Annotated in this window: 51 protein-coding genes and 2 pseudogenes (2 of these 53 cut by a window edge); 39 read left to right on the top strand and 14 right to left on the bottom strand. The window is 70.8% G+C overall.

What is annotated here, in order from left to right; genetic code table 11:
* The 7 genes and pseudogenes from CU044_RS10320 to CU044_RS10290 all read left to right on the top strand — a co-directional run.
* Positions 1–99, top strand: a pseudogene (locus tag CU044_RS10320) (hypothetical protein) (its annotated part extends 135 nt beyond the left edge of the window); the annotation flags it as partial.
* Positions 100–209: 110 nt separating this feature from the next.
* Positions 210–611: a helix-turn-helix domain-containing protein gene (locus CU044_RS10315; protein ID WP_129768187.1), complete on the top strand. Its 402-nt coding sequence runs from the start codon at positions 210–212 to the stop codon at positions 609–611.
* Positions 612–718: 107 nt separating this feature from the next.
* The gene (uraD, locus tag CU044_RS10310) at positions 719–1,234 is read left to right on the top strand and encodes a 2-oxo-4-hydroxy-4-carboxy-5-ureidoimidazoline decarboxylase (protein ID WP_129768186.1); all 516 of its coding nucleotides are present in this window, start codon (positions 719–721) and stop codon (positions 1,232–1,234) included.
* Positions 1,231–1,623 carry a hydroxyisourate hydrolase gene (gene uraH, locus CU044_RS10305; protein WP_129768185.1) on the top strand — a complete coding sequence of 131 codons (393 nt, stop codon included), beginning with the start codon at positions 1,231–1,233 and terminating at the stop codon, positions 1,621–1,623. Before uraD ends, uraH begins: the two co-directional genes overlap by 4 nt.
* 5 nt (positions 1,624–1,628) lie before the next feature.
* The gene (gene pucL / locus CU044_RS10300) at positions 1,629–2,585 is read left to right on the top strand and encodes a factor-independent urate hydroxylase (protein WP_129768184.1); all 957 of its coding nucleotides are present in this window, start codon (positions 1,629–1,631) and stop codon (positions 2,583–2,585) included.
* Positions 2,586–2,622: 37 nt separating this feature from the next.
* Positions 2,623–3,999 carry an 8-oxoguanine deaminase gene (locus tag CU044_RS10295; protein WP_129768183.1) on the top strand — a complete coding sequence of 459 codons (1,377 nt, stop codon included), beginning with the start codon at positions 2,623–2,625 and terminating at the stop codon, positions 3,997–3,999.
* A 258-nt stretch (positions 4,000–4,257) separates the two neighbouring features.
* The gene (locus tag CU044_RS10290; protein WP_240045475.1) at positions 4,258–5,685 is read left to right on the top strand and encodes a nucleobase:cation symporter-2 family protein; all 1,428 of its coding nucleotides are present in this window, start codon (positions 4,258–4,260) and stop codon (positions 5,683–5,685) included.
* Positions 5,686–5,773: 88 nt separating this feature from the next.
* On the opposite strand, the gene CU044_RS10285 is transcribed toward CU044_RS10290, so the two are convergent.
* Complete coding sequence (locus tag CU044_RS10285) at positions 5,774–6,637, bottom strand: chitosanase (protein ID WP_129768182.1); 864 nt, start codon at positions 6,635–6,637, stop codon at positions 5,774–5,776.
* 208 nt (positions 6,638–6,845) lie between these two features.
* Between CU044_RS10285 and CU044_RS10280 the strand changes: the two genes are divergently transcribed.
* Positions 6,846–9,068 carry a HEAT repeat domain-containing protein gene (locus tag CU044_RS10280; protein WP_129768181.1) on the top strand — a complete coding sequence of 741 codons (2,223 nt, stop codon included), beginning with the start codon at positions 6,846–6,848 and terminating at the stop codon, positions 9,066–9,068.
* A gap of 91 nt (positions 9,069–9,159) precedes the next feature.
* Here CU044_RS10280 and CU044_RS10275 read toward each other — a convergent pair whose 3' ends face one another.
* The gene (locus tag CU044_RS10275; RefSeq protein WP_129768180.1) at positions 9,160–9,816 is read right to left on the bottom strand and encodes a TIGR03086 family metal-binding protein; all 657 of its coding nucleotides are present in this window, start codon (positions 9,814–9,816) and stop codon (positions 9,160–9,162) included.
* 181 nt (positions 9,817–9,997) lie between these two features.
* Between CU044_RS10275 and CU044_RS10270 the strand changes: the two genes are divergently transcribed.
* From CU044_RS10270 to CU044_RS10245, 6 genes are all read left to right on the top strand, one after another.
* On the top strand, positions 9,998–10,723 hold the full coding sequence (locus CU044_RS10270; RefSeq protein WP_129768179.1) for a DUF1684 domain-containing protein: 726 nt from the start codon (positions 9,998–10,000) through the stop codon (positions 10,721–10,723).
* A 79-nt stretch (positions 10,724–10,802) separates the two neighbouring features.
* Positions 10,803–12,323 (top strand): ABC transporter substrate-binding protein, encoded by a 1,521-nt coding sequence (locus tag CU044_RS10265; protein WP_129768178.1) that lies wholly within the window; start codon positions 10,803–10,805, stop codon positions 12,321–12,323.
* 139 nt (positions 12,324–12,462) lie between these two features.
* Positions 12,463–13,428 (top strand): ABC transporter permease, encoded by a 966-nt coding sequence (locus tag CU044_RS10260; protein WP_129768177.1) that lies wholly within the window; start codon positions 12,463–12,465, stop codon positions 13,426–13,428.
* Entirely contained in the window at positions 13,425–14,336 is a 912-nt protein-coding gene (locus CU044_RS10255) for an ABC transporter permease (protein WP_129768176.1), read from the top strand. Before CU044_RS10260 ends, CU044_RS10255 begins: the two co-directional genes overlap by 4 nt.
* Positions 14,333–15,163, top strand: a complete 831-nt coding sequence (locus CU044_RS10250) for an ABC transporter ATP-binding protein (protein ID WP_129768175.1) — start codon at positions 14,333–14,335, stop codon at positions 15,161–15,163. Before CU044_RS10255 ends, CU044_RS10250 begins: the two co-directional genes overlap by 4 nt.
* Positions 15,160–16,017, top strand: a complete 858-nt coding sequence (locus CU044_RS10245; RefSeq protein WP_129768174.1) for an ATP-binding cassette domain-containing protein — start codon at positions 15,160–15,162, stop codon at positions 16,015–16,017. The genes CU044_RS10250 and CU044_RS10245 overlap by 4 nt, the downstream gene beginning before the upstream one ends.
* Positions 16,018–16,083: 66 nt before the next feature.
* Here the strand turns inward: CU044_RS10245 and aceB are convergent, their stop codons facing one another.
* Positions 16,084–17,715, bottom strand: coding sequence for a malate synthase A (aceB, locus tag CU044_RS10240; RefSeq protein WP_129768173.1), 1,632 nt, complete (start codon positions 17,713–17,715; stop codon positions 16,084–16,086).
* Between the two features lie 213 nt (positions 17,716–17,928).
* Positions 17,929–18,549, bottom strand: coding sequence for a nucleotidyltransferase family protein (locus CU044_RS10235; RefSeq protein WP_129768172.1), 621 nt, complete (start codon positions 18,547–18,549; stop codon positions 17,929–17,931).
* A gap of 188 nt (positions 18,550–18,737) precedes the next feature.
* Between CU044_RS10235 and CU044_RS10230 the strand changes: the two genes are divergently transcribed.
* From CU044_RS10230 to CU044_RS10220, 3 genes are all read left to right on the top strand, one after another.
* Positions 18,738–19,055 (top strand): DUF5955 family protein, encoded by a 318-nt coding sequence (locus tag CU044_RS10230; RefSeq protein WP_129768171.1) that lies wholly within the window; start codon positions 18,738–18,740, stop codon positions 19,053–19,055.
* A gap of 129 nt (positions 19,056–19,184) precedes the next feature.
* Positions 19,185–19,913 carry a TetR/AcrR family transcriptional regulator gene (locus CU044_RS10225; RefSeq protein ID WP_240045469.1) on the top strand — a complete coding sequence of 243 codons (729 nt, stop codon included), beginning with the start codon at positions 19,185–19,187 and terminating at the stop codon, positions 19,911–19,913.
* Entirely contained in the window at positions 19,891–22,365 is a 2,475-nt protein-coding gene (locus CU044_RS10220; protein ID WP_345790128.1) for a SpoIIE family protein phosphatase, read from the top strand. The genes CU044_RS10225 and CU044_RS10220 overlap by 23 nt, the downstream gene beginning before the upstream one ends.
* An 87-nt stretch (positions 22,366–22,452) precedes the next feature.
* On the opposite strand, the gene CU044_RS10215 is transcribed toward CU044_RS10220, so the two are convergent.
* Positions 22,453–23,268: an IclR family transcriptional regulator gene (locus CU044_RS10215; RefSeq protein ID WP_129768169.1), complete on the bottom strand. Its 816-nt coding sequence runs from the start codon at positions 23,266–23,268 to the stop codon at positions 22,453–22,455.
* 270 nt (positions 23,269–23,538) lie between these two features.
* Here CU044_RS10215 and allB point away from each other — a divergent pair, with 270 nt between their 5' ends.
* The 5 genes from allB to CU044_RS10190 all read left to right on the top strand — a co-directional run bounded on the left by allB (position 23,539) and on the right by CU044_RS10190 (position 29,527).
* A complete protein-coding gene (allB, locus tag CU044_RS10210) occupies positions 23,539–24,876 on the top strand; it encodes an allantoinase AllB (RefSeq protein WP_129768168.1) in 1,338 nt (445 codons plus the stop codon).
* A complete protein-coding gene (gene alc, locus CU044_RS10205) occupies positions 24,873–26,003 on the top strand; it encodes an allantoicase (protein WP_193563922.1) in 1,131 nt (376 codons plus the stop codon). The genes allB and alc overlap by 4 nt, the downstream gene beginning before the upstream one ends.
* 413 nt (positions 26,004–26,416) lie before the next feature.
* Entirely contained in the window at positions 26,417–27,640 is a 1,224-nt protein-coding gene (locus tag CU044_RS10200; protein WP_129768166.1) for a histidine kinase, read from the top strand.
* Positions 27,637–28,329 carry a response regulator transcription factor gene (locus CU044_RS10195; protein ID WP_129768165.1) on the top strand — a complete coding sequence of 231 codons (693 nt, stop codon included), beginning with the start codon at positions 27,637–27,639 and terminating at the stop codon, positions 28,327–28,329. The genes CU044_RS10200 and CU044_RS10195 overlap by 4 nt, the downstream gene beginning before the upstream one ends.
* Before the next feature lie 4 nt (positions 28,330–28,333).
* On the top strand, positions 28,334–29,527 hold the full coding sequence (locus tag CU044_RS10190; protein ID WP_129768164.1) for a cytochrome P450: 1,194 nt from the start codon (positions 28,334–28,336) through the stop codon (positions 29,525–29,527).
* Between the two features lie 24 nt (positions 29,528–29,551).
* Here CU044_RS10190 and CU044_RS10185 read toward each other — a convergent pair whose 3' ends face one another.
* The gene (locus tag CU044_RS10185) at positions 29,552–30,562 is read right to left on the bottom strand and encodes a Gfo/Idh/MocA family oxidoreductase (protein ID WP_129768163.1); all 1,011 of its coding nucleotides are present in this window, start codon (positions 30,560–30,562) and stop codon (positions 29,552–29,554) included.
* 167 nt (positions 30,563–30,729) lie between these two features.
* On the opposite strand from CU044_RS10185, the gene CU044_RS10180 reads away from it, so the two are divergent.
* The 7 genes from CU044_RS10180 (at position 30,730) to CU044_RS10150 (ending at position 37,557) form a co-directional block, all read left to right on the top strand.
* Complete coding sequence (locus CU044_RS10180; RefSeq protein ID WP_129768232.1) at positions 30,730–31,467, top strand: GntR family transcriptional regulator; 738 nt, start codon at positions 30,730–30,732, stop codon at positions 31,465–31,467.
* A 311-nt stretch (positions 31,468–31,778) separates the two neighbouring features.
* Positions 31,779–32,795, top strand: coding sequence for a sugar ABC transporter substrate-binding protein (locus tag CU044_RS10175; RefSeq protein WP_240045468.1), 1,017 nt, complete (start codon positions 31,779–31,781; stop codon positions 32,793–32,795).
* Positions 32,792–33,859 carry an ABC transporter permease gene (locus CU044_RS10170; protein ID WP_129768161.1) on the top strand — a complete coding sequence of 356 codons (1,068 nt, stop codon included), beginning with the start codon at positions 32,792–32,794 and terminating at the stop codon, positions 33,857–33,859. Before CU044_RS10175 ends, CU044_RS10170 begins: the two co-directional genes overlap by 4 nt.
* Positions 33,856–34,770, top strand: coding sequence for an ATP-binding cassette domain-containing protein (locus tag CU044_RS10165; protein ID WP_240045467.1), 915 nt, complete (start codon positions 33,856–33,858; stop codon positions 34,768–34,770). The genes CU044_RS10170 and CU044_RS10165 overlap by 4 nt, the downstream gene beginning before the upstream one ends.
* 231 nt (positions 34,771–35,001) lie before the next feature.
* A complete protein-coding gene (locus CU044_RS10160) occupies positions 35,002–36,177 on the top strand; it encodes an ROK family glucokinase (protein ID WP_129768160.1) in 1,176 nt (391 codons plus the stop codon).
* Positions 36,174–36,755: a hypothetical protein gene (locus CU044_RS10155; RefSeq protein ID WP_240045466.1), complete on the top strand. Its 582-nt coding sequence runs from the start codon at positions 36,174–36,176 to the stop codon at positions 36,753–36,755. The genes CU044_RS10160 and CU044_RS10155 overlap by 4 nt, the downstream gene beginning before the upstream one ends.
* Before the next feature lie 109 nt (positions 36,756–36,864).
* Positions 36,865–37,557 (top strand): M24 family metallopeptidase, encoded by a 693-nt coding sequence (locus CU044_RS10150; protein ID WP_129768159.1) that lies wholly within the window; start codon positions 36,865–36,867, stop codon positions 37,555–37,557.
* Here the strand turns inward: CU044_RS10150 and CU044_RS10145 are convergent.
* The 4 genes from CU044_RS10145 to CU044_RS10130 all read right to left on the bottom strand — a co-directional run bounded on the left by CU044_RS10145 (position 37,530) and on the right by CU044_RS10130 (position 42,748).
* The gene (locus tag CU044_RS10145; RefSeq protein ID WP_129768158.1) at positions 37,530–40,322 is read right to left on the bottom strand and encodes a molybdopterin cofactor-binding domain-containing protein; all 2,793 of its coding nucleotides are present in this window, start codon (positions 40,320–40,322) and stop codon (positions 37,530–37,532) included. The two genes, CU044_RS10150 and CU044_RS10145, sit on opposite strands and share 28 nt — an antisense overlap.
* Positions 40,319–41,140 (bottom strand): FAD binding domain-containing protein, encoded by an 822-nt coding sequence (locus CU044_RS10140; protein ID WP_129768157.1) that lies wholly within the window; start codon positions 41,138–41,140, stop codon positions 40,319–40,321. The genes CU044_RS10145 and CU044_RS10140 overlap by 4 nt, the downstream gene beginning before the upstream one ends.
* Positions 41,141–41,421: 281 nt before the next feature.
* A complete protein-coding gene (locus tag CU044_RS10135) occupies positions 41,422–41,895 on the bottom strand; it encodes a hypothetical protein (RefSeq protein WP_240045465.1) in 474 nt (157 codons plus the stop codon).
* Between the two features lie 133 nt (positions 41,896–42,028).
* Positions 42,029–42,748 carry a hypothetical protein gene (locus CU044_RS10130; RefSeq protein ID WP_129768156.1) on the bottom strand — a complete coding sequence of 240 codons (720 nt, stop codon included), beginning with the start codon at positions 42,746–42,748 and terminating at the stop codon, positions 42,029–42,031.
* A gap of 257 nt (positions 42,749–43,005) precedes the next feature.
* Between CU044_RS10130 and CU044_RS10125 the strand changes: the two genes are divergently transcribed.
* Positions 43,006–44,457 (top strand): FG-GAP and VCBS repeat-containing protein, encoded by a 1,452-nt coding sequence (locus CU044_RS10125; RefSeq protein WP_129768155.1) that lies wholly within the window; start codon positions 43,006–43,008, stop codon positions 44,455–44,457.
* An 83-nt stretch (positions 44,458–44,540) separates the two neighbouring features.
* On the opposite strand, the gene CU044_RS10120 is transcribed toward CU044_RS10125, so the two are convergent.
* Entirely contained in the window at positions 44,541–45,062 is a 522-nt protein-coding gene (locus tag CU044_RS10120; RefSeq protein ID WP_129768154.1) for a hypothetical protein, read from the bottom strand.
* Positions 45,063–45,268: 206 nt separating this feature from the next.
* A complete protein-coding gene (locus tag CU044_RS10115; RefSeq protein ID WP_129768153.1) occupies positions 45,269–46,225 on the bottom strand; it encodes a LysR family transcriptional regulator in 957 nt (318 codons plus the stop codon).
* Between the two features lie 107 nt (positions 46,226–46,332).
* Here CU044_RS10115 and CU044_RS10110 point away from each other — a divergent pair, with 107 nt between their 5' ends.
* Both CU044_RS10110 and CU044_RS10105 read left to right on the top strand, forming a co-directional pair.
* The gene (locus tag CU044_RS10110) at positions 46,333–47,376 is read left to right on the top strand and encodes a zinc-dependent alcohol dehydrogenase family protein (protein WP_129768152.1); all 1,044 of its coding nucleotides are present in this window, start codon (positions 46,333–46,335) and stop codon (positions 47,374–47,376) included.
* A gap of 433 nt (positions 47,377–47,809) precedes the next feature.
* Positions 47,810–48,844, top strand: a pseudogene (locus tag CU044_RS10105) (endo-1,4-beta-xylanase); the annotation flags it as partial.
* Between the two features lie 274 nt (positions 48,845–49,118).
* Here the strand turns inward: CU044_RS10105 and cpt are convergent.
* On the bottom strand, positions 49,119–49,649 hold the full coding sequence (cpt, locus tag CU044_RS10100; RefSeq protein WP_129768150.1) for a chloramphenicol phosphotransferase CPT: 531 nt from the start codon (positions 49,647–49,649) through the stop codon (positions 49,119–49,121).
* Between the two features lie 59 nt (positions 49,650–49,708).
* Positions 49,709–50,398, bottom strand: a complete 690-nt coding sequence (locus tag CU044_RS10095) for a hypothetical protein (protein WP_129768149.1) — start codon at positions 50,396–50,398, stop codon at positions 49,709–49,711.
* 408 nt (positions 50,399–50,806) lie between these two features.
* On the opposite strand from CU044_RS10095, the gene CU044_RS10090 reads away from it, so the two are divergent.
* The 7 genes from CU044_RS10090 to CU044_RS10060 all read left to right on the top strand — a co-directional run.
* Positions 50,807–52,012 (top strand): glycosyltransferase, encoded by a 1,206-nt coding sequence (locus tag CU044_RS10090; protein ID WP_129768148.1) that lies wholly within the window; start codon positions 50,807–50,809, stop codon positions 52,010–52,012.
* A gap of 288 nt (positions 52,013–52,300) precedes the next feature.
* Positions 52,301–53,593 carry a 4-carboxymuconolactone decarboxylase gene (gene pcaC, locus CU044_RS10085; protein WP_129768147.1) on the top strand — a complete coding sequence of 431 codons (1,293 nt, stop codon included), beginning with the start codon at positions 52,301–52,303 and terminating at the stop codon, positions 53,591–53,593.
* An 87-nt stretch (positions 53,594–53,680) separates the two neighbouring features.
* Positions 53,681–54,313 (top strand): MBL fold metallo-hydrolase, encoded by a 633-nt coding sequence (locus CU044_RS10080; RefSeq protein ID WP_129768146.1) that lies wholly within the window; start codon positions 53,681–53,683, stop codon positions 54,311–54,313.
* Between the two features lie 30 nt (positions 54,314–54,343).
* Positions 54,344–55,129 (top strand): exodeoxyribonuclease III, encoded by a 786-nt coding sequence (locus CU044_RS10075; RefSeq protein WP_129768145.1) that lies wholly within the window; start codon positions 54,344–54,346, stop codon positions 55,127–55,129.
* 84 nt (positions 55,130–55,213) lie between these two features.
* Positions 55,214–55,654: a DUF6278 family protein gene (locus CU044_RS10070; protein WP_129768144.1), complete on the top strand. Its 441-nt coding sequence runs from the start codon at positions 55,214–55,216 to the stop codon at positions 55,652–55,654.
* Positions 55,655–55,777: 123 nt separating this feature from the next.
* Complete coding sequence (locus tag CU044_RS10065) at positions 55,778–56,521, top strand: amino acid ABC transporter ATP-binding protein (protein ID WP_129768143.1); 744 nt, start codon at positions 55,778–55,780, stop codon at positions 56,519–56,521.
* 13 nt (positions 56,522–56,534) lie between these two features.
* Positions 56,535–57,244, top strand: partial view of a glutamate ABC transporter substrate-binding protein gene (locus CU044_RS10060; RefSeq protein WP_129768142.1) — the 5' portion only. Its footprint extends 229 nt past the window's final position; 710 of the gene's 939 nt are visible here — the first part of the coding sequence; its start codon is at positions 56,535–56,537; its stop codon lies beyond the right edge, outside the window.

Here is a 57,244-nt window from a genome sequence, read left to right as displayed (position 1 = left end):
GAAGGCGGCGCGGACGCGGTGCTGGGCGCGGTGGACGCGCTGCTGCGCCGTTCGCTGGCCGCCGGGGCGACCCGGGTCTCCCTCCAGGTCAATGTGATCGAGAGCGGTCATGTGATCGGGAGCGGTGGTGTGGCCGGGAGTGGTCGTGTGGCCGGGGATGACCCTGTGGCCGGGCACGGCCCCGCGGCCGGGCACGGGGAGAACGGCTGATGGCCGAGCCGCTGGACCACCCCTTCGTCGCGGCGGTCAAGCCGCTGGTCGACGCCATGGGCGGCGAGCTGATGGCGCCCGGCGAGGCCCAGCCCGACGATGTCGTACTCGCCTGGGAGGGTGAGGAACTGCTCGCCGTGCGGCTGCCCCAGCTGTCCGACTCCCTGGACCACATCCTGGCCGCGCTGGAACGCCGGCACGGCATGCCGCTCGCCGAGCTGGACCGCAAGTCCAAGCAGTCGGTCGTCCGGATACTGGAGGCGCGCGGTGCCTTCTCCGTACGGCACGGCGTCGAGACGGTGGCGAGCGCCCTCGGGGTCAGCCGCTTCACCGTCTACAACTACCTGAACAGGGAAAACGCGCGCGAAAGTGCGCGGGAAAGCACGGCCGGGGGCGAGTAGGACCCGGCGCCGGGTTTTCGTATACGAGATTTCAACAAAGTGTTGACGCGGTGTTGCCGAGGGCGTTAGCTATGCGAAGCCCGCCCAGCACAGCCACGGAGGCTCCCGTGACGTCGACACCGCAACCGGGCCTCACCCGGTTCAACACCTCGCCCGACAGCGTGGCTCTGGCCGCACTGCACGAGGTGTGCGCCAGCCGGGTGTGGGGGACCCAACTCCTCGCCCGCCGCCCGTACACCGGCCTGAACGCTCTCCTCGCCGCCAGCGACACCGCGACGGTGGCGCTGGACGGCGCGGATCTGGCCGAGGCGATGGCGGGACACCCGCCGATCGGCCGGCCGAAGCCGGGAGACCCGGCCTCCGCCCGTGAACAACGGGGGATGGCCGGTGCCCCGGAAGCGCTGAAGGCCGAGATGCTCGCACTCAACCTGGCCTACCAGGAGCGGTTCGGACATGTCTTCCTGATCTGCGCCACCGGCGCCACCGGTGAGCAGCTGCGCGACGCGCTGAAGACCCGGATGGGCCACACACCGGAACGGGAGCGTGCGATCGTGCGCACCGAACTCGGCAAGATCAACCGGATCCGGCTGACCCGTCTCGTAGCGGAGGACGACGACTCATGAGCACCGCCACCACCGCCTCGGTGTCCACGCACATCCTGGACACCAGCATCGGACGCCCCGCGAAGGGCGTCACCATCTCGCTCGCGGCCCGCGGCGGCCCCGGCGCGCGCTGGGAGACGCTCGGTGGTTCGCGTACCGACGGCGACGGGCGCTGCAAGGACCTGCCGGCCCTGCCGGAAGGCACCACACAGGTACGTCTCGACTTCGAGACCGAGGCGTACTTCATCAGCAAGCAAGAAGCCGAGGCGCAGCAGGACGCCCCCCGCGCAAGGGACAGCGGTGTGTTCTTCCCGGAAGTGGCGATCGCCTTCGCCGTCGTTCCCGGCGAGCACTATCACGTACCGCTGCTGCTCAACCCGTTCGGCTACTCCGTATACCGAGGGAGCTAGCAGACATGACCGATCAGTCCCGCCCGAGCCGCCCTGTGATGCTCGGACAGAACCAGTACGGCAAGGCGGAGAACCGCGTCGTCAAGATCACGCGGGACGGCGACACCCACCACATCAAGGACCTCAACGTCTCCGTCGCGCTCTCCGGCGAGATGGAGGACGTCCACCACTCCGGTTCCAACGCGCATGTGCTGCCGACGGACACCACCAAGAACACGGTCTACGCGTTCGCCAAGGAACACGGCGTCGAATCGGCCGAGCAGTTCGGAATCCATCTCGCCCGGCACTTCGTCACCAGCCAGGAACCGATCAAGCGGGCACGTATCCGGATCGAGGAGTACTCCTGGGAGCGCATCGGGACGTCGGACACGCCGGACGCCAACTCCGGGTTCACCGGCGCCGACGAGGCCAAGCACTCCTTCGTCCGCAAGGGCCAGGAGACCCGGCTCGCCCAGATCACCTTCGACGGCGAGCGCTGGCAGGTCATCTCGGGTCTGAAGGATCTGACCGTGATGAACTCGACCCACTCCGAATTCCGGGGCTACGTCAAGGACAAGTACACAACGCTCAAAGAGGCGCACGACCGTATTCTCGCGACCGAGGTGTCCGCCAGGTGGCGTTACAACTGGTCGAGCGACGACGCGCGCACGCCGGACTGGGAGAAGTCCTACGAGCAGGCCAGGAAGCACATGCTCCGGGCCTTCGCCGAGACCTACTCGCTCTCCCTCCAGCAGACCCTGTACCAGATGGGTTCGAGGATCATCGACAACCGCGGCGAGATCGACGAGATCCGGTTCTCGCTGCCGAACAAGCACCATTTCCTGGTGGATCTGGCGCCGTTCGGACTGAAGAACGACAACGAGGTCTACTTCGCGGCGGACCGCCCCTACGGACTGATCGAGGCGACTGTCCTGCGGGACGGAACCGAGCCGCAGATCCCGGTCGATCTGACCAACCTCTGACCCCGTTGCCGGCCCGAACCCAGGAAGAGGAACCGCCATGGCGGCTTCGCGCATCGTCATCGAGAACTGCGCCATCGCGACGGTGGACGCGCACGACACCGAGTACGCCTCGGGACATGTCGTCGTCGCGGACCACCGGATCGAGTCGGTCGGCGCGGGCCCGGCCCCGGCCCGTCTGGAGAACGTGGCCCGCCGTGTCGACGGCACCGGCCATCTGGTCACCCCCGGCCTGGTCAACACACACCACCACTTCTACCAGTGGCTCACCCGCGGACTCGCCACCGACCACAACCTGTTCGACTGGCTGGTCGCGCTCTACCCGACGTGGGCGCGGCTCGACGAGCAGATGGTGCGCACCGCCGCGCAGGGCTCCCTGGCGATGATGGTCCGCGGCGGTGTCACCACCGCGATGGACCACCACTACGTCTATCCGCGCGGTACGGGCGATCTGTCGGGCGCGATCATCGGGGCCGCCGCGGAGATGGGCGTACGGTTCACCCTCGCCCGTGGCTCCATGGACCGCGGTGTCTCGGACGGCGGACTGCCCCCGGACTTCGCCGTCGAGTCCCTCGACGGCGCGCTCGCCGCCACCGAGGCGACCGTGGACACCCACCACGACGCCTCCTTCGACGCGATGACCCAGATCGCGGTGGCCCCGTGCTCGCCGTTCTCCGTCACCACCGAACTGCTCAAGCAGGGAGCGGAGCTGGCGCGCCGCAGAGGCGTCAGACTGCACACCCACGGCAGCGAGACGGTGGAGGAGGAGCAGTTCTGCAAGGAACTGTTCGGGATGGGGCCCACCGACTACTTCGAGTCGACCGGCTGGCTCGGCTCCGACGTGTGGATGGCCCACTGCGTCCATATGAACGACGCCGACATCGCCGCCTTCGGCCGTACGGGCACGGGCGTCGCCCACTGCCCCTCGTCCAACGCCCGGCTCGCCGCCGGGATCGCGCGGGTCCCCGACATGCTGAGGGCCGGCGTCCCGGTCGGCCTCGGTGTGGACGGCACCGCCTCCAACGAGTCGGGCGAACTCCACACCGAACTGCGCAACGCGCTGCTCATCAACCGCCTCAGCGCCCATGGCGAATCGGCGCTCAACGCCCGCCAGGCGCTGCGCCTCGGTACGTACGGTGGCGCTCAAGTCCTCGGCCGCGCCGACCAGATCGGCTCGATCGAGCCCGGGAAGCTGGCCGACCTCGTCCTGTGGAAGCTGGACACCCTCGCCCACGCCTCCATCGCGGACCCGGTGACCGCGCTGATCTTCGGCGCCGCCGCCCCCGTCACACTCTCTCTCGTCAACGGCAGGACCGTGGTGGAGGACAGCCATCTGACCACGGTGGACGAGGACGCCATCGCCCGTGACACACGGAGCGAGGCCCGGCGTCTCGCGCGGATCACCGCACAGGGCTGATCCCGCCGGAGTGTCCGGTCGTGGGGGACGGCCCGCGACCGGAGGCCATGGACCCGAGCGGGGTCCGTGGCAGCCGTGACCGGGAGGTGTCGTACCGCAGCTGCCGGTACCTCACCTCCCGGGACGGTGACATGTGTCCTGTGCCCGCACGCGCAGACAGGTGTACCCACCTCGTAACACCTCCCTGATACCCGCGCCACCGCCGGCGCGTCACCGACCGGAGGAACCGCCGTGCCGACCGAACCCCGAACAGAGCCACTGTCCCCGCCGAAGTCCCCGCCCGCCGGGGCAGCCGACGTCGATCCCCACCGGAAGCATCCGGTCGACGAAAGGCTGCCGCCCGCCAGGATGTTCACCAGCGGCCTCCAGCATGTGGCCGCGATGTACGCGGGTGTGGTGGCCCCGCCCATGATCGTGGGGCCCGCGGTGGGCCTCGACACCAAAGAGACCGCGTTCCTGATGGGCGCGAGCCTCTTCACCGCCGGAATAGCCACCCTGCTCCAGACGCTTGGCTTCTGGAAGATCGGTGCCCGGCTCCCCTTCGTCAACGGCGTCTCCTTCGCCGGTGTGACCCCGATGATCGCCATCGGCAAGGACCGGGGCGCCGACGGACTCGCCGTGATCTTCGGCGCGATCATCGTCGCCAGTGTGCTGGGTTTTCTGCTCACCCCGTACTTCTCGAAGCTCGTCCGCTTCTTCCCGCCCGTCGTCACCGGCACCGTCATCACCCTGATAGGTGTCTCGCTGCTGCCGGTCGCCTTCAACTGGTCCCAGGGCGGCGACGCCGGAGCCGGCGACTACGGTTCGACGCGGAACATAGGGATGGCCGCCCTCACCCTGGTCGTCGTGCTGGTGCTGCGGAAGCTGCTGCGCGGCTTCCTCCAGCAGATCGCGATCCTCATCGGTCTCGTCATCGGTACGGTCATCGCCATCCCGATGGGGATGACCAGCCTCGACGCGATCAAGGACGCCGGTCTCGTCGGCTTCCCGGCGCCGTTCCACTTCGGCGCCCCGCAGTTCGAGATCGCGGCCATCATCTCCATGTGCGTCGTGATGCTCGTCTGCATGACGGAGTCCACCGCCGACATGCTCGCGCTGGGCAGGATAGTGGGACGCCCCGCGGACGAGCGGACCATCGAGGGCGGCCTGCGCGCCGACACTCTCGGCAGCGCCATCAGCCCGCTGTTCAACGGTTTCATGTGCAGCGCCTTCGCGCAGAACATCGGTCTCGTCGCGATGACCAAGGTCCGCAGCCGCTTCGTGGTCGCGGCGGGCGGCGGGATCCTGGTGCTGCTCGGGCTCTGTCCCGTGCTGGCGTCCGTGATCGCGCTCGTACCGCTGCCCGTGCTCGGCGGCGCGGGGATCGTCCTGTTCGGCTCCGTCGCCGCGAGCGGCATCCAGACCCTGGCCACGGCCGCGCTGGAGAAGGGCGAGAACGCGCTGATCGTCGCGGCGGCCGTGGGCATAGGGCTGATACCGATCGCCGCGCCGGACTTCTACCACGCCTTCCCCGAGGACCTGCTGGTGGTGCTGGATTCGGGCATCAGCACGGGATGCGTGGTGGCGATCGTCCTGAACCTGGCCTTCAACCACCTGGGAGCGAGGAGGAGTCCGGACGGCGAGCGAGTGGAAGCGGCACCGGAACCCGCACCGGATTCCGCGCCGGTGGCTCAGACGCTGACATGAACGCGGGCGGCGGGTACGGAGCCGGTGGACCCGGTTCCGTACCCGCCGCGCCGGCCCGACAAGAGACAGAATCTGACCTGACGATTCGTCAGCCGATGTGGAAGCTGTCGCCGTACACCTTCCAGTCGAGCGGCGGGTCCAGGTTCAGATTGCCCTTGTCGAGGAACACGCGCTGCGCGGTGTCCACCCGGCTGGTGTCCTCGTGGGCCTCCTCCTGCTTCATCGCCCAGACGCGGGCGTCGAGGAAGGCGTGCAGATACGTCGTCTGGTTACCGCCCTGGGCCGGGGTCTTCGCCTTGGCCAGCGCGCGCTTGCGGATGTTGCCGAAGCTGGTGCTGTCGCCGCCGTCGCCGTGCATCACGATGGCGTCGTAGTACGCGAACTGCCCGAGCGTGCCCAGGCCGTCCTGCTTGCCCCGGTTCACGGCCGGGTTGAAGTAGACCCGGTCGCGTTCGTCGTTCTGCGCGGTCTTGAACGCGGAGTCCTTGGCCGCCTGCTTCCAGGCGGCGGTGAACCCCGGGTCGAGACCGTCGTGCGAGTCGGTGCCGTCGACCTCCCGCAGGGCGGGCAGGTAGGCGGCGAGCGGGTTGCCGGGCTTGCGCTGGGTGTACAGCTCGACGAGATCCAGCATGTCGCCGGTGCCGGAACAGAATCCGATGATGCCCGCGGTGTAGCCGCGGCCGTCGCCAATGTCCTCGATGTAGCCGTACTGCGCCTTCCAGTCCAGCGAGGAGTTCTCCGCGCTGGAGACGATCCGCATGGCGATGTCCTTCTTCGCCGGGTCGTCGAGTCCGGTGGCCGCCGCCACGGCGCTGCCGAAGACAGGTGAGGTGGCAGGGGCGGCTGCGGGTGAGGCGGCGGGGGGCTCCGCTGCCGCGTGGGCCACGGACGCGGTGGGGACCGCGACCAGCGTCAGCGCGAGCAGAACGGTGCGAATGCGGGGGGTGGGCACCTGACCTCCAGGGTGGGAAGTGGGGAGAGTTCCTGCGGGCGTATCTGTTAGGAAGCTTTCCTACCAAAGCCAGGGGGTGCCGTATACCCGTCCGCCTGTGAAGAAGGAGTGTGGGCCGGTCACTTGGGGCGATACCGTCCCCGGTGGCGCACTGCGGGGCAGCACCGGCCGGAGGCCGTTGTCAGACCCCCGTGGCAGCATTCCGGCCATGGATCTCGTACAGGTATTAGCCGATCTCGACGCCCAGCCGTGGGCGGAACTGGAGCACGCGTACGGCAGCGCCGAAGACCTGCCCGAACAGCTGCGGGCGCTGGCGGGCGCGGACGAGGAAGAGGCGGCGGAGGCCCTGGGCGAGCTGTACAGCAGCATCCTCCACCAGGGATCGGTGTACGAGGCGTCCGCGCGGGCCGTGCCGTATCTCGCCGGGCTGGCCGCCGCAGGGGTACGGGCCGGGGACCTGCTGGTCCTGCTCGGAGGGATAGCCGAGAGCGAGGGCGTCTACGACGGCACGCCGCCCGGCGAGTGCCAGGCCGCCGTCACCGGCCAACTGCCCCTGATCCTGCCGCTGGTCGACGCGGAGGACCCGGCGGTGCGGCAGGCGGCGGTCTGGGCGGCGTCGCGCACAGGTGCCACGGCACCGGTTCTCCCGGTGCTGCTGCGGTGCTGGGAGCGGGAGGAAGAACCCCTCGTACGGGCCGAGTTGCTCGCCGGGGCGGTGCTGCTCGACCCCACGGGTCCGGCGGCGGCCATGGTCACCGCCGGGCTGGAGGCGGGGGAGCCGGCGGAGCTGCGGATCGCCGCGGTCCTGGGCTCCCTGGACCTGGGACTGCCCTGGACCGGGACGCACCACCGGGCGGTGCTGTCCCTGCTGCCGGCCGACCCACTGGTCGCCGGCCGCCTCGATCTGGAGACGACGGAACCGCTCCACCGCATCATCGAGGCACTGCTGGAGCGCGACACCGCCGAGGACCGCGAGTCCGCGTTCGCGCTGCTCGACTTCGCGCTGCGCGTCCCCGACGACGACATCCGCGCGGAGGCCCTGTGGGCGACGGAACAGGCGTGCCTGGCCTCACGGAGCGCCCCGGCCCGGCTCGCGAGCCCGCTGATCGCGCTGCTGGACGACCCGGTCTCCGCGCGGCCCGCCCTCAGCGCCCTGGACAAGCTCGGACCGCACGCCGCCGCCGCGGCGCCCGCGCTGGCGGCGCTCGCGTCCGGCGGCGGCGACGCGGGCCCTGCCCGGGGCCTGGCGGACCGCGCGCTCAAGGCCCTGGTCGGCGTGGCCCCGGAGCTGGCCGCCCCGCTGCTCGCGCGTGATCTGCCCGAGCGCCCCGCGGCCCTCGGGGCCGCCTGCGGCTTTCCCTACGACCGGCTCGACGGGCCGTTCCCGTACCACCCGGAGTTGCTGGCCGCCGCCAGGGCCAGGCTGACCGCGCCGGAGCTCGACGGGAACGAGCCGATCCATCTCGTCCGGCTGCTCGCCTCCTGGGGCGCGCGGGCCGCGCCCGCCTTCCCCGAACTGGCCGCGTCGCTGGGCAGGTTCCCCGTGTTCGTGCCCGCCGCGCTGGCGGCCGTCGACCCCGGGCGGGCCGTCGTACCGCTGGCGGAGGCCGCCGTATCGGGGCCCGAGCAGGGCCGGTTCGCCGCCGCGCGTGCGCTCCATTCCCTCGCCGGCGACTCCGTCACCGGCGGCACGGAACCGCTGCTGACCGTCCTCGCCGCGGAACTCGCCGCGGACGACACCCATCGCGTACGGCAGGCCGCCCGTGCCACGGCCGATCTCGGCGAGGACGCCGCCGTACTGGTCCCGCGGCTGCGGGCGGCGCTCAGCACGGACGGCGATCGCCTGACGGCGCCGCGCCTGGACACCGACCTGGACATCGCCCTGGCCCTGTGGAGGGTGACCGGTGATCCCGGGGAAGCGCTGCCGGTGATCGCGGCCGTCCTGGAGGCGACGGACACCGAGTGGATGCGCTGGACAGCCGTGAACGCCGCCCGCGCCGCCGCCCGCCTCGGCCCGGCCGCGGCGGCGCTCCGTCCCGCACTGGAACGGGGCCTGGCCGATCCCGAACGGGCCCCGGCGATGGCTCGGGCCCTGCTCGCCACCGGAGCCGTCACGCACCACCGGGCGGACTGTGCCCACCACGCGGACCACGCCCACCGCGTGCGTCTCGCGGACACGCTGCTGCGCTGCGCCGAGCGCGACGCGGACCCGATGGGCGCCCTGGAAGCGCTCGCGGCCCTCGGCCCCGAATCCCTGACGGAGCCCGAACTCCACCGGCTGGCGCGCCTGGCGGAACGGGACCACCGGGTGTGGTGCACGGGCTCGGAACCGGACGTGGTCTCCTCGGACGCGCGCTTCCAGGAGAAGGCCCGCGCACTGCTGCGCACCGCGACCGCCTCCCGGCGCACCGACGCCCCGGCCACCGACTGACCGCACTCGGAGGCCCGCCGATGACCAGGGCGTCGCTTCCGGGCCGGCCGACCGCAGAGCCCCCCCGGACCCTCGGGCGGCCGGCCCCGGCTCACTCCCCGGGCCGCCAGTCGGGGCGGCGACCGGTCAGGCCGACCACCCGGTCCAGCAGCGGGGCGTCCTCGGGAACGTCGACCGGCGGCCCGAACACCCCGTCCGGAGCCTGGCCCGAGTCGTCGCCCGCGTCGCCCGCGTCGGTTCCGCCGGGCCCGCCGGATCCGGCCACCGCGGGCGGGGTCAGCATCGCGAACGACGCCCGGAGCGACGCCTCGGCGGGGGCGTACGGCTGCCCCGTGCTCCGCGCCAGGTCCCAGCCGTGGATCTGTACTTCGTTGAGTGCCACCAGCCCGGCCACGGCACCCGGAAGATCGACCCCGCCGATCCGGGTCGCGCCCTCCCATGCGGCGGGCGAACGCCAGGACTCGGCCAGCTCGTCCAGCTGCCGGGGCAGCACCTCGCGCCAGTCGTCCGGCAGTACGGGCAGGGCCGCGTCCGGCGGTGTGTCGGTCGTCGGCCCCGACGTCTTCGCCGCGGCGTCGCGGAACGCCACCGTCAGCCCGACGAGATGCGCCAGCACCTCGCGTACCGCGTAGTCGGGGCAGGGTGTCGGGCCGGAGAGCTGATCATCCTTGATACCGCCCAGCAACCGCGCGACCTCGCGGCACGCGGGCCCCAGGTCGAACGGCTCCATCTCTGTCTGAGTGTCCATATGAGGGAGACCGGCCCGGCCGCCGAAACTCATCGCCGCGGAGCACTTCGAGACGTCCTGTCTCGAAGGATGGTCAATCATGGCTGGAAATAACCCTATGTATGTACGATCCAGTCGTTCCAGACCCCACAGCGATGCCGCGCGGGATCGAACCCTTCCGTCAGACCGGAGCGAGTCCCGCATGTCCCTGCATACGCGTTCTCAGGAGGCCCAGGAGGCCGAGGCGGCGCTGGAGGCCTGGCGCGCCGCGCGGCGGACCGCCGTGACCGGCCCCGTCGGCAACTTGGCGCTGGTGGAGACCCGGTGGCTGGATCCCGGAGTGGACGCCGCCGAGGAACGCGCCAGGACCGTGGTCCCGGACGGTGTGACCGTCACCACCGTCCGGCGGACCAACCTCCATACCGGGGAACCGGAAGAGGCGCTGCGCTTCTGGGACGCGGACGCTCCGGCCGTCCGGCATTTCTCGCATATCGCCTCATATCCCTTCCATCCGGACTGGGTGATCGAGGCCACCTTCACCCCGGTATCCACCGACCGCCGGGTGCCGTTCGAGCACATGCGCGACAGCGGAGGCAGTCGCGAACTGGTTGTCCCCGGCGATATCCACGTCACACTGGACGGTGTGGACTACACGCTGTCGGCCTTCGACGACGACGGGACGCTCCTCCTGGTCTTCGGTGACCCGACGAACGGCGGCGACACCTACGGCGCCGGCCGCTTCCTGTTCGTCCCGCGCGAGCCGGGCGGCGAAACGGTCGTACTGGACTTCAACCACGCCTTCGTGCCGCCGTGCGGATTCTCCGCTCAGTACAACTGTCCACTGCCGCCGCGGCAGAACCGGCTGCACCTGCCCGTCGAGGCGGGCGAGAAGCTTCCGGTCTTCCGCGACGGCTACACGGTCAACTGAGCACACCCGAGGCACCACGGCCGGACCCCACCACCCCTCCCCGGGGACCCCGTCCGGCAGTCGATCAGGAGAAGAAGTCATGAGAAAGTCCGTACCGCTGCTCGGCGGCACCCTGGTGGTCACCCTGTCCCTCGCCCTCACCGCCTGCGGCTCCGGGACCGACAACAAGACGAGCGATTCACCCTCCGGCCCGTACGACAAGAACGCGACCGTCGGTATCGGCTCGCTCTACGAACCGCAGAATCTGGACAACACCGGAGGCGGCGGCCAGGGCGTGACCGAGGCGCTCAACGGCAATGTCTACGAGGGGCTGTTCACCCTCACCGACAGCGGCAGGACCGAGAAGCGGCTCGCCGAGGACTACACCGTCAGCCCGGACGGCCTCACGTACACCTTCACCCTGCGCGACGGCGTGACGTTCCACTCGGGCAAGGCGCTCACCTCCGCCGATGTGAAGTACAGCATCGAGAAGGTCCGCGCAGAGAACTCGCAGTCGGCGCGCAAGAGCAGCTTCGACATGGTCAAGTCGATCACGACCCCGGACCCGTCCACCGTCAAGGTGACCCTCTCGTCCAAGTCGATCTCCTTCGTCTACAACCTCAGCTATGTGTGGGTGGTCAACTCCGCGGCCAAGGACCTCAAGACCTCGGAGGACGGCACCGGCCCCTACACACTGGACAAGTGGACCCGGGGCTCCGCGCTGAGCCTGGCGCGCTTCCCGGGGTACTGGGGTACGCCGGCGACCAACGCGAAGGTTGTCTTCCACTACTACAAGGACGCGACCGCCCTCAACAACGCGCTGCTCACCAACGCCGTGGACGTGGTGACCAGCGAGCAGAGCCCGGACGCCCTCGACCAGTTCAAGAACAACCCGAACTACAAGGTCAACGACGGCAACTCGACCACCAAGCTGCTGCTGGCCTTCAACGACCGGGTCAAGCCGTTCGACAACGTCAAGGTGCGCAAGGCCGTCAGCTCCGCGATCGACAACAAGAAGCTGCTCCAGTCGGTCTGGGGCGACCACGGCACACTGATCGGCTCGATGGTCCCGCCCACCGACCCCTGGTACGAGGACCTCACCAAGGTCAACCCGTACGACGTGACGCTCGCCAGGAAGCAGCTCGCCGAGGCCGGCTATCCCAAGGGCTTCCGCTTCACGCTCGACACCCCCAACTACGACCCGCACCCGACGGCCGCCACCTTCATCAAGTCGGAACTGGCCAAGGTCGGTATCAAGGTCGACATCAACATCATCACGCCGGACGAGTGGTACACCAAGGTCTACAAGAACCGCGACTTCAGCGCCACGCTCCAGGAGCATGTCAACGACCGGGACGTCGTCTGGTACGGCAACCCGGACTTCTACTGGGGCTACGACAACAAGCAGGTCACCGAGTGGGTGGAGCAGGCCGAGCAGTCGGACACCACCGACGCGCAGACGGCCCTGCTGAAGAAGGCCAACCGGCAGATCGCCGAGGACGCGGCGAGCGACTGGCTCTACCTCTATCCGCAGATCGTGGTGGCCAACACCACGCTGTCGGGCTACCCGCTCAACGGTCTCAACTCGCAGTTCCACGCCTACGGCATCAAGAAGAGCTGACGCTCCCGCCCGAGCCGAAGGTCACCGGAGCCGACACTCCACGTGAGCTGACGCTCCGCCCCCGCCGTGCGGGCCCGGCCGCCTCACTCCGGGCCCGCATCGCGGAATCCCCACTTCCGTCGATCGGTCCCCCTGCCTGATGATCTCCTACCTGCTGCGACGGCTGGCCTTCCTGGCCGGCTCGCTGTTCCTGGCCAGCGTGGTGCTCTTCCTGCTGCTGCGGCTGCTCCCCGGCGACCCGGCGAACTCCCTGCTCTCGGTCGGCGCCACCCCGGAGCAGATCGCCGCCGCCCGCCACGAGATCGGCTCGGACCGCCCCGTACCGGAACAGTTCGTCACCTGGCTCCACCAGCTCGCCACCTTCGACCTGGGGAACTCGTTCGTCAGCACGCTCCCGGTGGGCCCGGAGATCACCTCCCGGCTCGATGTCACCGTCCCGCTGACGCTGCTCTCCTTCCTGCTGGCCGTGGTGATCGCCGTCCCCGTCGGCTTCATCGCGGCCCACCGGTCGGCCACCTGGTACGGGACGCTGATCAGCGGGATCTCCCAACTGGGCATCGCCGTACCGGTCTTCTGGATCGGGATGATCCTCATCACCGTCTTCGCACTGCGCCTCGGGGTGCTGCCCGCCGGAGGCTTTCCGCAGGACGGCTGGGCGCGCCCGGGGGAGGCGCTCACCTCGCTGGCCCTGCCGGTGATCACCGTCGCGCTGGTGATGTCGGCCTCCCTCATCCGGTACGTACGGTCCGCCGCGCTGGATGTCCTCGACAGCGACTATCTGCGTACGGCCAGGGCCCTGGGCTCGTCCTTCAACCGGGCGATGTGGCGGCACGGCATGCGCAACGGCGCGGTGCCGGTCGTCTCCGTCCTCGGGATCGAACTCGCCACCACCCTGCTCGGGGCGGTGGTCGTCGAGACGGTGTTCGCGCTGCCGGGCCTGGGCAGCCTGCTCGCGCAGGCCGTCGCCCAGCACGACTACCCCACGGTCCAGGGGGTCCTCTTCGTGAGCACCTTCGCGGTCCTGGTCATCGGGTTCCTCAGCGATCTCGCGCAGCGGCTGATCGATCCCCGGCTGCGCGGCCGACTGTCGGGAGGCACACGATGAGCGAGCGGACCGGTCCGACCCCCGGCCCCGGCGAGGCCACGGACCTCACCCCGGCGGCCGTGCCCGCCGCGCAGAGCGCGAAGCCGGCCACCCGTACCCGGCGCTCCCCGGCCCTGGTGGCCGGCTGCGTCCTGCTCGGACTGATCGTCGTCACCGCGCTGGTCTCGCTGTTCTGGGTCCCGTACGCCCCCGACGACACGACGGGCGGCCGGCTCGCGGCGCCCGGACTGCCGCATCTGCTCGGCACCGACAAGCTCGGCCGCGATCTGCTGACCCAGCTGATGACCGGCGCGCGCATCGCGCTGGAGGCCGGACTCGGCGCCCTCGCGATCGGAACGGTGCTCGGTGTCTGCTTCGGTCTCGCCGCGGGCTTCGCCACCCGATGGCTCGACGACACGCTGTCCACCCTGCTGGACGTCCTGATCGCCTTCCCCACCCTGCTGCTGGCGATGCTGATGGTGGCGGCCCGCTCCGCCTCGCTCAGCTCCGCGATTCTCGCCATCGGGCTCGCGATGACGGCCGTGGTGGCCCGGCTGACCCGGATCCTGGTCAAACGGGTCCTGGCGCGGGACTACATCACGGCGGCACGCACCTCGGGCACCTCCTGGCCCCGCGTCATCACCGGCCATGTGCTGCCCAATATCTGGCCCACCCTGGTGGTGAACCTCGCCCAGCAGTTCGGCCTCGCCGTCATGGCCGAGGCGAGCCTGTCGTTCCTCGGGCTCGGCGCCCCGCCGCCGAACGCGTCCTGGGGGCGCATGCTCCAGGAAGCACAGGCGACCGTGTTCACCGCACCCACCGGGGTCATCGCCCCCGGAGTACTGCTGGTCATGTTGGTCGTGGGCGTCAATCTGATCGCCGACGGACTGCGCGACACCCTCGACCCCACCCGGCGGAGGAGCCGATGAACGCGCGCGATACGCGGGTGCTCGACGTCGACGGACTGACGATCCGCACCGGCCAGGGCCGGACCCTGGTCTCCGGCCTGACGTTCTCGGTCGGCGCGGGCTCCCGGCTCGGGCTGGTCGGCGAGTCCGGCTCCGGCAAGTCCCTCACCGCGCTCGCCGTGCTGGGCCTGCTGCCCTCCGGAATGAACGCCTCGGGCAGCATCGTCCTGAGGGCGGCCCCGGACGCACCGGGTACGGAAGTCATCGGCGCGACCGAGCAGCGGCTGACGGCTCTGCGCGGCCGGGCCGCCACCGCCGTCTTCCAGGAGCCCCTCACCGCGCTCGACCCGCTGATGCGGATCGGCGGCCAGCTCGCCGAACCGCTGCGCCGGTGGCGCGGGCTGCGCGGAGCGGCGCTGCGCCGCGCCGTGGCCGACGCCCTCGATCAGGTACGGCTCCCCGACCCCGAGCGGATCACGCGCGCCTATCCGCACGAGATCTCCGGCGGCCAGCGGCAGCGGGTCGCGCTCGCCATGGCACTGGCCTGCGAACCGGCCCTGCTGATCGCGGACGAGCCCACCACCGCCCTCGATGTCACCGTCCAGTCGGAGGTGCTCGCGCTGCTGGACGGGCTCGTCGCCGAGCGGGACATGGCGCTGCTGTTCGTCAGCCACGACCTGGCCGTGGTCTCGTCCGTCACCGATCACGTCCTGGTGCTCAAGGACGGGTCGGCCGTCGAGTCCGGCAGCGTGGACGACATCGTGCGGCGCCCCCGGCACCCGTACACCCGGGATCTGGTGGACAGCGCCCGGCACCTCGAAAGCGCACTGGAACGGATCGTCCGATGACCACTCCGATCCCGGGCACCCCGGGGCCGGCCACCCCGCCGCCGGGCCCCCGGACCGCCGCCCCCGCCGCCGCCCCCGCGATCCTGGCCGCGCGGGACGCGGGGTTCGCCTACCGGGGCGCGCCCCCCGTCCTGCACGACGTCTCCCTCGACATCACCGCGGGCCGCAGCCTCGGGCTGGTCGGCGAGTCCGGGGCGGGCAAGACCACGCTGCTGCGGCTGCTGCTCGGCCTCACCCGCCCCACGAGCGGGCGGATCCTGTTCGACGGGGACGAGCTGAGGCTCCGCGACCGCGACCAGATGCGCCGCTTCCGGCGCGGCGTACAGAGCGTGTTCCAGGACCCGTACTCCTCGCTCGACCCCCGGCAGCGGGTCAGCGGCATCGTCGCGGAGCCGCTGCGCTCACTCGGTCTGAGCCGGCCGGTGGCGCGCGGGGAGGAGGATCCGCGCGTCGCCGCCGCGCTGGAGGCGGTCGGCCTGCCCGCCGACGCCGCCCGCCGCTATCCGCACGAGTTCTCCGGCGGCCAGCGCCAGCGCATCGCCATCGCCAGAGCCACGGTGTGCGAGCCCCGCGTGCTGCTCGCCGACGAACCGGTCAGCGCGCTCGATGTCACCACCCGCGTCAGGATCGTCGACCTGCTCGTCGAGCTGAAGGAGACACGGGGGCTGACCATCGCGATGGTCTCGCACGACCTGTCGGTGGTGGCGGCGCTGTGCGAGCGGACGGCGGTGCTGGAGAACGGGCGGGTCGTGGAGCAGGGCGACACCACGTCGGTCCTCGGCTCGCCCTCGCATCCGTACTCGCGGCGGCTGATCGCGAGCGTACCGAGGCTTCCGTCCCCCGAGGCCCTCTGAGATCCGGCACGCGCACACCCCCGGCGCCGTGCGGGACACCGGGGGCGGTCCGTACACCGGGAGGCGTCAGCCGCGCAGTTGCTCGTACGCCGGGAGCGTGAGGAAGTCCGCGTAGTCGTCGTCGAGCGCGACCGTGAGCAGCAGATCGTGGGCCTGCTGCCAGCGGCCGGCGGTGAAGGCCTCCTCGCCGATCTCGGCGCGGATCGCGGCGAGTTCGTCGGCGGCGAGGGTGCGGGCCAGTTCCGGGGTGGCGCGTACGGTACGGCCGTCGTGGTCGAACTCGACGCCCGCGTTGATCCACTGCCAGATCTGCGAACGGGAGATCTCGGCGGTCGCCGCGTCCTCCATCAGGTTGAAGATCGCGACGGCGCCCATGCCCCGCAGCCACGCCTCGATATAGCGGATGCCGACCTGGACGGCGTTGCGCAGGCCCTCGTACGTGGGCCGCGCGTCGAGCGAGTCGACGGCGATCAGATCGCCCGCGGCGACGGAGACGTCCTCGCGCAGCCGGTCCTTCTGGTTCGGGCGGTCGCCGAGGACCGCGTCGAAGGAGGCCAGGGCGATCGGGACCAGATCGGGGTGGGCGACCCAGGAGCCGTCGAAGCCGTCGTGCGCCTCGCGGTCCTTGTCGGCCTTGACCTTCTCGAAGGCGACCTTGTTGACCTCGGCGTCGTGCCGGGACGGGATGAAGGCCGCCATGCCGCCGATCGCGTGGGCGCCGCGCTTGTGGCAGGTGCGGACGAGCAGTTCGGTGTACGCGCGCATGAACGGGGCCGTCATCGTCACCGCGTTGCGGTCCGGCAGCACGAACTTGGCGCCGCCGTCCCGGAAGTTCTTGACGATCGAGAAGAGATAGTCCCAGCGGCCCGCGTTCAGCCCGGAGGCGTGGTCGCGCAGCTCGTAGAGGATCTCCTCCATCTCGTACGCGGCGGTGATCGTCTCGATCAGCACGGTCGCGCGGACGGTCCCCCGCGGAATGCCCACGTAGTCCTGGGCGAAGACGAAGACATCGTTCCAGAGGCGGGCCTCCAGATACGATTCCGTCTTCGGCAGGTAGAAGTACGGGCCCTTGCCCAGCTCGATCAGGCGCTTGGCGTTGTGGAAGAAGTACAGACCGAAGTCGACCAGCGCGCCCGGCACCTGCTCGCCGTTAAGCTGGAGATGACGCTCCGCCAGATGCCAGCCGCGCGGGCGCATCACGACGGTCGCGAGCTGATCGGCGTCCTTGAGGGCGTACGACTTGCCGGAGCGCGGGTCGGTGAAGTCGATACGGCGCTGGTACGCGTCGCTCAGATTGAGCTGGCCGAGGATCACGTTCTCCCAGGTGGGGGCGGAGGCGTCCTCGAAGTCGGCGAGCCAGACGCGCGCACCGGAGTTGAGCGCGTTGATGGTCATCTTCCGGTCGGTCGGACCCGTGATCTCCACCCGGCGGTCGTCCAGCGCGGCCGGCGACGGCGCGACCCGCCAGCTGTCGTCCTCGCGGATCGCCGCCGTCTCCGGCAGGAAGTCCAGGCTGGAGGTACGGGCGATCTCGGCCCTGCGCTCGGCGCGGCGGGCCAGCAGCTCGTCACGGCGCGGGGTGAAGCGCCGGTGCAGCTCCGCCACGAAGGTGAGGGCCGCTTCGGTGAGTACCTCGTCCTGCCGGGGCAGCGGTTCGGCATCGACGACGGCCAGCGGGGAGGGCGCTGGTGCGGACATGAGCTGTCACTCCTTCACGGGCGGTGCCTGGGACCGCCGTTCGGCCCAGGACGGCACGGAGTGCCGAGGCGTGGGGGGACGGTCGCGGGCGCCGTTCGACGGGTAAGGCGCTTCTGGCCTGTGGATAATAGTTTCCTTATGGTGGAAGTTCAATGGTTTGTTGATGTCGAGATTCTCCGGGTCGACAGACCGTGGCTCCGCGTGCCATGGCCCTCACTCCAGGTGCGACAGATCCTCCTCCGTATCGATGTCGTACGCCCGCGCGACATCCCCGCACTCCACACGCGCGATCTCGTTCTCGTGTGCCCGCAGATACGCGCGGGCACCGCGATCACCCTCCGCGTCCGCCGCGATCTCCGCCCACCGGCGGGCGCCGAACAGCACGGGATGGCCGCGCTCGCCGTCGTACGAGGCCGCCGCGAGCGAATCCGGGGTGCGGTACGCGCCCACCACCCGGGCCACCGCCGCCGCGCCGATCCCCGGCTGGTCCACCAGCAGCACCACCACCGCCTGCGCGTCCGTGCCCGCCAGCGAGGCGAGCCCCGCGCGCAGCGAGGACCCCATGCCCTCGGCCCACCGCGGATTGTCGACCAGTACGTATCCCGGCAGATCGGCCCGGCTCCGTACCTCGCGCGCCGCCGCCCCCAGCACCACATGCACCGGCCCGCATCCCCCCTCGCGCAGGGCGCGCGCGCCGTGCTCGACCAGCGGCCGCCCCCGATGCGTCAGCAACGCCTTGGGCCGTCCCCCCAGCCTGCGCCCGCCGCCGGCGGCGAGCAGCAGCCCGGCGACCGGGGGAGGAGGCGGGCTCGTGTCCTTCGCTGTGCCTGGCATGAGTACTGCGTACCTCAATCCGTCGTACTTCGCTCCGTGGAGTGGCGCGTACCGCGCGTAATGGCGTTAACTTGCCCGCGAACCTTGGCGCTTGACCACCGTCCGAGGAGTCGGCCTTTTGGTGTGCGGCGGTACAGGAACGGGCCCGGCACAGCGGCGTGCGCGGGCGAGGCGCAAGGGGGAGAGCTTTGTTGCGGAGCGTGGGGCAGACGCCGGTGGCAGAGAAGGACGAGGACCCGAGGGTCATGGAGCTGCGGGCCGCGGTGTCCCGGCTCAGGCGTGAACTGGCCGGATATCAGGCCGAGTTCAGGGACCGCGCCATCGCGGAGGACGAGCTGGCGGCCCTTGCCGCGATGGTGGCGAGCGGCGCCCCCGAGGCATCCCGTATGCGCCGTTCGCTGCTGCTGATCGTGGGCTCGATCGGTTCGGTCAGCGCGCTGGGACAGGCGCTGATGGGCGTGCGGGCCGCGGTCGATCTCTTCGGGGACGCGCCCCGCGGGCACTGACGGAACCCATGCTTCTCGCCGGCGCGAAGATGTCGGACCCTCGCAAAAATCATATCAATGAGCTCGAAATGATGATATCGCCTGTAAATTAGGTGTATGCAGAAGCGAACCGCGCGTACTCGGGAACGAGTGCTGGGCGCCGCGGCGGATCTCTTGACGAGCGAGGGCCGCACGGCTGTCTCCACCCGGGCGGTGAGCGCCGCGGCCGGGATTCAGCCACCGACGCTGTACCGGCTGTTCGGTGACAAGGAAGGTTTGCTCGACGCGCTCGCCGCCTACGGGTTCCGGCAGTACCTCATCGAGAAGCGGGCCCTGGAGGAGACCGACGACCCCATCGCCGACCTGCGCCGCTCGTGGGATCTCCATGTGGATTTCGGTCTTTCGCGGCCGGGCTTCTACGTACTGATGTACGGCGAAGGGCGTTACCGAGGGGACATCCCCGCCGGGTTGGAGACCAGCGCGATCCTGCGCCGGAACCTGACCCGGGTGGCGGTCGGCGGCCGGCTCCGCATGAGCGTGGAGCGCGCGACCCGGCTCATGCATGCCAGTGGTCTCGGTGTCGTGCTGTCACTGATCGCGACCCCGCCCTCCGAGCGGGACCTCGGACTTCCGGCGGTCGCCCGCGAACACGTGCTGCGAACGATCACGACCGCGGGTGAGTGCGAGCAGGAGGCGGCGCCGGGCGTCGCCGGGCGAGCCGTGGCCCTGCGCGAGGCGTTGCGCGACCGCGGCACCACCGTGCTGACGCGTTCCGAGCGCGCGCTGCTGTCGGAGTGGCTCGATCGCATCGCCGACACGGGTCCTCCTGCGGTCCGGTGCGCACCCGACAGGAGGGATGGCCGCGATGGTCACATGTAGGGACCTGCCGCCGAACGCCGGAAACGAGACAGAGCGGACGATCGGCGCGGCCATAGCGGTCATCGATGCGGAAGGGACCGTGATCGGGTGGACTCAGGCCGCTGAGCGACTCGTCGGTTTCCCGGCCGCGGACGCGGTCGGCCGCGCCGCCGCGGAGGTGCTGCCGACCCTTGAGGCCGTCTCGAAGGCATCGGCAAGCGCGGAGCGGGACGGCGCCGAGTGCGGCCGGCCCGGAGGCGTCGGGCTCCGCCACCGCGACGGCAGCCCTCTGGACGTGACCCTCAGGGCCTGCCCGCTGTCGGGGCAGGGCGCGGGGACCCACTGGCTCGTCTCCGTGGCCGACATGACCGGGATCTCCTCGTGGCCGGTGGACGGGACGGGGGTCGAGTCGCTTCTGTCGAGTGCGCCGATCGGCATCGCCGTCCGCGATCCGGAACTGCGCTGTACCTGGGTGAACGACGCCCTGGCACTTCAGGACGGCCTCCCCCGTGACGTACGGCTCGGGCGGCGGCTGACGGAGGTACTGCCGGGGAGCGAGGCCCGGAAGGTCGAGGCGGTGATGCGGCAGGTCCTGGAGAGCGGCATCCCGACAGTCGACCTCGAATACCGGGTGTGTCTGCCAGGTGCGCCGGACAGGGCGGTGCCACGCCGGGAGAACTCGTTCTCGACCTCCTTCTTCCGCCTCGATGACGCCCAGGGCCACGTCCTGGGTGTGTGCGTCATGAGCGTGGATGTGACGGACAGACAGCGAGCACGGGAGCGCCTGGCTGTCCTCAGCGAGGCCGGCACGCGGATCGGCAGCACGTTGGACGTGATGCGGACCGGGCAGGAACTCGCCGACTTCGCCGTGCCGCGCATCGCGGAGTACGTCACCGTCGACCTGGCGGAGTCGGTACCGCTGGGCGAGGACTCCCTGGCCCGGCTCGGCGCGACGAACGGACGTATACCGGCCTTCCGCCGAGCCGGCGTCGCATCGATCCACGAGGGGGCCCCGGAGTCCCTCTGGCCACGGGGGGAGCAGGTCTTCGTCCCCGCGTACTCGCCCTTCACCGAGGTCCTGACCTCGGGCAGATCCCACCTGGAACCGGTGCTGGACGTCGGCAGCACGTGGCTCGGCCAGGATCCGGGGCGGTCGGAGAAGATCCGCGACCACGGGATGCACTCCCTGATGGTCGTGCCGATCCACGCGCGCGGGGCGGTGCTGGGGGTGGCGGTCTTCGTCCGCATGGAGGACCCGGCGCCCTTCGAGGCGGATGATCTGCTCTTCGCCGAGGAACTCGTCTCCCGCGCCGCGCTGTCACTGGACAACGCCCGCCGGTACGTCCGCGAGCGTGCCGCGGCGTTCGCGCTCCAGCGCAACCTGCTCCCGCGCCGCATCACCGGCGGGGACGCCGTCGAGGTGGCTTCCCGCTACCTTCCCGCGGACACGGAGGACGGGGTGGGAGGTGACTGGTTCGATGTGATCCCCCTGTCCGGCGCCCGGGTCGCGCTGGTCGTGGGTGACGTCGTCGGGCACGGCATCAACGCCGCGGCGACCATGGGCAGGCTCCGTACGGCCGTGCATACGCTCGCGAACCTGGACCTGCCTCCCGACGAGCTGTTGGCCCACCTCGACGACACGATCGACCGCCTCGCCGAGGAGGGCGCCGACTCCGAGGACCACACAACCGTGGCGGTGGGGGCCACCTGCCTCTACGCCGTCTACGACCCGGTGACGCGGCACTGCACGATGGCACGAGCGGGGCACCCGCCGCCCGCGATCATCGGGCCACAGGGCCAGGTCACCTTCCCCGACCTGCCGTCCGGCCTGCCGCTCGGCGTCGGACTGGGCTCCTTCGAAGCCGCGGAGCTGGAACTTCCCGAGGGCTCCGTACTCGCCTTCTATACCGACGGACTGGTCGAGACCCGCGACCAGGACATCGACGCGGGGCTGCTCCGACTGGGCACTGCCCTGGCGGCGCGGCCGGACCGCCCCCTGGAAGAGCTCTGCTCGGACGTGATCGACACCTTGCCGACCCAGGCACCGTTCGACGACGCCACGCTGCTCCTCGCCCGGACCCGTTCTCTCAGGCCGACGCAGGTCGCTTCCTGGGAGCTGGCGGGCGAGCCGGTCGTCGTCGGTCGGGCCCGCGCGCTGGTCACCGCTCAGCTGACCGAGTGGGGACTGGAGAATCTCGCGGCCACCACCGAACTCATCGTCAGCGAACTGGTCACCAACGCCCTTCGCCATGGTGCCGCGCCGGTCACCCTCCGTCTGATCCGGCACCGCGTGCTTGTCTGCGAGGTCTCCGACGCCAGCGACACCGCCCCGCGCATGCGCCATGCCCGTGCGACCGACGAGAGCGGCCGAGGCCTCTTCATCGTCTCGCAGCTTTCCCGGAGACACGGCACCCGCTACACCGCTGAGGGCAAGATCGTCTGGGCCGAACAGGAACTCAAACCCGTGGAGTGACCACGCTCCGCGGCGGAGGATCCGCTGCGTACCGGACGTTCGCAGGCCCCGGCCTCCCGGCGGACGGCACTACTTTCGCAACACGCCCTAGACGTGTGACTGCGCCTGCGCCTGCGCTGTGTTCGCCAGGGCCTCGGAGAGATCCCGCGCGACCTCCTGGAGCACCGGAACGATCCGTTCCGTAGCCTCCTCCGTCACCCGGCCCGCCGGACCCGAGATGGAGATGGCCGCGGCCGTGGGGGAGTTGGGCACCGGAACAGCCAGGCAGCGGACGCCGATCTCCTGCTCGTTGTCGTCGACCGCGTACCCCGCCCGGCGCACCAGCTCCAGGGCGTCCAGGAAGCCGTCGGGTGTCGTGATCGTCTTCTCGGTGGCGGCCGGCATCCCCGTACGGGACAGCAGGGCGCGGACCTCCTCCGGTGAGATGTGCGCGAGCAGCGCCTTGCCCACGCCCGTGGAGTGCGGCAGTACCCGCCGGCCGACCTCGGTGAACATCCGCATCGAGTGCTTCGAGGGGACCTGCGCGACATACACGATCTCGTCGCCGTCGAGCAGCGCCATGTTCGCCGTCTCGCCGGTCTCCTCGACCAGCCGGGCCAGATAGGGCCTCGCCCATGTACCGAGCAGGCGCGACGCGGACTCGCCGAGCCGGATCAGCCGGGGGCCGAGCGCGTACCGGCGGTTGGTCTGCTGGCGCACATAGCCGCAGGCCACCAGCGTGCGCATCAGCCGGTGGATGGTCGGCAGGGGCAGCCCGCTGCTCGCCGAGAGTTCGCTGAGCCCGACCTCGCCGCCCGCGTCCGCCATTCGTTCGAGCAGGTCGAAGGCGCGCTCAAGGGACTGGACGCCGCCGGCGGAGGCGGATTTGGTGGCGTCGGTGGTGCTGGCACTGGACGACGGCACGACAACGGTCCTTTCAGGGCGAGCGGTGCAGGCAAGCAGCCTACCGGGCCGTGCGGCCGGGTACTTGATCGATGGTGGAGCGTCTCCGCCGGTCAGGACGTTTCTGTCCGGCGTCCGCGGTCAATTGTGTGCGATTCGTCCATTCTATATTGCGAAATCAAGTTTTCACTTCACGGAAACATTCAGGCCCGGTCCGGTCTTGACTGGTCAGGATCGGGAGTGAAGACTCCTTCAACAGGTTGTTGAAATCTCGCTCAGTGAGGGGCACCGGTGTCCGATGTGAGCCTGGTACTGCGCTCGACGCGCGTCATCACGCCGGAAGGGACGCGGGCGGCCTCGATCGCCGTCGCCGACGGCAGGATCGCGGGCGTACTGCCGTACGACGCGGAGGTGCCGCCCGGCGCCCGGCTGGAGGACGTCGGCGGCGATGTCGTGCTCCCCGGCCTCGTCGACACACACGTCCATGTGAACGACCCCGGACGCACCGCGTGGGAAGGCTTCTGGACCGCCACCCGTGCGGCGGCGGCCGGCGGGATCACCACGCTCCTCGACATGCCGCTGAACTCCCTGCCGCCCACCACCACGGCCGCCCATCTGCGCACCAAACGCGAGGTGGCCCGTACGAAGGCCCATATCGACGTCGGCTTCTGGGGCGGCGCCGTCCCGGACAACGTCAAGGACCTGCGCCCGCTCCACGACGCCGGGGTCTTCGGCTTCAAGAGCTTCCTGTCGCCGTCCGGAGTCGACGAATTCCCCGCGCTGGACCAGGAACAGCTCGGCCGCTCGCTCGCCGAGATCACCGGCTTCGGCGGACTGCTGATCGTGCACGCCGAGGACCCGCGCGAACTGGCGGCCGCGCCCCGGCCGAGCGGCCCCGCCTACGCCGATTTCCTGGCGTCCCGGCCGCGCGACGCCGAGAACACCGCGATCACGAGCCTGATCGCGCAGGCCCGGCGGCTCGACGCCAGGGTCCACGTACTGCATCTGTCGTCGTCCGACGCGCTGCCGCTGATCGCCGAGGCCAAGCGGGACGGCGTGCGGATCACCGTCGAGTCCTGCCCGCACTTCCTGACCCTCACCGCCGAGGAAGTCCCGGACGGGGCAACGGAGTTCAAGTGCTGCCCGCCGATCCGCGAGGCCGCGAACCAGGACGCGCTCTGGCAGGGCCTCGCCGACGGCACCATCGACTGCGTCGTCTCCGACCACTCGCCCTGCACCACCGAGCTCAAGACCCCCGACTTCGGGACCGCCTGGGGCGGTATCTCCTCCCTCCAGCTGGGCCTGCCGGCGATATGGACCGAGGCCCGCCGCCGCGGCCGGCCGCTGGAGGACGTCGTCCGCTGGATGTCGACGGCCCCCGCCGCGCTCGCCGGACTGACCCGCAAGGGCGCCATCGAGACGGGCCGCGACGCCGACTTCGCGGTCCTCGCGCCGGACGAGACCTTCACCGTCGACCCGGCCCGCCTCCACCACCGCAATCAGGTGACGGCGTACGCGGGCAGGACGCTGTACGGCGTCATCGGATCCACCTGGCTGCGCGGCACCCGGATCGTCCATGACGGCGTGCTCACGGAGCCCACCGGCCATCTGCTCGAAAGGAACAACTGACCGTGCCCGAAGCCCTGTTCACCGGTGACGCCCGCCCGTACGGCGGCGGCGACCCGTACGCCGACTACCGCACCACCGACTTTCCCTTCGCCCACCTCGCCCACCTCGCCGATCTCGCCGACCGCCGGCTGGGGGCCGGTGTCATCGCCGCCAACGACGAGTTCTTCGCCGAACGCGAGAACCTGCTGAAGCCCGGAGCGGCGGAGTTCGACCCGGAGCGCTTCGGCCACAAGGGCAAGATCATGGACGGCTGGGAGACCCGCCGCCGCCGCGGCTCCGGCGCCGGGTCGCCGCACCCGACCGACGCGGACCACGACTGGGCCCTGGTCAGGCTCGGCGCGCCGGGGGTGATCCGGGGAATCGTCGTCGACACCGCCCACTTCCGCGGCAACTACCCACAGGCGGTCTCGGTGGAGGCCACCTCGCTGCCCGGCTCCCCGTCGCCCGAGGACCTGTGCGGCGACGGCGTGAAGTGGACGGAACTGGTGCCCCGCACGGCCATCGGCGGCCATGCCGCGAACGGCTTCGCGGTCGACGTGGAACAGCGCTTCACGCATCTGCGGCTGAACCAGCATCCCGACGGCGGCATCGCCCGGCTCCGCGTCTACGGCGAGGTCGCGCCCGACCCCGCGTGGCTCGCCGCCCTCGGTACGTTCGACCTCGTCGCGCTGGAGAACGGCGGCGGGGTGGAGGACGCCTCCGACCGCTTCTACTCGCCCGCCACGAACACCATCCAGCCGGGCCGCTCCCACAAGATGGACGACGGCTGGGAGACCCGGCGCCGCCGGGACAAGGGGAACGACTGGATCCACTACCGGCTGGTGGCACAGGCCGAGATCCGCGCGGTCGAGATCGACACGGCGTACCTGAAGGGCAACGCGGCGGGGTGGGCGACGCTGTCGGTACGGGACGGGGAGACGGCGGAGTGGACGGAGACGCTGCCCCGGACGAGGCTGCAGCCGGACACGAACCACCGGTTCGCGCTGGGGGCGGGGGTGGTGGCGACGGAGGTCAGGCTGGACATCTTCCCGGACGGAGGGGTGTCGCGACTGCGGGTGTTCGGGGGGTTGACGGAGGGGGGCGCGGCGGGACTGGCGGCGCGGCACGGGGAGCTGGGCGGGGGGTAGCTGGGGGGTGCGGTGTTTTCCGGACGGGGCCGCCGCGCCCCACCCGCCCCGGCGCACGGCCGGGCCTGTCGGTGACGGGCGGTGAAGGGCGGTGAAGGGGGGGCGTGTCCGGGACGTGGAGCGTGATGTGTGGCGCGCGGACGCCCGAACCATCGACTGGCCGGAGTCGCGCCGTAAATCATGCCGTCCCGGACGCGAGACCCGGAGCGCCACCCGGCGACAACCCGCACACAATCACCGGCCCGAGCCGAAACGCACCCCGGGACCACGCCCCCGCCAGAAGGCGCCCCCGCCAGAAGACGCACCCGCCAGAAGACGCACCCGCGGAAACCATCGTCGGCTCTCGGCCGACTTTGGTAGCTTCCGACCTCGCCGACCCGGTCCGCCCCGCCCCACCTGCGTAAATTGTCAATATGACACGCACGGACTACCCCTGGCTGCTCCCCTCGGAGATGATCGACCCACGAGGCCCCGAGCTGCCCGGCGACCGTGGCCGTGCCCGGCCGCGGCGGACCGTGCGGGACTGGATCATCGACACCCTGATGTTCCTCCTCGCCGCCACCATCGGACTGCTCGCCCTGGAGGCCAGCGAGAAGGCCGGCAATTCCGAGAACATCGTCTTCGTCGACATGATCGCGGGCGTGCTGGCCTGCTGCGCGCTGTGGACGCGGCGGCGCTGGCCCGTGGTGCTCGCGGTCGTGCTCGCCGTGGTCAACGTGGTGGCGCCGGTCACCGGCGGGGCCGCGCTCGTGGCGCTCTTCTGTGTGGCCGTGCACCGGCCGTTCCGGACCGTCGCGGCCGTCGGCGGGCTGTCCCTGGTGGCCGGGTGCTTGCAGGCGTGGATCCGGCCCGATCCGGGGACGTCGCTGGTGACCGCGCTCATCGCGACCGTCGTACTGATCCTGATGGTCACCGGCTGGGGCATGCTCGTGCGGGCCAGGCGTCAGCTGGTCGTCGCGCTGCGCGAGCGGGCGACGCGGGCGGAGGCCGAGGCCGAGCTGCGGGCCGAGCAGGCGCAGCGGCTCGCGCGTGAGGCCATCGCGCGGGAGATGCACGACGTGCTCGCGCACCGGCTGACGCTGCTCAGCGTCCACGCGGGCGCGCTGGAGTTCCGGCCCGACGCGCCGGCGCCCGAGGTCGCCAGGGCGGCCGGGGTGATCCGGGACAGCGCGCACGAGGCGCTCCAGGACCTGCGCATGATCATCGGGGTGCTGCGGGAACCCGGCGACGAGGGCCACCGGCCGCAGCCCACGCTGGCCACCCTGGACGCGCTGGTCGCCGAGTCGCGGGAGGCCGGGATGAACGTGACACTGGACAGCCGGGTCGACGATCCGGCCGAGGTGCCCGCCGCCACGGGCCGTACCGCCTACCGCATCGCCCAGGAGGGTCTGACCAACGCCCGCAAGCACGCGCCGGGCACCGAGGCCACCGTCGAGGTGAGCGGCGGGCCGGGGGACGGTCTCACCGTGGAAGTGCGCAACGCCGCGCCGCGGGGCGAGGTCCCGAGGGTGCCGGGTTCCGGCCAGGGGCTGATCGGGCTGACCGAGCGCGCGCTGCTGGCCGGCGGCCGGTTCGAGCACGGGGCCACCGGCGACGGCGGGTTCGCCGTTCGCGCTTGGCTACCGTGGGCCTCATGAGTATCCGGCTGATCATCGTCGACGACGACCCCCTTGTCCGCGCGGGACTGACGTTCATGCTCGGCGGCGCCGACGACATCGAGATCGTCGGGGAGGCCGCCGACGGCGCCGAGGTCCCGGCGCTGATCGAGCGGACCGCGCCCGATGTGGTGCTGATGGACATCCGGATGCCCAAAGTGGACGGTCTGACGGCCACGGAGACGCTGCGCCGCCGCCAGGACGCCCCGGAGGTGCTCGTGCTGACCACCTTCCACGCGGACGAACAGGTGCTGCGGGCGCTGCGCGCCGGGGCGGCCGGATTCGTTCTCAAGGACACCCCGCCCGCCGAGATCGTCACCGCGGTACGGCGGGTGGCTGCCGGGGATCCGGTGCTGTCGCCGGCGGTCACCCGCCAGCTCATGACCCATGTGGCGGGGGCGCCCGCCGGCGCCCGGAGGGACGCCGCGGCGGCGGACCGGCTCGACTCCCTCGCCGAGCGCGAGCGGGAGGTCGCGCTCGCCGTGGGCCGCGGCCAGTCGAACGCCGAGATCGCCGCCGGGCTCTATATGAGCGTCCCCACCGTCAAGGCCCATGTCTCCCGCATCCTGGCCAAACTCGGGCTCAACAACCGTGTCCAGATCGCCCTGTTGGTGCATGATGCCGATCCGGCCATGGGGGAGGACGGTGGCCGCGGCGGCGACGTACGCTGATCCGATGGCGGCTATCGAACTGGCAGATTACGGACCGGACTTCAACGTAAATCCTTATCCGTACTACGAGAAGATGCGCGAAACGGGCCCCGTCCACGAGATCCGGACCCCGGACGGCAATCGCTTCTGGCTGGTCGTCGGATACGAGGAGGGGCGTCTCGCCCTCGCCGACGCGCGGCTGTCGAAGTCGCTCTCCGTCATGGGGTACGAGTCGACCGACGAGGCGATCATGGGCCCGCACGTGCTGACCCTCGACCCGCCGGACCACACGCGGCTGCGCAAGCTGGTCGCCCCCGAGTTCACCCCGCGCAGAGTGGAGAAGCTGCGCCCGCGCGTCCAGCAGATCACCGATGACCTGCTGGACGCCATGGTCCCGGCCGGACAGGGCGATCTGGTCGACGCGCTGGCCTTCCCGCTGCCCATCACCGTCATCTGCGAACTGCTCGGTGTGCCGCACGCGGACCGTGACACCTTCCGGGCCTGGACGAACGAGATCGTCGCGCCGACCACGGCCACCGGCGCGCGCGACAACACCGTCGAGCTCTGCGCGTATCTCGACGCGCTCATCGAGGACAAGCGTGTCTCGGCGCCCGGCGACGATCTGCTCTCCACCCTGCTGCGCACCCGCGCGGAGGACGGTGACCGGCTCTCCGCGGCCGAGCTGCGCGCCTGGGCCTATGTCCTGCTGATCGCCGGTCATGAGACGACCGTCAACCTGATCGCGAACGCGGTCCGGACGCTGCTCGGCAACCCCGGTCAACTGGCCGCTCTGCGGGCCGACTTCGGTCTGCTCGACGGCGCGATCGAGGAGACACTGCGGTTCGAGGGGCCGGTGGAGACCAGTACCGCACGGTTCACCAGCGAGCCGGTCACCTATGGCGACACGGTGATACCGGCCCGCGAGATGGTCCTGATCTCCCTGGCCTCCGCCGACCGCGACCGGGCCCGTTTCCCGGATCCGGACAGCTTCGACATCCACCGCTCCGCCACCCCGGGCCGCGGCCCCGGCCATCTCGCCTTCGGCCATGGCATCCACTTCTGCCTGGGCGCGCCGCTGGCCCGGCTGGAGGGCAGGATCGCCATCCGTACGCTGCTGGAGCGCTGCCCGGACCTGGCGCTCGACCCGGCGGCGGGCCCCTACGAGTGGCTGCCCGGACTGCTGATCCGCGGGGTACGCGGGCTGCCGGTGCGCTGGTAGAGGCAGAAGGGAAACCGGCCCCGCTCAGCCGTCCTGGGCGGGGATCTCCGACAGCCGCACCGGGCGTCGCTCGCGCCGGGAGCGCTCGCACGCCTCAGCGATCCGCAGCGCGTGCAGCGCCTCCCGGCCGTCGCACGGGTTCTCCAGCTCGCCGGAGACGACCTTCAGGAAGGCGTCCAGCTCGGCCTCGTACGCCGGGGCGAACCGCTCCAGGAAGCCCGGCCACGGGCTGCCTGGGGCCGGCGGGCCCTTCGGCTCCGTCGAGGTGATCGGCGTACGGTCGTCGAGACCGACCGCCACCTGGTCCAGCTCGCCCGCCAGTTCCATCCGTACGTCGTAGCCCGCTCCGTTGCAGCGGGTGGCCGTGGCCGTGGCGAGCGTCCCGTCGTCCAGGGTGAGGACCGCGGCGGCGGTGTCCACGTCGCCGGCCTCGCGGAACATCGCGGGCCCCGCGTCCGAACCCGTCGCGTACACCTCGACGACCTCGCGTCCGGTCACCCACCGCATGATGTCGAAGTCATGCACCAGACAGTCGCGGTACAGGCCGCCGGAGAGCGGCAGATACGCGGCGGGCGGCGGCGCCGGGTCCGAGGTGATCGCCCGTACGGTGTGCAGCCGGCCGAGCCGGCCCGACCGTACGAGCTCGCGCGCCGCGCCGTACCCCGCGTCGAAGCGGCGCATGAAGCCCAGTTGGAGCACCGTGCCCGCCGACTCCACCTCGCCCAGCGCGCCCAGCGTCCCCGGCAGGTCCAGGGCGATCGGCTTCTCGCAGAAGGCGGGGAGCCCGGCCCGTGCGGCACGGCTGATCAGATCGGCGTGGGACGCGGTGGCCGAGGCGATCACCACGGCGTCCAGGCCCTGGGAGAAGATCTCGTCGACGGAGGCGGCGGCGGTCGATCCCGTACGGTCGGCGATCTTCGCCGCGCGGTCCGAGTCGGTGTCCGCGACCACCAGTGAGCCGACGTCGGGGTGGCGGCTGAGCACGTCCGCGTGAAAGGTGCCGATACGGCCGGTGCCGATAAGTCCGATGCGCATGGCCCCAAGGTGGCCACAGGGCACTCGTCATGTCAAGAGTTTGTCCTGACAATCGAACGTACCGACTTCCCGTCAACATGCCGTGCGGTTACGCTCGCCCCGTGCCCCAGCAGCCGAGATCAGCCCACCCCGGACCGGAGACGCCCGGACCGGAGACGGATCACGCCATGCCGCTCCAGCTCAGCGTCGACCGCACCAGCCCGGTCCCGCTCTACTTCCAGCTCGCACAGCAACTGGAGGCGGCCATCGAGCGGGGCGGACTGGCGCCGGGCAGCCTGCTCGGCAACGAGATCGAGCTGGCGGGCAGGCTCGGGCTGTCCCGTCCCACCGTCCGGCAGGCCATCCAGTCCCTGGTCGACAAGGGGCTGCTGGTGCGCCGCCGGGGCGTCGGCACGCAGGTCGTGCACAGCCAGGTCAAGCGCCCGCTGGAGCTGAGCAGCCTCTACGACGATCTGGAGGCGGCCGGCCAGCGCCCGGCCACCCGCGTACTGCGCAACACCGTCGAACCGGCCACGGCCGAGGTCGCCGCCGCGCTCGGGGTGGCGGAGGGCGCGGAGGTGCGGCTCGTCGAACGGCTGCGGTACGCGCACGACGAGCCGATGGCGTATCTGCGCAACCATCTGCCGATCGGGCTGTTCGACTGCGACACCCCGCGTCTGGAGACGACCGGTCTCTACCGGATGATGCGCTCCGCCGGGATCACCCTGCACAGCGCCCGGCAGACGGTCGGCGCGCGGGCCGCCACCGCCCAGGAGGCCGAACGGCTCACCGAACCCACCGGGGCCCCGCTGCTCACGATGGAGCGGACCACGTTCGACGACACCGGACGGGCCGTGGAGTTCGGCTCGCACATCTACCGTGCCTCGCGCTACTCCTTCGAGTTCCAGCTGCTGGTGCGTCCGTAGCGGCCACGGCGCCGCCGTCTCTTCGTCAGCATGTACGGACAAAGTATTGACGCGTCCGTACGGGCCCGGCTAGAACTCCCTCCAGCCGCAACGGGGCGGCCGGGAGAGAAGGCGGATCCATGGCGCGAACCCCTCGCAGCACGCGAACCACCGGAGACGGAGGGCGGGAAGCGGGCCCGGCCCGCCCAGGAGTCCACCCGTCCCGGTACCCGCCGGCCGGCCACCGAACAGGCATGACCGATACTTGGGCGGCGCCGGGAGCGAACGGGTCCCGGCCGCACAGCGGAGTACGGCAAGAAGGGCGCGGCGTCGTGGCAAGGGTTCGGACAGGGGTACGCGCGACGAGCGCCGTGCTGGCGGCGGTACTCGCGGCCTCGGTTCTCGCGGGGTGCAGCAGCACCGGCGGCAAGCGCGCGGAGGAGCGGGCCCAGCAGGCGGCGGCCCAGGGGCGGGCCGCGGTGGACACCCCCGAGTGGACCGTGGCGATGGTCACCCACTCGGGCAGCGGCGACACCTTCTGGGACATCGTCCAGAGCGGCGCCAAGCAGGCGGCCGTCAAGGACAACATCAAGTTCCTCTACGCCAACAGCGACGAGGGCCAGCAGCAGGCCCAGCTCGTGCAGTCCTACATCGACAAGAAGGTCGACGGACTGATCGTCACGCTCGCCAAGCCCGACGCCATGAAGGCCGTCGTGGAGAAGGCGGTCAAGGCCGGTATCCCGGTGATCACCGTCAACTCCGGAGCGGCGGAATCCGCGTCCTTCGGCGCGCTCAGCCACATCGGCCAGGACGAGACCATCGCGGGCGAGGCCGTCGGCGACGAACTGGACAAACGCGGGAGGAAGAAGGCCCTCTGCGTCATCCACGAGCAGGGCAACGTCGGCCACGAGCAGCGCTGCGCGGGAGCGAAGAAGACCTTCGACGGGCAGCTCCAGAACCTCTATGTCGACGGCACGAACATGCCGGACGTCGAGGCGTCCATCGAGGCCAAGCTCCAGACCGACCGGAGCATCGACGCCGTCGTCACCCTCGGCGCCCCCTTCGCGGACACCGCCGTCAAGGCCAAGGAGTCCGCGGGCAGCAAGGCCGAGATCGACACCTTCGACCTCAACGCCAAGGTCGCCTCCTCGCTCACCTCCGGCGCGCTCGGCTTCGCCGTCGACCAGCAGCCCTACCTCCAGGGGTACGAGGCCGTGGACCTGCTCTGGCTCTACCGGTACAACGCCGATGTCCTCGGCGGCGGACGTCCCGTGCTGACCGGGCCGCAGATCATCACGCGGAAGGACGCCGGCGCGCTCGCCGCGTACACGAAGCGGGGCACCCGATGACCGCGACCGCCCCGCCGGTCGAGGACCGCCCCGGCCGGCCCGCGGGCGACGACGAGCGGCTGCTGCACGCCTCCCCGCTGCGCAAGCTGCTCGGCCGGCCCGAGCTGGGCTCGGTCGTCGGCGCGCTCGCCGTCTTCCTCTTCTTCTCGTTCGTGGCGGACTCGTTCCTCCAGCTGTCCAGCTTCGGCACCGTCCTCTACGCGGCCTCCACGCTCGGGATCATGGCCGTTCCGGTGGCGCTGCTGATGATCGGCGGCGAGTTCGACCTCTCCGCCGGGGTGATGGTGACCAGCTCCGCGCTGGTCTCCTCGATGTTCAGCTTCCAGATGACCGCGAACGTCTGGGTGGGTGTCCTGGTGTCGCTGCTGGTCACGCTGGCCTTCGGGGTCTTCAACGGGGTCATGCTGACGCGTACGAAACTGCCGAGCTTCATCATCACGCTGGGCACGTTCCTGATGCTCACCGGGCTCAATCTCGGGCTGACGAAGCTGATCAGCGACACGGTCTCGACCAAGAGCATCGGCGACATGGAGGGCTTCCCCTCCGCCAGGAAGCTCTTCGCCTCCCAGCTCACCCTCGGCGGCGTCGAGCTGAAGGTCACCATCCTGTGGTGGGCCGGGCTGGTCGCGCTCGCCACCTGGATCCTGCTGCGTACCCGCTTCGGCAACTGGATCTTCGCGGTGGGCGGCAACGCCGACGCCGCCCGCGCGGTCGGTGTCCCGGTTCTGCGGACGAAGATCGGGCTGTACATGGGCGTGGCCTTCTGCGCCTGGATCTCGGGCCAGCATCTGCTGTTCTCGTTCGACGTCGTCCAGTCCGGCGAGGGTGTCGGCAACGAGCTGATCTACATCATCGCGGCCGTCATCGGCGGCTGTCTGATCACCGGCGGCTACGGCTCCGCGATCGGCTCGGCGGTCGGCGCGTTCATCTTCGGCATGACCAGCAAGGGCATCGTCTACGCGGAGTGGAACCCGGACTGGTTCAAGTTCTTCCTCGGAGCGATGCTCCTTCTGGCCACCCTGCTGAACGCGTGGGTGCGCAAGCGTGCGGAGGCGACACGATGACGGGCGACACGACGGCGGGCAGTGCTGCGGCGGGCAGTGCAACGGCGGGCGGTGCTTCAGCGGGCAGTACGAGCGGCGCGCTGGTCGAACTCGACGACGTCAGCAAGTACTACGGCAATATCCGCGCCCTCGAAGGCGTCTCGCTGGAGGTCCACGCGGGGGAGATCAGCTGTGTGCTGGGCGACAACGGCGCGGGCAAGTCCACGCTGATCAAGATCATCGCCGGGCTGCACCGGCATGACGCGGGCGACTTCCTGATCGAGGGCGAGAAGACCACCCTCGCCTCCCCGCGCGAGGCCCTGGACCGCGGGATCGCCACGGTCTACCAGGACCTCGCCGTCGTACCGCTGATGCCGGTCTGGCGGAACTTCTTCCTCGGCTCCGAGCCGACCAGGGGCAGCGGCCCCTTCAAACGGCTCGATGTCGCCCGCATGCGCGAGACCACCCGGGCCGAACTGCTGCGGATGGGCATCGACCTGCGCGATGTCGACCAGCCGATCGGCACGCTGTCCGGCGGTGAGCGCCAGTGTGTGGCCATCGCCCGTGCCGTCTATTTCGGCGCGAAGGTCCTCGTCCTGGACGAGCCGACCGCGGCGCTCGGGGTGAAGCAGTCCGGGGTGGTGCTCAAGTACGTGGCCGCGGCACGTGACGCGGGACTCGGAGTGGTACTCATCACCCACAACCCGCACCACGCGTATCTGGTCGGTGACCGTTTCGTCCTGCTCAAGCGGGGCGTCATGTCGGGCAGCCATACCAAGGACTCCATCACCCTGGATGAGCTGACGCGGCAGATGGCGGGCGGTTCCGAGCTGGAGGAGCTGAGCCACGAACTGGAGCGCGCCCCGGCGCCCGCCCATCTCGGCGGGCACTCCGGGGGACGCACCGGTGACGGTCCGGGCGACAGGGACTGACCTGGGACGCGGCGGTCACCGTACGGCCCCCGCCGGGCCGCACAGCGACCACACCCGCCCCGGATGGCAGAATCTGGCACGGCGGACACCGTCCGCCGCCGCCGCCCGTCCGGGCCAGGCGGCCCCCGACCCCGCAGGGACGACACGACTCGTGCGCGTACGCAGCCGCCCACTCACCCGGCACGGCGAGCCGGAGCCGCTCGCGCCGACGGACGAGACCAGGCCGGGCCGATGAGCACCTACCGCGACTTCGCACACCGCGGCACCGCCCGCGCCACCGTCCTGAGGACCGTCGGCACCCGTGAGCGCCGCTCCCTCCTCACCGCGCCCCGCGTCCCGACCGTCGGAATCGACATCGGCGGTACGAAGGTGATGGCCGGCGTCGTCGATCCCGACGGCAACATCCTGGAGAAGCTCAGGACCGAGACGCCGGACAAGTCCAAGAGCCCCCGGGTCGTCGAGGACACCATCGTCGAGCTGGTCCTCGACCTCTCCGACCGCCACGATGTGCACGCCGTGGGCATCGGCGCGGCCGGCTGGGTCGACGCCGACCGCTCCAAGGTGCTCTTCGCGCCGCATCTCGCCTGGCGCGACGAACCCCTCAGGGACGCGATCTCCTCACGGCTCGCCGTGCCGGTGATGGTCGACAACGACGCCAACACCGCGGCCTGGGCGGAGTGGCGCTTCGGCGCCGGACGCGGCGAGGACCATCTCGTCATGATCACGCTCGGTACCGGTATCGGCGGAGCCATCCTGGAGGACGGCCGGGTCAAGCGCGGCAAGTTCGGCGTCGCCGGCGAATTCGGCCATATGCAGGTCGTGCCCGGCGGCCACCGCTGCCCGTGCGGCAACCGGGGCTGCTGGGAGCAGTACAGCTCCGGCAACGCCCTCGTACGCGAGGCCAGGGAGCTGGCCGCCGCCGACTCCCCGGTCGCGTACAACATCATCGACCGCGTCAAGGGCAACGTCCAGGACATCACGGGACCGCTGATCACCGAACTCGCCCGCGAGGGCGACGCCATGTGCGTCGAGCTGTTCCAGGACATCGGCCAGTGGCTCGGCGTCGGCATCGCCAATCTGGCCGCCGCGCTCGACCCGTCCTGCTTCGTGATCGGCGGCGGGGTCAGCGCCGCCGACGATCTGCTGATCGGCCCCGCCCGCGACGCCTTCCGCCGCCATCTCACCGGCCGCGGCTACCGCCCCGAGGCACGGATCGCCAAGGCGCAGCTCGGCCCCGAGGCGGGCATGGTCGGCGCCGCCGACCTCGCCCGGCTGGTGGCCCGGCGCTTCCGCCGCGCCAACCGCCGCCGGGTGGAGCGCCATGAGCGGTACGAGAGATACGCCCAGGCCATCCGCACCGCCCGCCCGACGCAGGAACCCCGTACGCCCCAGGAGCCGCCCTCATGACCGTGGAGCTCCCCGTGCCCGTGCGCGACGAGGGCGGCAGCAAGCCGCCCGAGGACCGCGGGCACCGCAATCGCCGCCGCTGGCTGACGGCCATCGTCATCGTGCTGCTCATCGGCATCCCGGCCGGCTACCTGGTCATCTCGGCCGGGCAGAGCCGCGAGAGCGGCCGGAACAAGGAGGCCGAGTCCTCGGCCACCGGTCTCCAGCCGACGCGCCCCTCCAAGATGAAGCGGCGCATCTTCGAGGTGCCGATACCGCTGGGCGCCACCCGGGTGCGCTACTTCGAGACGAGCAACTGGAAGACCAGCCGGCTGTACGTCCAGTTCGACGTCACCTCGGGACGGCTCGACACGTTCCTGACCGAGATGGGCACCAGCCGCTCCGCGCTCCAGGACGACGCGATCACGATCACGCCGCGCGACCGCCAGACCGTCGGCTGGAACTTCGACATCCCCGGCCACGACTGGGCGGGCACCAGCCACCAGCAGAAGGGCCCGCGCCCCAGCCAGGACGTGGTGGTGGACCTGACGGAACCCGGCTTCCCCCGGGTGTACGTCGTCTCCACCACGACCCCGTGACGCCCGTGACGCCGGTGACGAACGCGATCGACGCGTACGCCGACGACGGTTTCCCCGCCTCGGCGAATTCGGTTGCGGGACGATGATTCACGTGCCTACGGTCGCCCACATGGCGGATGACGAACCGACGCGCGCCGCGCGTCTGCTGGATGCCCAGGCGAAGGCCGTCCGGCTCTTCGCGGAGATCGAGGAGCGCGGGCTTGTCGCACCGGGGGAGGGCGAACGCGCGCTCAGCGACCGGATCCGGGACCTGGCGAACGAGATGTTCGGCACGACCCGGCACTGGCACAAGCGGATCGTGCGCTCCGGGCCGAACACGCTCATGCCGTACCGGGAGAATCCGCCGGACCGGCTGATCGGCGCGGACGACATCGTGTTCGCCGACTTCGGGCCGATCTTCGAGGAGTACGAGGCCGACTTCGGGCGGACGTTCGTCCTCGGCGACGACCCGGTCAGGCTCCGGCTGCGGGACGATCTCCCGAGGGTCTTCGCGGCCGGCCGGCGGTTCTTCGAGAGCGAGCCCGAGATCACCGGCAAGGCGCTGTACGCCGAGGTCGAGCGGCTCGCCACCGACGCCGGATGGGAACTGGGCGGCTGGCACGCCGGGCATCTGGTCGGCGAGTTCCCGCACGAGACGATCGACGGCGCGGACGTCGAGTCGTACATCGCGCCCGGCAACGACACCCCGCTGCGGCGCACCGACAAGGCCGGGCGCCGCTGCCACTGGATCCTGGAGATCCATCTCGTCGACCGGGGAAACGGATTCGGCGGCTTCTACGAGGAACTGCTCGACCTCGGCTGATCCGGCACGCCCGCTTCGCGAAGGGCGAGCCACACCCGGTCGCGGGTGAGGGGGAGTCGGGTGAAGCGCACGCCCGTCGCGTCGCGCAGGGCGTTCGCGAAGGCGGGGGCGACCGGGTTGAAGGGGCTCTCGCTCATCGACTTGGCGCCCAGCGGGCCGATCGCGTCCGCCGTCTCCATGAAGTGGACTTCGGTGCGCGGGATGTCGGCGTACTGGGGGAGCCGGTAGCGGCGGAACGCCGCTGTCTCCACCTCGCCGCGCGCGTCGACGCGTACGTCCTCGAAGAGGGTCGCGCCGAGTGCCTGGGCGACGCCGCCCTCGACCTGGCCGCGGCACTGCATGGGGTTCATGACCTTGCCCGCGTCGGCCGCGTGGACGCTGCGCAGGACGCGGATCTCGCCGGTGCCGGGGTCGACGGCGAGCCGGAACCAGTGGGCGTTGAAGGCGACCGAGCGGGGCGTGCCGTCGAAGTGCCCGTCGGCGCTGAACGAGACCCCGACCGTCCGGGCCGCCTCGTACAGCTCCTTGAGAGGGAGCCGGCCACCGGGGTGCAGCACCGCTTCCTCCACAAGGCGGCAGTCGGCGCGCGCCACGCGCAGGTGGGCGGCGGCGAAGTCGAGGAGCAGGTCGGCGAGGGCGCGGGAGGCGCGCAGTGTGGCCTTGCCCGCGACCATGACGCCGGTGGAGGCGAAGGCACCGGTGTCGTGTGTGACGACGTCGGTGTCGGACTGGCGGACGGTGATCCGGTCGACGGTGGTGGCGAGTTCACCGGCCGCTATCTGGCGGTGCACGGTCGTCGTGCCGTTGCCGAACTCCGCGGTGCCGACGGCCAGGCCGAAGCTGCCGTCGGGCAGGAGGGCGGCCTTCGCGTCGGCGATATGGCCGCCCGGCGGACCGGTGGCGATCATTCCGAGAGCGGTTCCCTCGCCCACCAGCCAGCCGTCCGGGACGGGTGCGCACCCCGGGGCCGTCTGTTCCCCGTGTTCCTCGTGTTCCCTCTGTTCCGCCTGTTCCGCCCGAGCGCGGCGGACGACGCCCAGGCACTGGTCGAGGCCGTAGCTGGCGATGTGGAGGTCTTCTTCCTCGCCACCGGGAGTGATCATCGGCTCCCCGGGCCCGATGATGTTCTTCGCCTTGAACTCCAGCGGGTCCAGGCCGAGCCGGCGGGCGAGTTCGTCGAGTGCCGACTCGACGGCGAACATGACCTGGCCGAGTCCGTAGCCGCGGAAGGCGCCGGCCGGGACGGTGTGCGTGTAGACGGAGAAGGCGTCGACCTTCTTGTGCGGGGCGCGGTAGACCGCCATCGACTCGCCGACGCTGTGGAACAGGACCGCGGGCCCGTGGTTGCCGTACGCGCCCGTGTCGGAGACCACGCGCAGTCGCAGGGCGGTGAGGGTGCCGTCGTGGCGGGCGCCGGCCTTGACCCGGATGGTGAACGGGTGCCGTGTGGTCGCCCCGTAGAACTGCTCGGCGCGCGTGTACTCCAGCTTGACGGGGCGGCGCAGACGCAGCACCGCGAGGGCGACGATGTCCTCGACGAGCATCTCCTGCTTGCCGCCGAAGCCGCCGCCGATCCGCCCGGCCACCACACGGACCTTGTCCCGCGGGAGGTCGTAGAGGGCGCAGAGCGCGCGGCGGGTCAGGAAGGGGGACTGGGTGGTGGAGCGGACGGTGAGCCGGCCGTTCTCGTCGAGCCAGGCCACCGCGCCGTGCGTCTCCAGGCTGGCGTGCTGGACGCGCTGGGTGCGGTAGGTGCCCTCGTACACCTCGTCGGCCTCGGCGAACCCCGCTTCGACGTCGCCGGTCTCGCCGTGCGTCTCCCCGACGACGTTGTCGCGCGGGCGCGAGATCCGGGCCGTCGCCGCGTCCTTGTCGTGCACGACCGGCGCGCCCGGCCGCATCGCCTCCTCCGGATCGAGAACGGCCGGCAGGACGTCGTACGACACCTCGATCCGCCGGCAGCCCTCCTCGGCGGCGGCCTCGCTGTCCGCGACGACGGCCGCGACGCGCTGGCCGATATGGCGGACGGTGTCGTCGAGGACGCGGGTGTCGTCCGGGTCCTCCGTGGGGTGTTCGTGACGGGCGGTCGAGAAGTGCCGCCGGGGCGCGTCGTGGTGGGTGAGTACGGCGTGGACGCCGGGGACGCGCAGGGCGGCGGAGGTGTCGACGGCGGTGATGCGGGCGTGCGCGTGCGGGGAGCGCAGCAGCTTCATGTGCAGCAGGCCCGGGACGTCGATGTCCACGGTGTAGCGGGCGGTGCCGGTGACGACCTGCGGCCCGGCCGGGGCGGGGAGGTTGCGGCCGACGGACTCACCGGCGCCGGGCGTCTCGACATGGCGGACCCCGCGTATCGCGTCCTCGATGGCCCGGTAGCCGGTACAGCGGCACAGATTGCCCTTGAACGCCCTGGGCAGATCGGCGAGTTGGTCCGCGTCGAGCGCCGCGGTCGTCATCAGGAACCCGGCCGTGCAGAACCCGCACTGAAAGCCCTGCGCGTCCAGGAACCTCTGTTGTACGGGGTGGAGTTCGCCGTCCGGCGAGGCGAGGCCCTCGACCGTGGTGACGGCTCGGCCGTCGGCGCGGAAGGCCGGGTAGAGGCAGCTGTGCACGGGTTCGCCGTCCACGTGGACGGTACAGGCGCCGCAGTCCCCGGCGTCGCACCCCTTCTTCACACCGAAACAGCCGCGCTCGCGCAGATAGGTGCGCAGACACTGACCCGGGCGGGGCTCCTCCTCGAAGGACCTGCCATTGACGTCGACCCTCATCGCGCCGTCCCTCCCAGCTCCTGCCGTATCTGCTCCGCGTACCGGAACGTCATGTGCCGCCGCCACTCGGGCAGTCCGTGGATGTCGTCGAACCACTCGTCGTCGGCGACGGCCGCCTCGATCGCCGACCGCAATCCGCCGGCGCCCGGCGGCAGCGGGAACCACAGCCGCACCGGCCGGACCGTCGAGGCGGTGACCGTCACGGCGAGGGAGTGGTCGACCGGATCCAGCGCGCCGATCACCAGCACCCCCGAGCGGCCCAGCCCGTACAGGGACGCCTGCCGGAACGCCGTACGGCAGGCGAGCGCGCGGGCGGGCACGGTGATGGACCGCAGCAACTCGCCCTCGTCCAGGACCGTGCGGCCCGCGCCGGTCACGAAGTCCGCGACGCGCACCCGGCGTCGTACGCCGTCCTGGGCCAGCAGCAGGCACTCCCCGTCCAGTGCGGCCGTGAGCGAGATCATCGGGCCCGCCGGGAGGGCGTTGCACAGGTTCCCGCCGACCGTGGCCATGTTCCAGATCTTGAACGAGGCGAGGAACGCCCGGCAGCACTGCTCGAACAGGGGCGCCGCCCCGGCCGCGAGACCTTTCGCGAAGCGGGAGAGCTGGGCGATGGTGCAGATGGCGGCGAGCTCCACCGAGCCGTCGTCGAGGAGCCGCGCGGGGGTCCAGCCGGTCCGGCTCAGATCCACCAGTCGGCGCAGGTGTGGCTGAGGCTCGGAGAACAGGTACGTGCCGCCGCCGAGCCAGGCGTCGCCGGGCCGCCAGGGCGCGGGATGCCGGGCGTCCCGTATCTCCACCACCGTGTTCAGGTCCATGCCGGCCAGTGAAGCAACGGGAACGGGTCCGGGACGACTGATTCACCACACGGAAACGCAGGCGTATCCGCGTCCCCGGCTTTCCCGGCACCGTCCCCCTCGGTGAGGTGAGGCCTGGCGCGCCTCGTCGCCGCGTGCGAGCCGTCCGTAGCCGACCGACTCGACCTCTGGGCGCGCCCTGCCCTGCCGCACGGCGCCGGGCGGGCCGCCCGTTCCGAGCGGCCGACGCGCACGTTCGGCGATGTCACGCGCGCGGCGGCCGTCCGGACAGGGAATGCCGGTCAGTCGCCGGTGTTGGTCGCCCAGACGGGCCGGTTGGCGTTGTTGTAGACGACGACGTTGCCGTCGTCCTGGACGGCGAGGTAGCGCCCCTTCTGCCAGGTTCCGGCGGCCCAGAGGGCCCGGCCGGCCCGGTTGTAGACGACGAGGTTGCCGTCTTCCTGCATGACGAGGCGGTCGGCGTTGGGGTAGACGTTCGGGGCCTGCCAGGCGGCCCGGTTGTCCTTGTAGAGGACGACGTTGCCGTCGCTCTGGACGCGCAGGATGGCGCGACCGTTGCCGGAGGTCCATGCCTGGTTCTTGCCGAGGGTGGCGGGCGGGTAGAAACGGGAATCGACCCGCTGCGCCTCTCGGGGCTGCGTGTTCCGGACGGTACGGTCACTGCCCGCGGCGTCGGCGGCGGGAACGGCGGCCAGAATGGGCAGGGCCGCGAGGGCCAGCGCGGGAAGGCCGCGCCGCACGAGTTTCTTGATCACACCCCCGGATTTAGGCAGTCCGCGTAAGCGCGCAACAGCCCCTCGGCCGCCAACTCACCCGTATGGTCCAGCGATTTCATCGCCGAAACGACACTGCGCGGAGCGGTCCCCCGGCCCTCGCCCGACCAGGGTGTCAGGCGAGGGTGTAGCCGAGCACGCCTCCGTGGATCTGCCCTTCGCAGTTGGGCTGGATGGAGTCGAAGATCTGCCGGTTCTCGTTCCGCAGGCAGCGGAGCAACTGAACGGTGGCCACGCCCGCCGGCGGACTGGTGTGGAGCCAGCCGAGGCGGGTCACGTACTGCTGGCCCTCGCAGTTGACGTCCGTGCTGGTGAAGTGGTCACCCCTGACCTGGCAGAGGTACAGCGGAGTGGTGTCGGGAGCCGCGTACGCGTAGAGCGAGCCCAGCGGCCCCTGCAACTGGTATCCGGCGGGGTGGTACCAGCTGTTGCTCTGTGTGTCGGAGCTCTTGTGATAGCGGTTCAGCATGAACGTCGGACCCGGGGCGTACGGTTCTCCCGCGCAGAGGTATTCGACGGCGACCTGCACGTATCCGTTGGGGAGTTGGTTGACGATCGTCGGGCCCTTGACCAGGTTGCACCGGGCGGGGTCGAAGCCCCTGGCCACGGCGCTGTCCGCGGCGGTGGCGACGGCCGACTGCACGGCGACGTTGTACGGGCCGCTCCCCAGACCACCGATGTAGAGCTGCACCGGCCCCACCGCGGCCGTGGCCGGGGCGGAAGCAGCAGGGGCCGGGGCGGTGGCCGGTGAGGAGGCCGCGGCCGGCGATACGAGAGCCAGGGTGAGCGCGGCGACGGTCGCGGCCAGTGCGGTGAGACGGCGTGTCACGTGCATGAAGGACCTCTTCCTCCAGTCGATGGAATCCCGTGGTCGGGCACAAGGTGATTCATGGATGCCGGTGGCCCGAGCGTGATGGGCACCGCCCGGCCGGCTCAGCCAACCAGGCGCACACGACGGCGAACAGGGGGCGGTGAGGCGCCCGTGCGGGAGAACAGGCCGATTTCGGACGACCGTGATCGTCGTGGGCACCGCCGTACGGTCCGTCCGGCGGCCGACACAACCATTCGGGGGCGGCCCCGGTCCAACTCGGCATGAGGAAACGACGTGTCACCCTCCTGGCCCTGGTCGCGGTAGCCGCCTGCGGGGCCCCCGACGTCGTACCCGACTCCACCGTCTCACCGGGCGTCACGCAGACCGCCACGGCCACCGCTACCGCCACGGCCTCGGCCACCGCCACGAAGCGGCCCGCGGCCGACCCCGACACCGACGGGGCCCACGCCGACTTCGACGGCGACGGGAACGAGGATCTCGTCATCACCGACACCTCGGCCACGGTCGACGGAAAGTACGCCGCCGGTTACGTGGCCGTGGTGCCCGGCTCGACGGCCGGCCCCGACATCCGGCGCCACCAGGTGATCACCCAGGACAGCCTCGGCCTCGGCAAGGCGGGCACCGGCGGCCGCTTCGGCAGCCACGCCATCTCGGCCGACCTCGACGGCGACGGCCGCAGCGACCTCATCACGCAGGCCGGCAACAATACGGTCTTCGTGGTCTGGGGCGGAAAGAAGAAGCTCTCCGGAGCGGTCGGGCTGACCGGCGCCACGCCGGTCGCCGGCGACTTCGACGGCGACGGCCGCGCCGACCTCGTCACGAGCGGAAGCACGGGCTCCAAGGCGACGGTACGGTTCGGCCCGTTCACCCGGGCGGGCAGGCCCGCTCGTACGAGGACGCTCGACCTCACGCCCGACACGTCGTCGTACTACACGCCCCGGCCCACCGGCGTCGGCGACGTGAACGGCGACGGCAGGGACGATCTGGTGGTCACCTGGTCGCACGTGTTCGCGGACGAGATGCCGATACCCCGCGCCACCGTCGTGTACCGCGGCGCGGCCGACGGGGTACTGAAGAAGGGCCCGCGCCTCAAGGACGCGCGCGGCAAGGACATGTACGGCTCGGTCACCCTCACGTCCGACGTGAACAAGGACGGCTTCGCCGATGTGATCGTCAGCCTCACCTGCGAGAGCATCGGCGACATAGCCGTGCCCGAGGGCGGCAGCCGGCTGATGGTCGCCTACGGCGGAAAGAGCGGGCAGAGCACCAGCCTGAAACCCACGACGATCAACGAGAAGACAGCGGGGCTGCCCGGCAGGCCGGTCTCCTCCCACTGCGGCTTCGGGTACACGCCGGCGACAGGTGATGTGAACGGAGACGGTTACGCCGACGTCGCGTTCAACGCTCCGGTCAAGGCCGGCCAGGGCAATGAGTCGGTGACCCTGGTGCTGCGCGGCGGACCGGAGGGCCTGACCGGCAAGAACGCGAAGAGCACGGGCCTCCCGATGGGCCCTCTGGCGATCCAGGACCTGAACGGCGACGGCGCGGCCGAACTGGCGGGCGGCACCTGGAACGAGAGCGGGGCCGACGACACGGTACGGGTCCTGCGCGGCGGCCCGTCCGGCATCAGCACTTCCAGGCCGACGCTCATCAGGCCCACGGATCTGGGACTGGAGCCGACGCCGGGCGACGGCCCCGACTTCGGCCACTGAAACGGCCGGCCGCCGTAACCGGGCTACTACGTCCGCCCACCGCTGACACGGGGGGCCGGTGTTCGCCCGCAGGTATTGCACGCTCATACATCGATGGCTTTGCGCGCGTGACTCACAAACTGCTCTCGCTTGTTCGACGCGTGGTTGAGGAAACGCCGGATGCGATGCGACTCGTTCGCCGCCAGCGCGTCGCTGCCCTCTCGCCCGATGGTTCTCGCCTGAATCGCCGCCACGCAGGCCGACAGCGACTTGGCCAACTCGCCGGCCATGAGGGCCAGTTCCCTCGGCCCTTCCAGCTCGACGGCAGTCTGGGCATCGGCCAGATCTCCTCGTACCAGCCCGCGGGTCTCGTCAAGCGTGCCGCGCAGCCCGTCAAGATCATGGCCTGGCCTGGCCAACTCGGCCTCGATACCCCGCAGCGCCCCATGAACCTCATCAGCCTTGACCGTGAAGGCGGCATAGGCATCACGGCGCAGCTGGCGTCGCCAGTGGCGATGCTCAGCCCGAACCTGCCGTTGTCCCGCTACTCCGGCAACGATCGCCGCAAGGGTTGTTCCCACTACGCCCACCCCGGCGCCCAGAACCGCCGCAGTCCCAGCATCCACGAGAAGAGGGTGACAGCAAGGCTCTACGGGCGCCAGTGATACGGCCCGCGAAGCAGCCGTGGTGTCGGGGAGCCGGCAGGGCGGCGCCAGCACGTGTGGTTGGTCCCGTACCGCTCGTGTCCGGTCCGTCTGCGACCACGGCACCAGCGGCCGCGGCGTGACGTAGGACCGCTTCTGGTCGCGCGGTTGCCCAACACGAGGGCTTGTCAGTCCTGATTCCCGGCAGAGCCACGTGGTGTGTTTGTTGTGTCCGCTGGGCTGTCGGGGTTGAGGGCGTGAAGTGCGGTGAGGCACGCGGCGATCGCGGGTTCGTTGGCCGTGCCGTGGCGGACCGCGGTCTCGATCGTGCGGGCGAGTGTGCGGTCGGTCACCGGTCGTACGCTCAGTGCCGGCGGGAGGTGGGCCGTGGCCATGCGGGGGACGAGGACCGTATGGCCGCCGCTCGCGGCGAGGGCGATCATGGCGGAGAAGTCGGTGCACGTGTGTCGTACCTGCGGGGTGAAACCGGCTGACCGGCAGGCCTGGAGGACGGCGTCCCCGCACGCCGTTTGCGGCGGGGCGGTGATCCACGGGGTGTTCGCGAGTTCTCGCAGCTCGACCGGGGATCCCTCGGGGTGAACCGCCGGGTGATCGCCGCGCAGGACCGCGACCAGCGGATCGGTTCGCAGCGTGTGGGTTTCGACGCCGGGGTGCGGGGGTGTGGCGAGGTTGGTGTAGCGGTAGACCAGCGCGATGTCGATGTGACGCTGGAGGAGGAGCCGGACCGCGGTCTCGGGTTCGGCCTCGGTGATGTGCAGGCTCAGATCCCGGTGGACGTTCTCCAGGGCATCGCAGAGTGGGGCGGCCAGTGGCGTGAGGGCGCTGGGGAAGCAGGCGAAATGGAGGGGGCCGACCGGTCTGCCGGTTCCGGTGTGCAGCCGGTTCTGGGCTTGTTCGAGAGCCGTGAGCACGTTCTCGGTGTCCTCGGCCAGCCGGCGTCCGGCCGCTGTGAGGCGGATGGAGCGTCCCGTGCGTTCCAGGAGCCGGGTGCGCGTCTCCTCCTCCAGGAGTCGTAGCTGCTGTGAGACGGCGGAAGGGGTGACGCCGTGAAGTTCGGCCACGGCGGTCACGGTGCCGTGTACGTCCAGGTCGCGCAGGAGAACCAGTCGTCGAACATCGAGCATTAGTTCATCTTAAAGAGGTTCTGTAGAAGATGTAGCTGGACATGGGAACGCTTGTGCGGCGACTCTGGTCTCCGTCAACCCGTGCCGAGCAGTGCCCAGGAGTTTTCGTGCGTGCCACCGTGATCCATGGCCTCAACGACATCCGGATCGAGGAGGTGCCCGACCCCGTGGTCCGGCAGCCGACCGACGCCGTGGTGCGGGTGGTCAACGCGTGTATCTGTGGCAGTGACCTGTGGGCGTACCGGGGCGTGGCGTCCCGGGTCGCCGGACAGCGGATCGGTCACGAGTTCCTCGGCATCGTCGAGGAGACCGGTTCCGAGGTGATCGGGTTCACCCCTGGTGATTTCGTGATCGCGCCGTTCGTCTGGTCGGACGGCAGCTGCGACTTCTGCCGGGAGGGCCTGCACACCTCCTGCCCCCAGGGCGGAATCTGGGGCGAGGTCGGCTCGGACGGCGGCCAGGGCGAGGCCGTCCGGGTGCCGTTCGCCGACGGCACCCTGGTCAAGCTGCCCAAGGAAGCGGCCGGCGAGAAGAAGCTGCTGCCCGGCCTGCTCGCGCTGTCCGACGTGATGAGCACCGGCCACCACGCCGCGGTCGCCGCCAGGGTCCGGCCGGGAAGCACGGTCGCCGTGGTCGGCGACGGCGCGGTCGGCCTGTGCGGTGTGCTCGCCGCTCACCGGCTCGGTGCCGACCGGATCATCGCGCTCGGCCGCCACCGGGACCGTACCGACATCGCTCGCGCCTTCGGTGCCACGGACGTGGTCGCCGAGCGCGGTGACGCGGCGATCGAGGCCGTCGACGAGCTGACCGGCGGCCGGGGCGCGCACGCCGTCCTGGAGGCCGTCGGCACCGAGGAGTCGATGCGCACCGCGATCTCACTCGCCCGTGACGGCGGTGCGGTCGGCTACGTGGGTGTGCCGCACGGCGGCTCCGCCGGTGTGTCCATCACCCAGATGTTCGACCGCAATGTGGCGCTGGCCGGTGGCGTCGCCCCCGCCCGCGCCTACATCCCCGAGCTGCTGCCGGATGTGCTGTCCGGCGCGATCGACCCGGGGCTGGTCTTCGATCGCACCGTGGACCTGGACGGCGTCCCGGACGGCTATCGCGCGATGGACGACCGCTCGGCCCTCAAGGTCCGCATCGCCTTCTGAGCAGCTGTCGGCGGTCCCGGCCGTCGGGAACAGGCCGGGGCCGCCGGAAGGGTCCAATTCCTCATGCCGCGAGGGGTATTGACGCCTTCGCTGGGACTTCTATCATCCAGATTGCCCGAAGCCTCGGCACACGTCCGAAACTTCGAACGCGTACTTCTCGCACCATGACCGACCCGACGCGGTCCGCGCACATCACGGCAGCGCGTGGGACGGGCAATCCCGTATGTCGCTCTCCAGAGCCGCCGGCAGTTCGCGCCACGTTGTCGAAACGATTCGAATCCGCACGCGAGGAGGAACGGCCGACATGCCATGGCTCGTGCCGCCCCACTTCGCAACGCACAACGCAGCTCCAGCCCCAGCCGTACCCCCAGCCGCATCCGCATCCGCATCCGCTTGCGCTCCCGTATCAGCCTCCGACCGTACGAGGAGAACCATGAATCCCCCCATGCGACGCCGCCGGTCCCGCGCCTCGGCGTTAGGCCTGCTGACCGCCTCCGCGCTGCTGGCGACCGGGGTCGCCGCCGCACCCGCGCCCGCCGCGGAGGCCGAAATGATCCAGGCGAGCACCCTGGGCGCCCAGGCGGCCCAGTCCGGACGGTACTTCGGGACCGCCGTGGCGGCCGGCAAACTGGGCGACGGGACGTACGTGACGATCCTGGACCGTGAGTTCAACTCGGTCACGCCCGAGAACGAGATGAAGTGGGACACCATCGAGCGGTCCCGCGGTTCGTTCAACTTCGTTCCCGCCGACCAGATCGTCGACCGCGCCTCGGCGCGCGGCCAGCGCGTGCGCGGTCACACACTGGTCTGGCACTCCCAGCTGCCCGCCTGGGTCAGCTCCCTCACGGACGCGAACACACTGCGCGGCGTGATGAACAACCACATCAGCACGGTGATGAACCACTACAGGGGCAAGGTCCAGGCCTGGGACGTGGTCAACGAGGCGTTCGCCGACGGGAGCAGCGGCCAGCACCGCTCCTCGGTGTTCCAGAACCTGCTCGGTGACGGCTTCATCGAGGAAGCCTTCCGCGCCGCCCGGACGGCCGATCCGGCCTCCAAGCTCTGCTACAACGACTACAACATCGAGAACTGGAGCGACGCCAAGACACAGGGCGTGTACCGCATGGTGCGGGACTTCAAGGCACGCGGCGTGCCCATCGACTGCGTCGGTTTCCAGGCGCACTTCGGCACCGGCGGCCCGCCGGCCGCCTTCCAGACGACGCTGTCGAACTTCGCCGCCCTCGGTGTGGACGTACAGATCACCGAACTCGACATCGCCCAGGCGCCGACGACCGCGTACGCGAACACCGTCCGGGCGTGTATGAACGTCGCACGGTGCACCGGGATCACCGTATGGGGCATTCGCGACAGCGACTCCTGGCGCAGCGGGGAGAACCCGCTGTTGTTCGATCGCAACGGCAACAAGAAGGCCGCCTACCAGGCGACACTGACCGCCCTCGGCGGCAGCGCGGTGATGGCGGCGGGAATGACGAGCACCCGCACGGGCCCATAGGCGGACGCCCCCGAGGCGAACTCCGCCGACGGTTCCGGCCACGGAGATCCATCCGGTCCGGCGGCGGAGTCCCGCTCCCGGCGCTCCGGGTGCGGGCGTCGGCCAACGCGTCCGATACGAGACCGTCCGAACGATGCCGTCCGATACGACGCCGACCGATACGACAACCGGGCCGCCCCTGCCGTCGTCATGGTGCCGCCGTCACAGTGGCGGACAGCCGGGCGCTCGGTCACATGACACGTGCGGCGATGGTCCGTGCGCACTCCACCGACTCGGTATGCGTGGTGTCCACTTCCAGGTCATAGACCACGCCCCGGTGGACCACAGCTGCCTGGGACGCGGCCATCCCGACGACCCGATCGCCTCGTGCGACCTCACGGCCTGCGGCAACCGCACTGTCGCACCGGACGCCGACCCACAGCACCCCGAGGTCGCGCAGAGCCTTCCGCCATCGCTGCTGCGACTCCGCCCCGCCGAGGAAGACCTCGTCCACGATGACGCGGGCGCCCGCACGGGCCATCGCGGCGACCCCCTCGATCCATGCCGCTTCCAGCGTCCGGAACTCCGGCCCGACGGCCACCCCACCGTCCGGAGCGAACTCGATCCCCGCATCCGACGCCCGCATGTGCGCGGGCAGCGCGTCAACCAGCGTGTCGGTCCCGACAGCCAGCCACGTATCCGGCAGAACCGCCTGCAGGCACCGGGCGATCCCGGACTTCCCCGAGCTGGAACCGCCGTTGAGAACGATCACCGCAGTCATCACCACTCCACAGTAGGGGCACCGCGGCGGCGCTCTCGCCGGCGCCTGTGCCTGCGGCGTCAGCCCGCGGCGGTGTTGTAGTTGACGATGCGCTCCACCATGAGAGCGACCGCACCGGCCAGCGGGCTGTCCGCCCCTTTGCTCACCACGTCGGGCAACCGGTGTGCCTCCTCCGCGGTGACTGCCACCATGCCCCAGAACGCGTTGAAGCCCGAAGGATCCGCCGGTTTGTCGGTGGCCGCCTCGACTGTCATGACGCCGCCCCCTTCGACCACGGCCAGCGCTCCCATCTGTCGCAGGGTGTCGGGATCCCGCTCTTCGGCGGCTATGACGCTCCAACCCGCCACCTCTATGTGCCGCAGTGCGGCGAGAAGACTGCCGGTACTGCCCGCGCCGGTGATAACGATGTCAGGCAGGACAAGGGCCACTGGCCCGTGCGTCATCGGCAGGGCGGACCGGATCGCCCCGTCGAGCCCCGGTCCGAACGACTCGTCCTGGTAGACGAAGACCATGTGAACGGTCTCGGCGTAACGCGCGAGATAACGCACCGTGTCCAGCTTGTGCGTCCCGAACACGACGACCAGGCGCACGTTGAGTCCGCTCTTGGCCAGTTCGACAACGGCCTCCAGGCTGCGGTCCAGCACGGTGACCCCAGGAGCCAGACAGTGCAGTTCCTTCGAGTAGGGCGCTCCGAAGCGCGTTCCGAATCCGGCGCAGGGCAAGATGACCGAAACATCAGGGCTGGGCACGGACGAACTATGCATGGAGTGGCTCTCAGGTTGTGTTGACGATCGGGAACCTTGCGCGCCTCGGTGGATACGGGCGGCCCGGGGCCGACGCCGCCGTCGGCCCGAAAGGCACGCCGGCGCTCACCGTAGTCATCGAGGACGGTCCCACGCGAGAGGGAGCGCTGATGATCGACAAGATTGTCGGCGAGGGGGGCCCGGCGGAAGCTCTCCGCCGCCCACGGAGCCGGAAGTCTGCATCGGGGCGCCCGAGTTGGGCCCCTCGTCGGCCGCCGCGTGCACGACCACGCGACGTACACTGCTGCCGCGCATCCGCTACGGCCGACGCGTCGCCGTCAACGAGGGCCGCTCGAAGTCCGGGCGGGCACGGGCCGGGACGGTAGGGGAAGACAGAGCGAAAGAGGGCGCTGAATGCGGGTGCTGTTGTCCACGTACGGGACGCGTGGTGATGTCGAACCGCTGGTGGCACTCGCGGTGCGGCTACGGGCGCTCGGCGTGGAGGTGCGGATGTGCGCCCCGCCCGACGAGGAGTTCGCGGAGCGGCTGGCGGGCATCGGAGTACAACTGGTGCCGGTCGGGCCGCCGGTACGGGAGTTGATGCGCGGGACGGGTCTGCCGTCGGCGGCCGAACTGTCCCGGTACCGGACCGAGTTGGTCGACGCGCAATTCGACATCCTCCCCACGGCGGCCGACGGATGTGACGCGCTGGTGGTGGCCGGCCTGGCGCAGATCGCCGCGCGGTCCGTGGCCGAGGCAGCGGGCATCCGCTACGTGTACACGAGCTATTCGGCGGTCAACCTGCCGTCGCCGCACCACGCGCCGCCCCCGCGGGCGGGCTGGCCCGAGCCGGAGGCGAGCGACAACCGGACGCTGTGGGAGCTGGACGCCCACCACGTGAACGCGCAATTCGCCGAGACGCTCAACGGCCACCGCGCGTCGATCGGTCTGCCACCGGTCGACAACGTCCGCGACCACGTCTTCACCGGCCGGCCGTGGCTGGCGGCGGACCCGGTCCTCGGACCGTGGCGGGCGACCCCCGGCCTCGACGTGATCCAGACCGGTGCGTGGACCCTGGCGGACGAACGCCCGCTCCCGGCCGAACTGGTGACGTTCCTGGACGCGGGCGCGCCGCCGGTCTATGTGGGCTTCGGCAGCATGCGCCCGTCGCCGGACATCGTCCGCAGGGCCATCGAGGCGATCCGCGCACAAGGCCACCGCGTACTCGTCTCCCGCGGCTGGGCGGACCTGGACCTGGTCGACGACCGGGACGACTGCTTCGCCATCGGCGAGATCAACCAACAGTGTCTGTTCGGCAGGGTGGCCGCCGTGGTACACCACGGCGGCGCGGGTACGACGCTGACGGCCGCCCGGGCGGGCGTGCCGCAAGTGGTGGTAGCCCTCCAGCTGGCGGACAACCCGTACTGGGCCGGCCGGGTGGCGGACCTGGATATCGGCGCGGCACCCGATGGTCCGGCTCCGACCGTCGAGTCCCTCGGTGTCGCGTTCAAGACGGCCCTGGCGCCCGAGACCCGGGCACGGGCCAAGGCTCTGGGCACCAGGATCCGCACCGACGGAGCGACGGTGGCCGCGAACCGGCTGCTCGACACCCTCCGGTGAGCGAGGCCGACCCGGCACGCCGGGCCGGGACGACGCCACCACGCACGAGCGACGAGGCCGGGGAAGAACGCTCCGACCGATCCCGGACGGGACACTTCCGAGGCGCCGACAGGTGAGGCCGGCTGCGGAGGATCTTCATCCGTCGGCGGATCCGTGGGGGAGGTCCGGCCACTGCCCCGGCCTTCTCCCGTGAGGACCCCGGCCCTCTCCCGTGAGGATCCTGACCCTCTCCCGTGGGGACCCCGACCCTCTCCCATGGGGAATCGCGGGATATGGGAGCGTGGGCGGGTGAGTGAGACGATGACTAAGACCCTGCAATACCGCATGGACGGGCCGGAAGACGCACCCATCCTGATCCTGGGCCCCTCTCTCGGGACGACCTGGCATATGTGGGATCGTCAGGTGCCCGAGCTGGCCCGTCAATGGCGGGTTCTCCGCTTCGACCTGCCCGGCCACGGCGGCGCCCCCGCGCACGCCGCGACCAGCGTTCCCGAGCTGGCGGAACGGCTGCTGGCCACGCTCGACGAGATCGGGGTGCAGCGGTTCGGCTACGTGGGCTGCTCCATCGCCGGTGCCATCGGCGCCGAGCTGGCTCTGCGCCGTCCCGACCGGATCGCCTCGCTCGCGCTGGTGGCCGCCTCGCCCCGGTTCGGCACGGCCGACGAGTTCCGGCAGCGCGGGGTGATCGTCCGCGCCAACGGGCTGGACCCGATGGCCCGCAGCGCGCCCGAGCGCTGGTTCACCCCCGGCTTCGCCGCCGCCCAGCCGGCCATCGTCGAATGGGCCGTCCAGATGGTCCGTACGACCGACCCCGGCTGCTACATCGCCTCCTGCGAGGCGCTGGCCGCCTTCGACATCCGGGCGGAGCTGGGCCGTATCGCCGTACCGACCCTGGTCCTGGTCGGGGCCGAGGACCATGTCACCGGGCCCGCCGAGGCGCGCACGCTGGTCGCGGGGATACGGGACGCCCGGCTCGCGCTGGTGCCCGGAGCCTCCCATCTGGCGCCCGTCGAGCAGCCCGTCGCCGTCACGGATCTGCTCGTCCACCACTTCTCCACCGCCTGGTACAACCCGTCCGACACCTCCACCGGCCTCACCGTGCTGCCCGACCGCGGTCCCGCGCCCACGCTCTCGGCGACGATCGGCCCGGTCGCCGAGATCGCGCCCGCCGAGCAGCCCGAGGCCGTCACCGCCGGGCGGCCCGACCCGTACGAGGCGGGGATGCGGGTGCGCAGACAGGTCCTGGGCGACGCCCATGTGGACCGCGCCATGGCCACCGCCGACGACTTCAGCGGAGACTTCCAGGAGCTGATCACGCGCTATGCCTGGGGAGAGGTCTGGACCAGGGAAGGCCTGGACCGCCGCACCCGTAGCGCCGTGACCCTGACGGCCCTGGTCGCGGGCGGCCATCTGGAGGAGCTGGCCTTCCACACGAGGGCCGCGCTGCGCAACGGCCTCACGCCCGCCGAGATCAAGGAAGTGCTGATCCAGACGGCCGTGTACTGCGGCGTCCCGGCGGCGAACACGGCGTTCCGGGTGGCGCGGACCGTGATCCAGGAGGAGACCACGCCCGATGCGTAGCAGGATGGCAGTACGCGCGCATCCGTACGCGGGACAGTACGCGGCACGGAGGGCACGCGGCACCGACAGTGAGGGAGGCGGTCAGCGGTGAAGCTCACCAAGAAGGCACATGCCTGCGTCCGGCTGGAGAAGGACGGCCGTACGCTCGTCATCGATCCCGGCGGATTCACCGAGGACGACGCCACGGACGGCGCGGACGTCATCCTCGTCACCCACGAGCACGCCGATCACTTCCACGAGGGGCATCTGCGGGCGGGCCTCGAGGCCAACCCGGCGGCGGAGCTGTGGACGCTGCGCAGCGTCGCCGACCAGATCTCCGCCGCCTTCCCCGGCCGTGTCCACACGGTCGGCAACGGCGACACGTTCTCCGCGGCCGGTTTCGACGTCCGGGTCTACGGCGAGCTGCACGCGGTGATACACCCGGACATCCCGCGGATCACCAATGTCGGCTATCTCGTGGACGGCTCGGTCTTCCACCCCGGCGACGCGCTGACCGTTCCCGACCACCGGGTCGACACGCTCCTGCTGCCCGTACAGGCGCCCTGGAACAAGATCTCCGAGGTGATCGAGTACGTACGCGAGGTCAGACCGCGGCGCTCCTTCGACGTCCACGACGCACTGCTCACCGAGCTGGCCCGGCCCATCTACGACACCCAGATCGGCAACCTGGGCGGGGCGGAGCACGGCCGGCTCGCCCCGGGCCGCTCGGCCGAGCTGTGACTGTCGGACCCCGCCGATAGGCTGTCCCGCATGCGCATCGCCACCTGGAACGTCAATTCGATCACCGCCCGGCTGCCCCGGCTGCTGGCCTGGCTGGAGAGCACCGGTACGGACGTGCTGTGCGTCCAGGAGACCAAGTGCACGGAAGAGCAGTTCCCCGCGGAACAGCTCCGTGAGCTGGGCTACGAGTCGGCGGTCAACGCCACCGGCAGGTGGAACGGAGTGGCGCTGATCTCCCGGATCGGCCTGACGGACATCGTCAAGGGGCTTCCCGGCGGACCGGAGTACGAAGGCGTGACGGAGCCGCGCGCGATCGCCGCGACCTGCGGCCCGGTCCGGCTCTGGTCCGTCTATGTGCCCAATGGCCGCGAGGTCGGCCATGACCACTACGCGTACAAGCTGCGCTGGCTGGAGGCGCTGCGCGAGGCGGTGGCCGACGACGCGGCGGGCGCGCGGCCGTTCGCGGTCCTCGGCGACTACAACGTGGCCCCGGCCGACGAGGACGTGTGGGACCTGTCCCGCTTCGAGGGGGCCACGCATGTCACCCCCGCCGAGCGCGCGGCGCTCGCCGCGCTGCGCGGCGAGGGGCTCTCCGACGTGGTGCCCCGCCCGCTCAAGTACGACCGTCCGTACACCTACTGGGACTACCGCGAGCTGGGCTTCCCGAAGAACAAGGGCATGCGTATCGACCTGGTCTACGGCAACGGGCCGTTCGAGGGCGCGGTCAAGGACAGCTATGTCGACCGCGAGGAGCGCAAGGGCAAGGGCGCGTCCGACCACGCCCCGGTGGTCGTCGATATCGAGGTCCCTCTGTAGAGGCCCGGTTCACTCGCCCGCGGCCCACCGGCCGTTGCGCGCGCCCTATGGTGCCCCGGCGGGGCGAATGGCAGGCTGAGTGGTATGAACATCCCTTTCTTGGACAACTGGCGCAAGCGGCACGGCGGCGAGGACGGGGCCTCGCTCGCCTCCGTCGTCGACGGTGACCCGGAGGGCGTGGCCGAGTTGCTCTCCGAGTGCGAGCTGCTGCGCGCCCGCGCCGGGCAGAACGGCCTTGAACTGGACGACTCCCCGGCCTCGTTGGAGGCTCTCGACCAGCTGCCGCCGCGCTGGCGCGACGACCCCGAGGAGCTGCCCTGGCTGGGCAACGACGCGGGGCTGTATCTCGGCACGGTGATCGTCCGTACGGTGCCCGGCGCCGTCTGGCACATCTGGCCCGGCGGGCACCCCGTGGTGCGCCTCGTCTCCGGGCGTGAGATCCAGGTCGTCGAGTCCGGTCTCGACTGGGCGGCGACCGGGGCGCCCGAGCTGTCCCAGGTCTACGCGGAGGCCGCCGAGGCCTGAGTCCGGCCTCTTTTGCAGTAAATACGGCTTATGTCCCATGTGTGCGTGTCGAGCGCGAAGTCCCTTGTCCGGCTGGATAGTTTGCGCTGACTTCGACACAGCCGGGAGTGGGTGGGGCAGCGCATGGCCGTCGATTCATTGATCGAACTGCGGGGCGTCAACAAGTACTACGGGCCGTTGCATGTCCTCCAGGACATCGATCTGACGGTCGCCCGCGGGGAAGTGGTCGTGGTCATCGGCCCCTCCGGCTCCGGGAAGTCCACGCTCTGCCGGACGATGAACCGGCTGGAGACGATCGAGTCGGGCCTGATCACCATCGAGGGAACGCCCCTGCCGGCCGAGGGCCGCGGGCTCGCGCGGCTCCGCGCGGAAGTGGGCATGGTCTTCCAGTCGTTCAACCTCTTCGCGCACCGGACCGTGCTGGACAATGTCTCGCTCGCGCAGATCAAGGTCCGCAAGCGCAAGAAGGAGGACGCCGACCGGCGTTCCCGGGAACTGCTCGACCGCGTGGGACTTCTCTCGCAGGCCGACAAGCTGCCCGCGCAGCTCTCCGGCGGCCAGCAGCAGCGCGTCGCCATCGCCCGCGCGCTCGCCATGGACCCCAAGGTCCTGCTCTTCGACGAACCCACCTCGGCGCTCGACCCGGAGATGATCAACGAGGTACTCGAAGTCATGCGGCAGCTCGCCCGTGAGGGCATGACGATGGTCGTCGTCACCCATGAGATGGGCTTCGCGCGCTCCGCCGCCAACCGCGTGGTCTTCATGTCCGACGGCCGCATCGTCGAGGACCGCACCCCGGAGGACTTCTTCACCGCTCCGAGGAGCGACCGGGCGAAGGATTTCCTCTCCAAGATCCTCAAGCACTGAGGGGGTGCGGTCCATGATCTCCGGTCGGGCACCGCGCGGGAGAACGCTCACGGCACCGCTCCTGCCGCTCCTGCTCGCCCTGCTGGCGGCGCTCGCCGCCGGCTGCGGAAAGCCGGGCAGCCCGCCCGTGAAGGGCCCGCGGGCCGACGCGCTGCCCCACTACCGGGTGGACACCGCCTTCCGGCTGCCCGGCTCACCGACCTGGACCAAGGCGAAGCGGCGCGGCCATCTGATCGTCGGCGCCAAGGAGGACCAGCCCTACATGGGGGAGAGGGACCCGGCCACCGGCGTCTACTCGGGCTTCGACATCGAGATCGCCAAGATGATGTCGGCGTCCCTCGGTTTCGATCCGAAGACCATCCGCTTCCGTACGATCGCCTCCGCGAACCGGGAAACCGCCCTCCAGAACGGGCAGATCGACTACTACGTCGGCACGTACACCATCAACGAGAACCGCAAGAAGCTCGTCGGATTCGCCGGCCCGTACTACATGGCCGGCCAGTCCCTGCTGGTGAGGACCGACGAGAACGGCATCCACGGGCCGCGGGACCTCGACGGCGAGCGCGTCTGCTCGGCCTCGGGATCGACCCCGTACCAGCGGATCCAGCAGGACTACCCGCGCATCCAACTCGTCGGCTACGACACGTACTCCGTCTGTGTGGACAATCTGCTGACGTACCAGGTCGCCGCCGTCACCACCGACGACACCATCCTCCAGGGCTA

Source organism: Streptomyces sp. L-9-10, from assembly GCF_004151105.1.
Classification (GTDB): Bacteria; Actinomycetota; Actinomycetes; order Streptomycetales; family Streptomycetaceae; genus Streptomyces.
Note: the sequence above shows the minus strand (reverse complement) of the source record. Positions and strands in the feature narration are given on the sequence as shown.

What these genes read in the sequence shown, in the direction of transcription:
- CU044_RS10260 (WP_129768177.1), top strand. Translation starts at nt 12,463, where the DNA reads ATGATCTCCTACCTGCTGCGACGGCTGGCCTTCCTGGCCGGCTCGCTG.
- CU044_RS10140 (WP_129768157.1), bottom strand. Translation starts at nt 41,140, where the DNA reads ATGGACCTGAACACGGTGGTGGAGATACGGGACGCCCGGCATCCCGCG.
- aceB (WP_129768173.1), bottom strand. Translation starts at nt 17,715, where the DNA reads ATGTCCGCACCAGCGCCCTCCCCGCTGGCCGTCGTCGATGCCGAACCG.
- CU044_RS10265 (WP_129768178.1), top strand. Translation starts at nt 10,803, where the DNA reads ATGAGAAAGTCCGTACCGCTGCTCGGCGGCACCCTGGTGGTCACCCTG.
- CU044_RS10090 (WP_129768148.1), top strand. Translation starts at nt 50,807, where the DNA reads ATGCGGGTGCTGTTGTCCACGTACGGGACGCGTGGTGATGTCGAACCG.
- CU044_RS10075 (WP_129768145.1), top strand. Translation starts at nt 54,344, where the DNA reads ATGCGCATCGCCACCTGGAACGTCAATTCGATCACCGCCCGGCTGCCC.
- CU044_RS10315 (WP_129768187.1), top strand. Translation starts at nt 210, where the DNA reads ATGGCCGAGCCGCTGGACCACCCCTTCGTCGCGGCGGTCAAGCCGCTG.
- CU044_RS10145 (WP_129768158.1), bottom strand. Translation starts at nt 40,322, where the DNA reads ATGAGGGTCGACGTCAATGGCAGGTCCTTCGAGGAGGAGCCCCGCCCG.
- CU044_RS10125 (WP_129768155.1), top strand. Translation starts at nt 43,006, where the DNA reads ATGAGGAAACGACGTGTCACCCTCCTGGCCCTGGTCGCGGTAGCCGCC.
- CU044_RS10165 (WP_240045467.1), top strand. Translation starts at nt 33,856, where the DNA reads ATGACGGGCGACACGACGGCGGGCAGTGCTGCGGCGGGCAGTGCAACG.
- CU044_RS10235 (WP_129768172.1), bottom strand. Translation starts at nt 18,549, where the DNA reads ATGCCAGGCACAGCGAAGGACACGAGCCCGCCTCCTCCCCCGGTCGCC.
- CU044_RS10185 (WP_129768163.1), bottom strand. Translation starts at nt 30,562, where the DNA reads ATGCGCATCGGACTTATCGGCACCGGCCGTATCGGCACCTTTCACGCG.
- CU044_RS10280 (WP_129768181.1), top strand. Translation starts at nt 6,846, where the DNA reads ATGGATCTCGTACAGGTATTAGCCGATCTCGACGCCCAGCCGTGGGCG.
- CU044_RS10195 (WP_129768165.1), top strand. Translation starts at nt 27,637, where the DNA reads ATGAGTATCCGGCTGATCATCGTCGACGACGACCCCCTTGTCCGCGCG.
- CU044_RS10150 (WP_129768159.1), top strand. Translation starts at nt 36,865, where the DNA reads ATGGCGGATGACGAACCGACGCGCGCCGCGCGTCTGCTGGATGCCCAG.
- CU044_RS10295 (WP_129768183.1), top strand. Translation starts at nt 2,623, where the DNA reads ATGGCGGCTTCGCGCATCGTCATCGAGAACTGCGCCATCGCGACGGTG.
- CU044_RS10115 (WP_129768153.1), bottom strand. Translation starts at nt 46,225, where the DNA reads ATGCTCGATGTTCGACGACTGGTTCTCCTGCGCGACCTGGACGTACAC.
- CU044_RS10275 (WP_129768180.1), bottom strand. Translation starts at nt 9,816, where the DNA reads ATGGACACTCAGACAGAGATGGAGCCGTTCGACCTGGGGCCCGCGTGC.
- CU044_RS10200 (WP_129768166.1), top strand. Translation starts at nt 26,417, where the DNA reads ATGACACGCACGGACTACCCCTGGCTGCTCCCCTCGGAGATGATCGAC.
- CU044_RS10155 (WP_240045466.1), top strand. Translation starts at nt 36,174, where the DNA reads ATGACCGTGGAGCTCCCCGTGCCCGTGCGCGACGAGGGCGGCAGCAAG.
- CU044_RS10160 (WP_129768160.1), top strand. Translation starts at nt 35,002, where the DNA reads ATGAGCACCTACCGCGACTTCGCACACCGCGGCACCGCCCGCGCCACC.
- CU044_RS10270 (WP_129768179.1), top strand. Translation starts at nt 9,998, where the DNA reads ATGTCCCTGCATACGCGTTCTCAGGAGGCCCAGGAGGCCGAGGCGGCG.
- CU044_RS10070 (WP_129768144.1), top strand. Translation starts at nt 55,214, where the DNA reads ATGAACATCCCTTTCTTGGACAACTGGCGCAAGCGGCACGGCGGCGAG.
- CU044_RS10245 (WP_129768174.1), top strand. Translation starts at nt 15,160, where the DNA reads ATGACCACTCCGATCCCGGGCACCCCGGGGCCGGCCACCCCGCCGCCG.
- pucL (WP_129768184.1), top strand. Translation starts at nt 1,629, where the DNA reads ATGACCGATCAGTCCCGCCCGAGCCGCCCTGTGATGCTCGGACAGAAC.
- uraH (WP_129768185.1), top strand. Translation starts at nt 1,231, where the DNA reads ATGAGCACCGCCACCACCGCCTCGGTGTCCACGCACATCCTGGACACC.
- CU044_RS10065 (WP_129768143.1), top strand. Translation starts at nt 55,778, where the DNA reads ATGGCCGTCGATTCATTGATCGAACTGCGGGGCGTCAACAAGTACTAC.
- CU044_RS10130 (WP_129768156.1), bottom strand. Translation starts at nt 42,748, where the DNA reads ATGCACGTGACACGCCGTCTCACCGCACTGGCCGCGACCGTCGCCGCG.
- CU044_RS10220 (WP_345790128.1), top strand. Translation starts at nt 19,891, where the DNA reads ATGGCCGCGATGGTCACATGTAGGGACCTGCCGCCGAACGCCGGAAAC.
- CU044_RS10170 (WP_129768161.1), top strand. Translation starts at nt 32,792, where the DNA reads ATGACCGCGACCGCCCCGCCGGTCGAGGACCGCCCCGGCCGGCCCGCG.
- cpt (WP_129768150.1), bottom strand. Translation starts at nt 49,649, where the DNA reads ATGACTGCGGTGATCGTTCTCAACGGCGGTTCCAGCTCGGGGAAGTCC.
- CU044_RS10255 (WP_129768176.1), top strand. Translation starts at nt 13,425, where the DNA reads ATGAGCGAGCGGACCGGTCCGACCCCCGGCCCCGGCGAGGCCACGGAC.
- CU044_RS10180 (WP_129768232.1), top strand. Translation starts at nt 30,730, where the DNA reads ATGCCGCTCCAGCTCAGCGTCGACCGCACCAGCCCGGTCCCGCTCTAC.
- CU044_RS10250 (WP_129768175.1), top strand. Translation starts at nt 14,333, where the DNA reads ATGAACGCGCGCGATACGCGGGTGCTCGACGTCGACGGACTGACGATC.
- CU044_RS10190 (WP_129768164.1), top strand. Translation starts at nt 28,334, where the DNA reads ATGGCGGCTATCGAACTGGCAGATTACGGACCGGACTTCAACGTAAAT.